Origin of the sequence: Syntrophobotulus glycolicus DSM 8271 (assembly GCF_000190635.1) — a bacterium.
Taxonomy (GTDB): Bacteria; Bacillota; Desulfitobacteriia; order Desulfitobacteriales; family Syntrophobotulaceae; genus Syntrophobotulus; species Syntrophobotulus glycolicus.
Map to the genome: position 1 here is coordinate 1,727,140 of NC_015172.1, position 57,481 is coordinate 1,784,620.

General features: G+C 42.9%; 60 protein-coding genes and 3 tRNA genes (2 of these 63 running past the window's edge). 45 read left to right on the plus strand and 18 right to left on the minus strand.

All coding sequences use genetic code 11. The features are described from left to right. A protein-coding gene (locus SGLY_RS08455; protein WP_013624866.1) for a magnesium transporter CorA family protein crosses the window boundary here: on the plus strand, positions 1–28 show its final stretch. The gene continues 953 nt to the left of window position 1, outside the view; 28 of the gene's 981 nt are visible here — the last part of the coding sequence; the start codon falls outside the window, past its left edge; the stop codon is at positions 26–28. A 150-nt stretch (positions 29–178) separates the two neighbouring features. On the opposite strand, the gene SGLY_RS08460 is transcribed toward SGLY_RS08455, so the two are convergent. From SGLY_RS08460 to SGLY_RS08470, 3 genes are all read right to left on the minus strand, one after another. After that, entirely contained in the window at positions 179–718 is a 540-nt protein-coding gene (locus SGLY_RS08460; RefSeq protein ID WP_013624867.1) for a GNAT family N-acetyltransferase, read from the minus strand. Between the two features lie 229 nt (positions 719–947). Next, positions 948–1,025, minus strand: a tRNA-Pro gene (locus tag SGLY_RS08465). Between the two features lie 119 nt (positions 1,026–1,144). Further along, on the minus strand, positions 1,145–1,495 hold the full coding sequence (locus tag SGLY_RS08470; RefSeq protein WP_013624868.1) for a hypothetical protein: 351 nt from the start codon (positions 1,493–1,495) through the stop codon (positions 1,145–1,147). Positions 1,496–1,658: 163 nt separating this feature from the next. Between SGLY_RS08470 and SGLY_RS08475 the strand changes: the two genes are divergently transcribed. Continuing rightward, complete coding sequence (locus SGLY_RS08475) at positions 1,659–2,462, plus strand: TIGR00266 family protein (protein WP_013624869.1); 804 nt, start codon at positions 1,659–1,661, stop codon at positions 2,460–2,462. 211 nt (positions 2,463–2,673) lie between these two features. Further along, positions 2,674–4,665 carry a sensor domain-containing diguanylate cyclase/phosphohydrolase gene (locus SGLY_RS17125; RefSeq protein ID WP_013624870.1) on the plus strand — a complete coding sequence of 664 codons (1,992 nt, stop codon included), beginning with the start codon at positions 2,674–2,676 and terminating at the stop codon, positions 4,663–4,665. On the opposite strand, the gene corA is transcribed toward SGLY_RS17125, so the two are convergent. Both corA and SGLY_RS08490 read right to left on the minus strand, forming a co-directional pair. Next, complete coding sequence (gene corA, locus SGLY_RS08485) at positions 4,660–5,622, minus strand: magnesium/cobalt transporter CorA (protein ID WP_013624871.1); 963 nt, start codon at positions 5,620–5,622, stop codon at positions 4,660–4,662. The genes SGLY_RS17125 and corA overlap by 6 nt on opposite strands. A gap of 78 nt (positions 5,623–5,700) precedes the next feature. Continuing rightward, entirely contained in the window at positions 5,701–6,330 is a 630-nt protein-coding gene (locus SGLY_RS08490; RefSeq protein WP_013624872.1) for a CDGSH iron-sulfur domain-containing protein, read from the minus strand. A gap of 122 nt (positions 6,331–6,452) precedes the next feature. Between SGLY_RS08490 and SGLY_RS08495 the strand changes: the two genes are divergently transcribed. The 9 genes from SGLY_RS08495 to SGLY_RS08535 all read left to right on the plus strand — a co-directional run bounded on the left by SGLY_RS08495 (position 6,453) and on the right by SGLY_RS08535 (position 12,872). Next, positions 6,453–6,791: a toprim domain-containing protein gene (locus SGLY_RS08495; protein WP_013624873.1), complete on the plus strand. Its 339-nt coding sequence runs from the start codon at positions 6,453–6,455 to the stop codon at positions 6,789–6,791. Positions 6,792–6,898: 107 nt separating this feature from the next. Further along, positions 6,899–7,633: a polyprenyl synthetase family protein gene (locus SGLY_RS08500; protein ID WP_013624874.1), complete on the plus strand. Its 735-nt coding sequence runs from the start codon at positions 6,899–6,901 to the stop codon at positions 7,631–7,633. Positions 7,634–7,683: 50 nt separating this feature from the next. Continuing rightward, entirely contained in the window at positions 7,684–8,541 is an 858-nt protein-coding gene (locus SGLY_RS08505) for a UbiA-like polyprenyltransferase (RefSeq protein WP_013624875.1), read from the plus strand. A 55-nt stretch (positions 8,542–8,596) separates the two neighbouring features. Continuing rightward, positions 8,597–9,361, plus strand: coding sequence for a twin-arginine translocase subunit TatC (gene tatC, locus SGLY_RS08510; protein ID WP_013624876.1), 765 nt, complete (start codon positions 8,597–8,599; stop codon positions 9,359–9,361). Positions 9,362–9,374: 13 nt separating this feature from the next. Then, entirely contained in the window at positions 9,375–9,755 is a 381-nt protein-coding gene (locus tag SGLY_RS08515) for a Sec-independent protein translocase subunit TatA/TatB (RefSeq protein WP_013624877.1), read from the plus strand. A gap of 5 nt (positions 9,756–9,760) precedes the next feature. Further along, the gene (locus SGLY_RS08520) at positions 9,761–10,729 is read left to right on the plus strand and encodes a polyprenyl synthetase family protein (RefSeq protein ID WP_013624878.1); all 969 of its coding nucleotides are present in this window, start codon (positions 9,761–9,763) and stop codon (positions 10,727–10,729) included. 166 nt (positions 10,730–10,895) lie between these two features. After that, complete coding sequence (locus tag SGLY_RS08525; protein WP_013624879.1) at positions 10,896–11,687, plus strand: SDH family Clp fold serine proteinase; 792 nt, start codon at positions 10,896–10,898, stop codon at positions 11,685–11,687. 73 nt (positions 11,688–11,760) lie between these two features. Continuing rightward, on the plus strand, positions 11,761–11,970 hold the full coding sequence (gene tatA / locus SGLY_RS08530) for a twin-arginine translocase TatA/TatE family subunit (RefSeq protein ID WP_013624880.1): 210 nt from the start codon (positions 11,761–11,763) through the stop codon (positions 11,968–11,970). Between the two features lie 161 nt (positions 11,971–12,131). Continuing rightward, positions 12,132–12,872 (plus strand): SDR family NAD(P)-dependent oxidoreductase, encoded by a 741-nt coding sequence (locus SGLY_RS08535; RefSeq protein WP_013624881.1) that lies wholly within the window; start codon positions 12,132–12,134, stop codon positions 12,870–12,872. A gap of 203 nt (positions 12,873–13,075) precedes the next feature. Here SGLY_RS08535 and SGLY_RS08540 read toward each other — a convergent pair whose 3' ends face one another. Beyond that, positions 13,076–13,633, minus strand: coding sequence for an epoxyqueuosine reductase QueH (locus SGLY_RS08540; RefSeq protein WP_013624882.1), 558 nt, complete (start codon positions 13,631–13,633; stop codon positions 13,076–13,078). Positions 13,634–13,700: 67 nt separating this feature from the next. On the opposite strand from SGLY_RS08540, the gene SGLY_RS08545 reads away from it, so the two are divergent. From SGLY_RS08545 to SGLY_RS08575, 7 genes are all read left to right on the plus strand, one after another. Beyond that, entirely contained in the window at positions 13,701–15,806 is a 2,106-nt protein-coding gene (locus SGLY_RS08545; protein WP_013624883.1) for an N-6 DNA methylase, read from the plus strand. 57 nt (positions 15,807–15,863) lie between these two features. Then, the gene (locus SGLY_RS08550; RefSeq protein ID WP_013624884.1) at positions 15,864–16,568 is read left to right on the plus strand and encodes a tetratricopeptide repeat protein; all 705 of its coding nucleotides are present in this window, start codon (positions 15,864–15,866) and stop codon (positions 16,566–16,568) included. 18 nt (positions 16,569–16,586) lie between these two features. Then, complete coding sequence (locus SGLY_RS08555) at positions 16,587–17,495, plus strand: polysaccharide deacetylase family protein (protein ID WP_013624885.1); 909 nt, start codon at positions 16,587–16,589, stop codon at positions 17,493–17,495. Between the two features lie 445 nt (positions 17,496–17,940). Then, positions 17,941–18,255 carry a hypothetical protein gene (locus SGLY_RS08560; protein ID WP_013624886.1) on the plus strand — a complete coding sequence of 105 codons (315 nt, stop codon included), beginning with the start codon at positions 17,941–17,943 and terminating at the stop codon, positions 18,253–18,255. A gap of 57 nt (positions 18,256–18,312) precedes the next feature. After that, positions 18,313–18,399 (plus strand) — tRNA-Leu (locus SGLY_RS08565). A 139-nt stretch (positions 18,400–18,538) separates the two neighbouring features. Continuing rightward, a complete protein-coding gene (locus tag SGLY_RS08570; protein WP_013624887.1) occupies positions 18,539–18,775 on the plus strand; it encodes a hypothetical protein in 237 nt (78 codons plus the stop codon). A 92-nt stretch (positions 18,776–18,867) separates the two neighbouring features. After that, positions 18,868–19,428 (plus strand): UbiX family flavin prenyltransferase, encoded by a 561-nt coding sequence (locus SGLY_RS08575; protein WP_013624888.1) that lies wholly within the window; start codon positions 18,868–18,870, stop codon positions 19,426–19,428. 50 nt (positions 19,429–19,478) lie between these two features. Here the strand turns inward: SGLY_RS08575 and SGLY_RS08580 are convergent, their stop codons facing one another. After that, a complete protein-coding gene (locus SGLY_RS08580; RefSeq protein ID WP_013624889.1) occupies positions 19,479–19,826 on the minus strand; it encodes a cupin domain-containing protein in 348 nt (115 codons plus the stop codon). 168 nt (positions 19,827–19,994) lie between these two features. On the opposite strand from SGLY_RS08580, the gene lepB (SGLY_RS08585) reads away from it, so the two are divergent. Further along, a complete protein-coding gene (gene lepB, locus SGLY_RS08585) occupies positions 19,995–20,555 on the plus strand; it encodes a signal peptidase I (protein ID WP_013624890.1) in 561 nt (186 codons plus the stop codon). A gap of 12 nt (positions 20,556–20,567) precedes the next feature. Beyond that, complete coding sequence (locus tag SGLY_RS08590; RefSeq protein WP_013624891.1) at positions 20,568–21,983, plus strand: ATP-binding protein; 1,416 nt, start codon at positions 20,568–20,570, stop codon at positions 21,981–21,983. A gap of 13 nt (positions 21,984–21,996) precedes the next feature. On the opposite strand, the gene SGLY_RS08595 is transcribed toward SGLY_RS08590, so the two are convergent. After that, a complete protein-coding gene (locus tag SGLY_RS08595; protein ID WP_013624892.1) occupies positions 21,997–23,091 on the minus strand; it encodes a DUF362 domain-containing protein in 1,095 nt (364 codons plus the stop codon). A 167-nt stretch (positions 23,092–23,258) separates the two neighbouring features. Here SGLY_RS08595 and SGLY_RS17130 point away from each other — a divergent pair, with 167 nt between their 5' ends. Beyond that, positions 23,259–25,295: an HD domain-containing phosphohydrolase gene (locus tag SGLY_RS17130; protein WP_013624893.1), complete on the plus strand. Its 2,037-nt coding sequence runs from the start codon at positions 23,259–23,261 to the stop codon at positions 25,293–25,295. A 33-nt stretch (positions 25,296–25,328) separates the two neighbouring features. Here SGLY_RS17130 and SGLY_RS08605 read toward each other — a convergent pair whose 3' ends face one another. Beyond that, the gene (locus SGLY_RS08605) at positions 25,329–26,228 is read right to left on the minus strand and encodes an RluA family pseudouridine synthase (RefSeq protein WP_013624894.1); all 900 of its coding nucleotides are present in this window, start codon (positions 26,226–26,228) and stop codon (positions 25,329–25,331) included. A gap of 126 nt (positions 26,229–26,354) precedes the next feature. Here SGLY_RS08605 and SGLY_RS08610 point away from each other — a divergent pair, with 126 nt between their 5' ends. From SGLY_RS08610 to SGLY_RS08620, 3 genes are read left to right on the plus strand one after another with little or no spacing between them, the layout of a single operon-like run. After that, positions 26,355–27,470, plus strand: a complete 1,116-nt coding sequence (locus tag SGLY_RS08610) for an aminopeptidase (RefSeq protein WP_013624895.1) — start codon at positions 26,355–26,357, stop codon at positions 27,468–27,470. 26 nt (positions 27,471–27,496) lie between these two features. After that, positions 27,497–28,435: a D-2-hydroxyacid dehydrogenase gene (locus SGLY_RS08615; RefSeq protein WP_013624896.1), complete on the plus strand. Its 939-nt coding sequence runs from the start codon at positions 27,497–27,499 to the stop codon at positions 28,433–28,435. Positions 28,436–28,440: 5 nt separating this feature from the next. Then, positions 28,441–30,033: a tRNA nucleotidyltransferase/poly(A) polymerase-related protein gene (locus tag SGLY_RS08620; protein ID WP_041445267.1), complete on the plus strand. Its 1,593-nt coding sequence runs from the start codon at positions 28,441–28,443 to the stop codon at positions 30,031–30,033. Here SGLY_RS08620 and SGLY_RS08625 read toward each other — a convergent pair. Together SGLY_RS08625 and SGLY_RS08630 are read right to left on the minus strand one after the other, a co-directional pair. Then, a complete protein-coding gene (locus SGLY_RS08625) occupies positions 30,026–31,189 on the minus strand; it encodes an aminotransferase class I/II-fold pyridoxal phosphate-dependent enzyme (protein WP_013624898.1) in 1,164 nt (387 codons plus the stop codon). The genes SGLY_RS08620 and SGLY_RS08625 overlap by 8 nt on opposite strands. Further along, on the minus strand, positions 31,186–31,680 hold the full coding sequence (locus tag SGLY_RS08630; RefSeq protein ID WP_013624899.1) for an Lrp/AsnC family transcriptional regulator: 495 nt from the start codon (positions 31,678–31,680) through the stop codon (positions 31,186–31,188). Before SGLY_RS08630 ends, SGLY_RS08625 begins: the two co-directional genes overlap by 4 nt. A gap of 187 nt (positions 31,681–31,867) precedes the next feature. Between SGLY_RS08630 and SGLY_RS08635 the strand changes: the two genes are divergently transcribed. Next, positions 31,868–32,422 (plus strand): hypothetical protein, encoded by a 555-nt coding sequence (locus tag SGLY_RS08635; RefSeq protein ID WP_013624900.1) that lies wholly within the window; start codon positions 31,868–31,870, stop codon positions 32,420–32,422. On the opposite strand, the gene SGLY_RS08640 is transcribed toward SGLY_RS08635, so the two are convergent. Then, a complete protein-coding gene (locus SGLY_RS08640) occupies positions 32,419–34,074 on the minus strand; it encodes an FAD-dependent oxidoreductase (protein ID WP_013624901.1) in 1,656 nt (551 codons plus the stop codon). The two genes, SGLY_RS08635 and SGLY_RS08640, sit on opposite strands and share 4 nt — an antisense overlap. Before the next feature lie 135 nt (positions 34,075–34,209). Then, on the minus strand, positions 34,210–36,126 hold the full coding sequence (locus tag SGLY_RS08645; protein WP_013624902.1) for an aconitate hydratase: 1,917 nt from the start codon (positions 36,124–36,126) through the stop codon (positions 34,210–34,212). 354 nt (positions 36,127–36,480) lie between these two features. Here SGLY_RS08645 and SGLY_RS08650 point away from each other — a divergent pair, with 354 nt between their 5' ends. From SGLY_RS08650 to SGLY_RS08730, 18 genes are all read left to right on the plus strand, one after another. After that, the gene (locus SGLY_RS08650; RefSeq protein ID WP_013624904.1) at positions 36,481–36,951 is read left to right on the plus strand and encodes a tRNA (cytidine(34)-2'-O)-methyltransferase; all 471 of its coding nucleotides are present in this window, start codon (positions 36,481–36,483) and stop codon (positions 36,949–36,951) included. A 25-nt stretch (positions 36,952–36,976) separates the two neighbouring features. Next, on the plus strand, positions 36,977–38,032 hold the full coding sequence (locus tag SGLY_RS08655) for a glycosyltransferase family 4 protein (protein WP_013624905.1): 1,056 nt from the start codon (positions 36,977–36,979) through the stop codon (positions 38,030–38,032). A 46-nt stretch (positions 38,033–38,078) separates the two neighbouring features. Continuing rightward, positions 38,079–38,777, plus strand: coding sequence for a metal-dependent hydrolase (locus tag SGLY_RS08660; RefSeq protein WP_013624906.1), 699 nt, complete (start codon positions 38,079–38,081; stop codon positions 38,775–38,777). Between the two features lie 345 nt (positions 38,778–39,122). Then, positions 39,123–39,290 carry a hypothetical protein gene (locus tag SGLY_RS18150; protein WP_013624907.1) on the plus strand — a complete coding sequence of 56 codons (168 nt, stop codon included), beginning with the start codon at positions 39,123–39,125 and terminating at the stop codon, positions 39,288–39,290. 134 nt (positions 39,291–39,424) lie between these two features. Further along, a complete protein-coding gene (locus SGLY_RS08665) occupies positions 39,425–42,898 on the plus strand; it encodes a DNA polymerase III subunit alpha (protein ID WP_013624908.1) in 3,474 nt (1,157 codons plus the stop codon). Between the two features lie 59 nt (positions 42,899–42,957). Then, positions 42,958–43,434: a pantetheine-phosphate adenylyltransferase gene (gene coaD / locus SGLY_RS08670; RefSeq protein ID WP_013624909.1), complete on the plus strand. Its 477-nt coding sequence runs from the start codon at positions 42,958–42,960 to the stop codon at positions 43,432–43,434. A 33-nt stretch (positions 43,435–43,467) separates the two neighbouring features. After that, the gene (locus tag SGLY_RS08675) at positions 43,468–43,671 is read left to right on the plus strand and encodes a hypothetical protein (protein WP_013624910.1); all 204 of its coding nucleotides are present in this window, start codon (positions 43,468–43,470) and stop codon (positions 43,669–43,671) included. 175 nt (positions 43,672–43,846) lie between these two features. After that, entirely contained in the window at positions 43,847–44,440 is a 594-nt protein-coding gene (locus tag SGLY_RS08680; RefSeq protein ID WP_013624911.1) for a CBO0543 family protein, read from the plus strand. A 132-nt stretch (positions 44,441–44,572) separates the two neighbouring features. Further along, a complete protein-coding gene (locus SGLY_RS08685) occupies positions 44,573–44,956 on the plus strand; it encodes a GntR family transcriptional regulator (RefSeq protein ID WP_013624912.1) in 384 nt (127 codons plus the stop codon). Next, a complete protein-coding gene (locus SGLY_RS08690) occupies positions 44,953–45,855 on the plus strand; it encodes an ABC transporter ATP-binding protein (RefSeq protein ID WP_013624913.1) in 903 nt (300 codons plus the stop codon). The genes SGLY_RS08685 and SGLY_RS08690 overlap by 4 nt, the downstream gene beginning before the upstream one ends. After that, a complete protein-coding gene (locus tag SGLY_RS08695) occupies positions 45,833–46,549 on the plus strand; it encodes a hypothetical protein (protein WP_169312021.1) in 717 nt (238 codons plus the stop codon). The genes SGLY_RS08690 and SGLY_RS08695 overlap by 23 nt, the downstream gene beginning before the upstream one ends. Next, positions 46,549–47,295, plus strand: a complete 747-nt coding sequence (locus tag SGLY_RS08700) for a hypothetical protein (protein ID WP_013624915.1) — start codon at positions 46,549–46,551, stop codon at positions 47,293–47,295. Before SGLY_RS08695 ends, SGLY_RS08700 begins: the two co-directional genes overlap by 1 nt. 52 nt (positions 47,296–47,347) lie before the next feature. Next, positions 47,348–47,434 (plus strand) — tRNA-Leu (locus SGLY_RS08705). Positions 47,435–47,622: 188 nt separating this feature from the next. Next, a complete protein-coding gene (locus tag SGLY_RS08710; RefSeq protein ID WP_013624916.1) occupies positions 47,623–48,204 on the plus strand; it encodes a TetR/AcrR family transcriptional regulator in 582 nt (193 codons plus the stop codon). 212 nt (positions 48,205–48,416) lie between these two features. Continuing rightward, positions 48,417–48,938: an HD domain-containing protein gene (locus SGLY_RS08715; protein ID WP_013624917.1), complete on the plus strand. Its 522-nt coding sequence runs from the start codon at positions 48,417–48,419 to the stop codon at positions 48,936–48,938. Beyond that, positions 48,904–49,746: a putative ABC transporter permease gene (locus SGLY_RS08720; protein WP_013624918.1), complete on the plus strand. Its 843-nt coding sequence runs from the start codon at positions 48,904–48,906 to the stop codon at positions 49,744–49,746. Before SGLY_RS08715 ends, SGLY_RS08720 begins: the two co-directional genes overlap by 35 nt. A 285-nt stretch (positions 49,747–50,031) precedes the next feature. Continuing rightward, positions 50,032–50,499, plus strand: coding sequence for a hypothetical protein (locus tag SGLY_RS08725; RefSeq protein WP_013624920.1), 468 nt, complete (start codon positions 50,032–50,034; stop codon positions 50,497–50,499). Between the two features lie 438 nt (positions 50,500–50,937). Further along, entirely contained in the window at positions 50,938–52,128 is a 1,191-nt protein-coding gene (locus SGLY_RS08730) for a hypothetical protein (protein ID WP_013624921.1), read from the plus strand. A 589-nt stretch (positions 52,129–52,717) separates the two neighbouring features. On the opposite strand, the gene SGLY_RS08735 is transcribed toward SGLY_RS08730, so the two are convergent. Then, complete coding sequence (locus tag SGLY_RS08735) at positions 52,718–53,548, minus strand: M23 family metallopeptidase (protein WP_013624922.1); 831 nt, start codon at positions 53,546–53,548, stop codon at positions 52,718–52,720. A gap of 237 nt (positions 53,549–53,785) precedes the next feature. Then, the gene (locus SGLY_RS08740) at positions 53,786–54,094 is read right to left on the minus strand and encodes a LysM peptidoglycan-binding domain-containing protein (RefSeq protein ID WP_041444754.1); all 309 of its coding nucleotides are present in this window, start codon (positions 54,092–54,094) and stop codon (positions 53,786–53,788) included. Positions 54,095–54,230: 136 nt separating this feature from the next. On the opposite strand from SGLY_RS08740, the gene lexA reads away from it, so the two are divergent. Next, a complete protein-coding gene (gene lexA, locus SGLY_RS08745) occupies positions 54,231–54,845 on the plus strand; it encodes a transcriptional repressor LexA (protein WP_013624924.1) in 615 nt (204 codons plus the stop codon). Here lexA and SGLY_RS08750 read toward each other — a convergent pair. The 3 genes from SGLY_RS08750 to SGLY_RS08760 all read right to left on the minus strand — a co-directional run. Next, the gene (locus SGLY_RS08750) at positions 54,842–55,924 is read right to left on the minus strand and encodes a D-alanine--D-alanine ligase family protein (protein WP_013624925.1); all 1,083 of its coding nucleotides are present in this window, start codon (positions 55,922–55,924) and stop codon (positions 54,842–54,844) included. The genes lexA and SGLY_RS08750 overlap by 4 nt on opposite strands. Before the next feature lie 64 nt (positions 55,925–55,988). Next, a complete protein-coding gene (gene lepB, locus SGLY_RS08755) occupies positions 55,989–56,513 on the minus strand; it encodes a signal peptidase I (RefSeq protein ID WP_013624926.1) in 525 nt (174 codons plus the stop codon). Between the two features lie 7 nt (positions 56,514–56,520). Further along, a protein-coding gene (locus SGLY_RS08760) for a methionine gamma-lyase family protein (protein WP_041445272.1) crosses the window boundary here: on the minus strand, positions 56,521–57,481 show its 3' portion. Its footprint extends 302 nt past the window's final position; only the last 961 of its 1,263 coding nucleotides appear in the window; the start codon falls outside the window, past its right edge; its stop codon occupies positions 56,521–56,523.

Consider the following 57,481-nt stretch of genomic DNA (forward strand, 5'->3'; position numbering starts at 1 on the left):
GTTTTGGAACAGGAAGAAATGGTTTTGATGATATTGCTTATCTTGCGGGGTAGTCTAATCGAATAAATTTTTTACTATTTGGCAAACTGTATACTTCTTTATTTCTCCGATTTTTATCATCTTGATTTTTTATTTGATGCCATGATTTTCTTGTCCGTTTGTCATGTCATTTGCCTCGCTAAAAAGCTTTCCATTCTCTAAGGGTAACACAGGTCACATGCAATGTATTAATTACATTTATTAGCGGCCATTTTTTATCTTTTTCAGTATGATGAAATTTAAAACCGCATTTTTCCTGTACTCTTTTTGACTTTTCGTTGCCATCAAAATATCCGCACCAAAGGGTAGTTAGGCCAAGTTCGTCAAAAGCATGCCGCATAAGCTCACACACCGCTTCCGGGATAAGCCCTTGACCCCAGTAGGGTACACCAATCCAGTATCCGATTTCCGCTTGATCATTGCCGATATCCAGATTACTTTTGTTGCCGATCATCAGTCCAATGCTTCCTATTGCGTTATCGTTTTTCTTTATCGTTACAGCGTAGGTTTCATTCAAAGAAAGAACCTCTCGAATAATTTGCAGACTGTTCTCTACACTGGTATGAACCGGCCACCCCGCAATGGGCCCAATAAGAGGATCTTTTGCATATTCGTACAAGCTTTCCGCGTCTGTTTCTTTCCATGGGCGCAAAACCAGCCTGTTTGTTTCCAGTATCATTGTCATCACCTCGAAAATTTGGAGTAAAGGTAAAACAAGATATGTAACTCTCTTATCTATCATATCATATTTACCATTCTTTTCCGATAGTAAACCCTCCGCCAATCAAAAAACCACTTCCCCCTCAGAGTAGCAGTACTCCTGGGCAAGTGGTCTATTTAACATGGGATTCTACGGATATCTTTGGCCAAAAGGTAAAAAATCCTTCAAACCCTTGATAATACTGAATTGGTCGGAGCGACAAGACTTGAACTTGCGGCCTCTACCACCCCAAGGTAGCGCTCTAGCCAAACTGAGCTACGCCCCGACAAAAAATACTTATATAACTTAGCATACGATGGCCAAAAAATCAAGTATCTTTATTCGTTTACAAGCAATTATGTATCAGAACAAAGCAAAAATTTCCGGACCGCCGGATCAGATAGGTTACTGAGATTCTTTCAGGGCGTTTTTCACGTTGTCGATAGTAAGACCATATTTGGTCAGTTCGGACTGAGAATCCTTCAGATAGGCTTCCACTTGTTCTCTGTCCATGCCTTTTAATTTCTCAACAAGAGTATTTAAAGCCTGCTCGGATGACTGCTCCATAACCTGAGACTGGATTTTGGATGATAAAGAATCAAATGATGGTGTCCCCTTGGACAGATGGAAAAAAACAATAAGTCCGATTAAAATCAAAGCTAAAATGAGAACCAGCTTAATTATGGATTTAAAAAACTTAAAGGCAAAAAATACGGCAATAATGATAACCAGTATTGGCCATAGATCATTGATCATGAAAAATCCTCCATTTAATTCATTTTAACATATTATAGCAAAAAAATCGGATAAAGATGAAGTGCGGATAAGAAACGTCGGTGAAGTATTCCTGAAATTACTTGGAGGATTTTTTTTATTAGTATGGAATGTTAGTAAAAATATTTAATGGGGGTACACCGATATGGCTAGAGCACATGAAGTGGATTATCAAATATTTGGTGATGATATGCAGTTTGTTGAGGTCGAGCTGGACCCAAGTGAGAGTGTGGTTGCGGAAGCGGGAGCACTGATGTATATGGAGCCGGGCATCCGGATGGAGACGATTTTCGGTGACGGCAGTTCCAATCAGGGAAGCGGCTTAATGGGCAAGCTGCTGGGGGCCGGTAAAAGGGTCCTGACCGGAGAAAGTCTCTTTATGACGGTCTTTACAAACAGCGGATCGGGTAAAGGGCATGTATCTTTTGCCGCTCCTTTTCCCGGCAAAATTATCCCGGTAGACTTAACCAATTATAATGGCAAGCTGATTTGTCAAAAGGATGCTTTTCTCTGTGCGGCTAAGGGGGTCTCGATAGGAATTGAATTCACCAAAAAACTGGGCGCCGGCTTTTTTGGCGGTGAAGGCTTTATTATGCAGAGGCTTGAGGGGGACGGGATGTCCTTTTTGCATGCCGGCGGAACAATTGTGGAGAAGGTCCTTCAGCCTGGTGAAACGTTGCGTGTTGACACCGGCTGTCTGGTCGCGATGACCGGGCAGGTTGCCTATGATATCCAGTTTGTAGGCGGGATTAAAACTGCCTTCTTTGGCGGAGAGGGGTTGTTTTTCGCCACTGTAAGCGGTCCCGGCAGGGTCTGGCTGCAATCCCTGCCTTTCAGCAGATTGGCGGACAGGATCATTGCCTCGGCGCCAAGAGCAGGGGGATCCTCCAGGGAACAGGGGAGTGTTCTCGGTGTATTGGGAAACCTGATTGATGGAGACAATCGATAAAGTTTGATGGATTGATCTGGTTAAACAAGCAGCCAAATCGCAATATAAGAATTTGCCAATACCTGATTATTTGGTGTCCTGGATAAAACTTTCTGTTGTTTTCTGAATATTTAATATATAATAAATATTAATATATTAAAGTATAGGTAGCAACTCGGATTGTAAAAATCATGTCAAGTGAAACAAATTCTTACGATGAGGAGTTACTGATATGGATATAGATAAAAGGAATCAAACAGAAAGCGGAAATCAAATCGCGAACCGAAAGTCAGCGCATGGAAATCCGGATAATTGGGCTTTGGATCGGATGAAGAACCGGCAGGCTGTTTATGAATATGAGGATCTTTCCATACAGGATAGCCAATTGGTCAAATGCGATATCTTCTTAAACGTAGATGAAAATTTATTGAATCATGTTTGCGAATTGGAAAGAGGGGCTAAAATCAATACTTGTTTATACAAAGTTCTTTTGGATTATTCAAGTGACCCGATTTTTTGTCTTGACCAAACAGGAAGATTTATTTATGTAAATATTGCTTTTTCTGTTCCCCGACTGAGCGATGATGTGATCGGAAAGAAAATATGGGATGTATTTCCCGGGGAAGAAGGCCTTCCCGATTTTGATCTGATGAAAAGTGTTTTTCGGACAGGGAAAATGAAAGTTGTGGAAGTTCACGCTCAACGCAATGATTCCTTGTCTTATTTTATGACCTCGATTAACCCGATAAAGGATTCCTGCGGTGAGGTCATTATGATTATGTGCATTTCCAAAGACATCACAGACCGCAAGCTGGCTGAAGAAGCGTTAAAAGAAAGAGAGTACCTGTTGCGCGAATCACAAAAGGCAGCCCATATTGGCAGCTATGTGTATGATCTTAAAACCGAAATCTGGAAAGGCTCGGATGAACTCGATCTGATCTATGGAATTGATCAAGAGTATCCCCGTACTTACCAAGGATGGCTGCGAATCATCCATCCGGATTTTCTGACTGAAGTTTCAGCGTATTTTAAGAAAGTGGAAAAAGATAAAAGTCCTTTTCATTATGAATATAAAATTATTCGCCCCAGCGATTCAAGCGAACGGTGGGTACAGGACATCAGGAAATGGGAATTTGATGAAAATGCCGAAGCAACAAGAATGTTCGGAACTGTTCAGGATGTTACGGACCGCAAAAAGGTGGAGAAGGAAATTGTATTTCTCAGTTATCACGATAAATTGACCGGTCTTTATAACAGACGATTTTATGAAGAAGAAATTAAAAGAATGGATACGGAAAATAATCTTCCGATCTCCATTATCATGGGGGATGTAAACGGACTTAAACTGGTCAACGATGCTTTTGGCCATGATAAAGGGGACGAGCTGTTGTTAAAATGTGCGGCAGCGTTAAAAAAGGCCTGTTGCCAGAATGAAATCATTGTTCGTTTGGGCGGAGATGAATTTCTAGTCCTTTTGCCCAGGACAGAAGGTGAAGAGGCAAAACAGGTGATCGATCGCATCAAGAGCCATTATGCCAAGGAAAGTGTCAATGGGCTCAGTATCAGTATTTCTTTTGGTTCGGACACGAAAAGAAGACCGGAAGAAGATATTTTCAAAATCCAAAAGAATGCTGAAGACTATATGTATAATCTGAAAATTATTGAAAAGGAAAGTATGCGGGGGAAAATCATAAAAAGTCTGGTCGATACTTTCTACGGGGAGAATAGGAGAGAAGAGCTTCATGCCAAAAGGGTCAGTGAAATCAGCTCAAGTATTGGGAAAGCGATAGGCCTTTCCCCCAATAGGATCAAGCAGCTGGAAATGGCCGGAATGCTTCACGATATCGGGAAAATCGCTTTGGACAGCAGGATTCTCAATAAGCAGGAAGCCCTTACCGAACAGGAAAAAGATGAATTAAAGAGACACCCTGATATTGGTTACCGGATTTTGAGTTCGTCTTATGACATGCTGGATTTGGCGGATTATGTCTATGCCCATCATGAAAAGTGGGACGGGTCGGGTTATCCCAAGGGACTGAAAGGGGAAAAAATCCCCTTAATATCCAGGATTATCGCGATTGCCGAAAGCTATGATGTTCTGACCAATCCTGTATCATACAAGTCATGTTTAAGCAGTCTTCAGGCCATCGAAGAATTAAAACAGAAATCGGGAACGGATTTCGACCCGGAAATTGTGAAAATATTCGTGGAAAAAATATTATGAATCGAACCATCCCTTGCGTTTAAACCAGAAGTACATCAGAATCCCAATCACCAGCATGACCAGCAGGATGATGTAATACCCGTACTTCCACTGAAGCTCCGGCATGTTGCTGAAATTCATCCCGTAAATACCGGCGATAAAGGTCAGAGGGATAAAGATCGTCGTAATGACAGTGAGCAGCATCATATTGTTGTTCATCCGGTTGGTATTGACGGAAAGAAAACTGTCACGCAGATCTGCGGTCATTTCCCGGCTCGATTCAATCATTTCCACTATTTTTAAGAGATGATCATAAATGTCTGAAAAATAGATTTTATGATTGATGTGATGATTATTCAGGTGTTCGGAATTGAGGATTCTGTAAACGAGATCCCGCATGGAAATGACCAGTCTTCTTAACCGTAAAAGCTTTCCTCTGATCTCAAAGACCTCATTGATCAGAATATGGATGGATTTGTTCTGGACAGTATTATCTAAATCCGAAAGGTAATCTTCGATTTCATTGACAGCGGGGAAAAACTGATCAACGATTTTATCCATAAGCTTGTGGGTCACAAAGATAGGGCCTTTTTCCCACTCTTTATCTTCAGAGGTGATCCTGTCCCAGGTTATCTGTACTTCGTTGGAGTGTTGTTTATGATGAGTGACAATGAAATGGTCTCCCTCGAACAGGGCGATTTCTTTCGGCTCTAAAGTAGCTTGGTCTAAAGCGTTGAGAATGATGAAATTGTAGTTATCATAGTAATCCAGCTTTGGTTTATCGATTGAATTGAGGCAGTCTTCAACAGCCAGGTGATGAAAATGAAAAAAACTATCCAGAAGCTTATTCTCCTCTTCATTGGGAGAATCGAAATCTACCCAATACCAGGATAAATCCGTCTTTCTTTCAGTTAACTGGCTCATGGCAGAAATATTAATGATTTTGTAATCGGTTGACAGGGCAAAAATTCTGATCATATTGACCTCTATTAATCATCTATTAATCATCAATGATATCGATAAATCAATTCAGCAATCGAAATGAACAAAAGAAATTCAATCCGCCCTGAAATGGTTTTGGATATGGGAGCCGTCACAATAAGGAGAATTTTTCGTATGCCCGCAGCGGCAAAGACAAAAATGTTCAGGATCTGCCGGGGGCGAGTCGATGTCACCTTGTAATTCGACATTCCCCTCGACATTTAAAGGACCGTTTTTGATGATGGTAATTTTGGAGAACTGACTGTTCTCTTCACTTGGCCGCTTTCCTTCCAGAGTATAACTTAATGCTCCTGAAGGACATTTTTTTATTGCCTCAATAATTTTTTGCGGATCGGCGCCATTAGGGTTGATCCAGGGCTGATTGCTGAGGTCAAAAACGGAAGGAAGGGTATTGAGACATATTGCGGAATGGGCGCATATACTTAAATCAAAGTGAACAGTAATGTTTTCACCCAGGTATGTATTGATTTTACTTGGAATCCGGTCGGCTTTTTTTCGGCCTTGAAAATTAATTTCCCTATGGGCGCCGTCACAATAAGGTTTGGCCTTTGATGCGCCGCAGCGGCAGAGAGTAATGACAGGGCCTGTAGCAAAGGAATCGCCCTTACTGTTTTCCAGAGAGTCCAGGTTATGGACAAGATAAGGACCGTTTTGAGTAAAAGTAATGATCGTCTTTTTGTTCATTTTTGTTCTCCTTATTGTTTCCCTATTCTTATAAGTATACAATAACAAAGAAGTGATTTGGAAATCATTAAGGAGAGATACTATAATAAATCTAAAAATACAATGCTATGGGGTGCTGAATATTGTCGGACTACCCGAAGAAAGCCATTATTGTTGAAGGGAAAACGGACAAGGCACGTATTTTAAAAGTCCTGGATGAAAAAATAGATATTATCTGTACTTTTGGCACAATCAATATGGAAAAACTTGAACATCTGATTGACCTTGAGCGATACCAGGATATCTACGTTTGGGCAGATGCGGATGAAGCCGGAAAAGAGCTGCGGCGAAAAATCAAAATTGTCTATCCTCAGGTCAGAGACTTATACACGCAAAAAAAATACAGAGAGGTTGCTGCGACTCCTCTTGATGTATTGGCTCAAATCTTGGATAAGGCCCATTTCTCAGTGAAAAAGATCTAAGAAAAGCGCTTTTTTCCAATAAAAATATCTCTGTAATATTGTAATTGTTGATGAATAATGTAAAATACTATTTGGGAATGAGGATTGTGATTTAGGGGGAAGGATCATTGACAGCTATACAAGGTTTCCATCAACAACTGGAAACTCTTCATGCCCACATGAACAGTGAGATACGTTTTAAAAACGCCAAATTAGAAGAATTGGTCGAGCTTTCTTTAAATGACCTGGAATTGAATTTATGTCCTGCCGTGGTTTTTGCCGTGACTCGAGCCTTGCAGAAAGAAGAGCTGAAGATGCTTTCTTTAGCGTCCTTGTTCCAATATATTTTTTTGGCGGATAAAATACACCGTCTTGTCACTGATGGTGATCTCCCGGAGCAGGCCAGACAATATCCCATCCTTGTCGGTGACTACCTCTTTGGACAGACATTCCTTAAACTGTGCGAAAAGGATCTTCATCCCTATTTACGTGAATTTACCGGGCTAATAGAGACGATGAACGAGGGAGTCATTCATCGCTGGTCCCTCAAAGAGAAACAGATGACTTTAGAGGAGTATAAACATATTTTAAGTAAGGAAAGAGCTTCCGTGACGAAGCTTGCAGCCGGAATAACCGCGGAGCTTAACGGCGCTGAAGAGTCCGTTAAAGATCAGCTGGAATCTTTCGGCTATCATATCGGCATGGCCTGGGCTTTTAGTGAAGAGGGACAGGGCTATGCGGTGATCAATACATATTTGGATCAAGCCCGGGCGGATATGGAGTGTTTATCCGGGAGGTGCTTGGTAGAACCATTGGATCAGTTGTATCAATATGTTCAGGGAAACTTAATCCGCAATAATTGAGGTCAATTTCATGCAATACAGTGATAAGCTTCAGTATAAGAGGAGATAAAATGGGCAAGGTTAAAGTTTTTTTAGAAATGATCAAGTTTGAACACACCATCTTTGCTTTGCCTTTCGCTTATCTTGGCGCTTTTCTTGCCTCCGGGGGAGTTCCAAACGGATATCAGCTCCTCTGGATTACATTGGCGATGGTGGGGGCCCGGACGGCAGCAATGTCTTTGAACAGGGTGATCGATCGGTTTATTGATGCCAGGAATCCCCGGACAGTACAGAGGGCTATTCCGGCTGGCCTGCTTGGAGTAAGAGAAGTATATTATACGATCGTACTTTCTTTTCTATTATTGGGTTTTTCAGCGTATCAGCTGAATATGCTGGCGTTTAAACTGATGCCCTTGGCCGTTTTTGTCCTGGTCCTTTATTCTTATACAAAAAGATTTACCTGGTTATGTCACTTATTTCTGGGGTTGGCCCTGGGTATGGCTCCAGTAGGGGCATGGGTGGGAATAACAGGGGCGTTGGCTTTGCTGCCGGTAACAATGGGTCTTGGCGTCATGTTCTGGGTTGCCGGTTTTGATATTATTTATGCCTGTCAGGATGCCGAGTTTGACAAAATAGAAGGGCTCTATTCCATACCTTCTGTATTTGGTTTAAAAAATGCTTTGTGGGTTTCCATATTATTCCACGTCATTGCTCTGGTCCTGTTTATTCTTTTAGGCATGATGGATCCAATCTTGGGAAAGATATATTATTTGGGTGTTCTGGCCGCCGCCGTTCTTTTATTCCGGCAGCATAAAATCGTATCTTCATCCGACTTATCAAAAATCGGGGTGGCGTTTTTTAATTTAAATGCTTATTTAAGTGTAGAATTGTTTGTTTTTGCGTTTTTAGATTTGGTAATCATCCATTAACCGTGGTAGAATAGTTCATACTAATGAGTATCGGTGTGAGAGGAAGTGTAACTGGATGCGGCGCAGAAGACACCAGGTAGAAGATATGCCGCTTTTGGAACACCTGAAAGCGCTTCGCAAAGTATTACTGATCTCTGCTTACGCAATTGCAATAGGAACCGCTCTGGGCTGGTTTGCCAGTGACCTTGTTTATCGCTTTTTAGCAGAACCGGTTGTGGAAATAGGCAATGTCGATTTTATTACCACAACACCAATGGAACCCGTCATGGTCAAACTCAAAGTTTCAGTTATTGTTGGTATAATCATCGCAGCACCGGTTCTTTTTTGGCAGATATGGAGCTTCCTGCTTCCGGCTTTGAAAAAAAATGAACGGAAATACTTGTATTTTATGGTTCCTTCTTCTGTTCTGCTTTTTCTAGGAGGCGCGGCGTTTTGCTTTTTTGTCGTCCTGCCGGTAGGCTTGCGATTTCTTCTTTCTGCCGGAGGCGGATCGTTGGATGTTACCCCTCTTCTTTCTAAATCAGCCTATCTTGATTTTATCATTACTTTGTTTTTAAGTTTCGGTCTGGTATTCCAAATGCCGATTATCCTTCTTCTTTTAATCAAGCTGGGTTATTTATCACCGAAGACTTTGGCAAAGTACAGAAAATATGCCTTTTTGACGATAATTGTTATTGCTGTGGTTATTTCACCGACTCCTGATCTGATGACCCAGATGCTCATGGCCCTTCCGATGTACTTCCTGTACGAGATCAGTATCTGGTTAGGTATCCTGATTGGAAGGAAGAAGAAAAAAACTGAAGCTGCGGCTGAGCAATAGGGGGGGAAAGAAAATGGGCTTAACTGAAATCTTGCTTATCCTGTTTGTGGCTCTGGTTGTGTTTGGCCCGGAAGATCTTCCTGATGTCGCAAGGGCATTGGGGAAGATCGTCTATCAGATCCGTAAGTATTCGGCTGAAATTACCAGAGAAATACAAGAAAGCTATGAGGCGCCGGCCAAAGCCATTAATGAAGCCATTAAGGGTGATTCCCCCGGAAATCAAGTTGCCTCCGATGATCCGGTAATCCCCATTAATGATCAAAATCAAGAAGAACTTTTAACCTATGAAGACGAGGGAAACAAGGCCAAGCAGGAAAATAAGGAATCGGATAATCCTTTGGCGGATCTTCCCCCAGATATGGTATTATCCTCAAAAGAAGACACAAGCAGGTGAAAACCTTGAAGCATAAACGGCTATTCAGTGAAATAAAAGCAGATTTGACAAAAGTGGAGAAAGAGCTGGATAAACTTTTGGCGGTTGATGATCCTATCCTGTCTAAGACCTGTGTTTATTTGCTCCAAGCAGGGGGTAAAAGAATGCGTCCAGGCTTTACTTTGCTTTCGGGCAGGTTTTTTAACTATGATTTCAAGAAAATTTTACCCGTGGCAATGGCGATTGAGCTGATTCATATGGCAACTCTGGTCCATGATGATGTTGTGGACGCTTCTCTGACCAGACGGGGCAGACCGACCTTAGCCGCCGGCTGGGGAAATACCGTTTCAGTGGCCACAGGGGATTTCCTTTTTGCCAAAGCGTTAGAAATGATCGGGAAAATAGATGATCCCGGTGTGGCTAAGATCTTAGCCGATGTCAGCGTGGAGATGTGCCAGGGTGAGATTCAGCAGATTTGGAGCGCTTTTGACGTCAAGCAGAATTTCAAGCAATACTATTACAGGATTCGCCGCAAGACCGCTCTGCTGATCGGGTTAAGCTGCAGGCTCGGGGCCATGGTTTCTGATGGCAGCCTGAGACATATGTGGTTGCTGGAGACCTATGGACATTGCCTGGGGATAGCCTTTCAAATCATTGATGATATTCTGGACATTATCGCCGATCCTGACGAAATGGGGAAACCTGTCGGCGGGGATATTCGTCAGGGGATCATGACACTCCCCATGATTTATGCGCTTCAGAGTTCCGGGCACAGGGAACGCTTGGGTCAGCTGCTGGCTCTGAAGAATAAAAAGGAAGCCCAGGTCCAGGAGGTTATCCATATGATTAAAAACTCTGATGGGATTGAACGGTCGAGAACAGTTGTGGATAAATATATTAATAAAGCCTTAAAGCATTTAGAGGAACTTCCAAAGATTCCCGCTAAGAAAGCGCTGAGGGAATTGGCTGTTTTTGTGGGGGAAAGAAGTTACTGAGTTTCCGGAGAAAGCAAAAAAGAAGGATCGATAAGCTGCCTGTAATGGTTTAACATGAAGGCAGCTTTTATTCTTTTGGGATGAGGAAAACTATTTGGGAAATTATAGCAAAAGAGATCGGAACGAATACAATAATATGCATGAATAAATTATTGAGGAGCATATTATGGATGATCAAACAAGAGTTGAATTACTGAAAAAATTAGAAACTATGCGAGACTCAAAAGTAATCGTTTATTTTTCATATTCTCCTTTGGATGACCAGATTCTGATCCCCTTATATAAAGAACTGGTTGCAATCGGCAAAACTAAAAATATTGATTTATTCTTATACAGCCATGGGGGAGCAGTAGATACACCATATAAGGTTGTCATGCTGATCAGGGAGTTTTGTGAAAAATTTTCCGTTATTGTGCCCTTTTCCGCAAAATCTGCCGCTTCCATGATTGTGCTGGGTGCGGATGAGGTTGTAATGGGACCGATATCAGAATTGGGTCCGATCGATCCTTTAGTCAAGCACCCGGAATATAAAGATTTCTGGATCCCGGTTCAGGCTTTCCGCTTCTGTTTTGAGTATATTGAGGAACTCGCCTGTATCAGCAATAACCATGAAGTAACTGAAATGATCATTAAGTCCCTGCTGGCTAAGCTTGACCCCTGGCTGCTGGGTGATTATGAGAAGGCTCTGAAGGCTTCAAAGCAATATGCTGAATCATTATTGTCAAAATTTATGTTAAAAAATAATAAAGAGAGAATTAAGGAAGTAACAGAAGCGCTGACCAACAACTACTATTCACATGGTTATCCGATTTGCCGGCAGGAAGCAAAAGATCTTGGCCTGACCATAGCCGGGGCCTCAGGTGAATTATGGGATGTTATCTGGAAACTATATTTAATGTACGAAGGGATGTTTTGTAACGTAAAATGTTGCAATTTCTCACTTAGTACGTTAAAATAATTTCTTGAAGAATAATTGATTTGGTTAAAGGATAGATGTCGTTGTATCTTTATCCTGGCGGAGGTGACGAATAATGGAACCTGTATTTGGATTTGTAACTCCTACTGTTGCTATTGTACTTTTAGTCATTGCCCTGGTTATTTTTGGACCAGGCAAGCTGCCGGAATTGGGGAAGGCACTGGGAAGAGGGATAAATGAGTTCAAAAATGCAAGCGAAGACAAAAAAGAAGACCCCAAGGCGGAACCGAAACTAGAAAATAAATCTGATGAAACCAAACCATAAGCTCACAATGATTACATGATTCCAAAAATTAAGGACGTTTAGATTAAACGTCCTTAATTTTAGTGGAACTGTCTGTTTTGATCCACAATACTTTTTGATCAAAACAGAGTTTTCAAGTGCAATCAATCATTTACATATCTAATCCTAAGGAGGAAGACAAAATGGAATTACAAGGGAAAACTGCTTTGGTTACAGGCGGGGGAACCGGGATAGGGAAAGCCACTGCGTTAAGGCTGGCAAAGGAAAACATGAACATTGCAATAAATTATTCCCGTTCTGAAGAAGAAGCCCTGAAAACAAAGAAGGAAGTAGAGGCCCTCGGGGTCAAGTGTCTGGTCTATAAAGCGGATATCGCCTCTGATGCCCAGATCAAAGAAATGATCAGCGGGGTTGTCCGTGATTTTGGACGTTTGGACGTATTGGTCAATAATGCGGGCAGAACGAAATTTGTTCCGCATCCGGATCTTGAGGGAATGAAAGATGAATTTTGGGATGACATTTTTGCCGTGAATGTCAAAGGTATGTTTTTTGCCTGCAGGGCGGCGGCGGAAGAACTGCGCAAAACTAACGGGGTCATTGTGAATATTACTTCAATTGCCGGTCTTACCGGCCTGGGCAGTTCGATCGCTTATTCAGCATCGAAAGCAGCCGCCATCAGTGTGACCAAATCTCTGGCCAGGGTACTGGCCCCTGAGGTCCGGGTAATGAGTATCGCTCCCGGGATCGTTATGACAAGATGGGTGGATGGTCAGGATAAGCATATCGCCCATCTCGCCGGCAATACCCCCATGAAAAGGATTGCGGTGCCTGAAGATGTCGCCGAGCTTGTTTATGGGGTCATCGCCCATGCCGGCTTTGTGACCGGTCAGACGATCGTCGTTGACGGCGGAGCATTCATTTAGAAGGAGTCCTTGCAAATCAAGACACAAAAAGAGGAACCCTCGCGTCCGAGGGTTCCTTTGCGCAAAGTCAGAAGATAAATGTGACTGGATTTTATAATCTAGACATTTATTATCTAGAGACTCTTCACTAAAAAATTAACATGGATAAGCCTTAAAGTCAACGAAAATCAGCAAATTTGTATAGTTAACTTTTGGCTCCGTTTCTAGATTTTCCTCAAAGACTCCGGCAAAGAGTAGAGACAGCCACAGTAATTTTGCCGGTAAAAACCTTCAGCCAAAGCAATGGCCATTGTTTTTCGGAAGCCATCTTTCTTCTTGAAATTCTCGCTGAGAAAGGCTGTCCTCTGATCCAGCGCAGCGATCTCTTCTCCGGTCCTGATGATCTCAAGGCTGTTTTTGTGCGGGCTGACAGTCAAAGTTGTTGTGAATCGTTTAATCTTTAAGCTTAAGGCCAATTGGGCGGTCTTCTTCAATCTCTGCTGAAAACATATCCGGCATCGTTTCCCTCTCTCCGGCTCACTTTCCAGGCCCTTCACCGCTGCCAGCCAGTTTTGGACATCAGGCTCATCTTCGTAAAAAGGGAGATTAAGCTTTGCTGTATATGATTTCAGCTCGTTGCGGCGTTTAACATATTCATCCTCGGGCTGGATATTTGGATTATAATAGTATATAAATGGTTCATAATCCTCAGATAGTTTTTGGATAACATAGCCGGCACAGGTCGCACAGCATGCATGGACCAGGATAGTTTCCTTAGACATAGACCATACCTCCTGAACCTTATTATATGATAAAACGCCGGAAAAACATAAACTGGAGATATTTTACATGAAAAAAGAGCAGGATGAGCTGAAATATGTTGATATCGATGAAGCAGCCAAACAATTTGGCGTCTCGGCAGGGACGGTCAGAAACTGGATGAATTCCGGTCAACTGCTGAAAGCCGTCAAAATTAAAAAAAAACTGTTCCTGAATAGAGAAGAGGTTTGTTCCCTGAAAGAAGAGATTTTTTCCGGTCGAATGCCGAGACTTCAAAGCAGACGAAATAAGCGTGCTGTCAGAGGACGCTTAATCCCCGGGGAATATGTAAACAGCAGGGCAATCAACGCCTTTAATGAGAATTTGTTTGATCTGATTACCTCAGAAGCGGGTAGAGTCAAAAGCAAGCTCATCTTGAGTGAGATTGCGCTGAATCTTATGCTGGAGGCAGGAAAGATCGCCTGCAAGTCAGACCCCGAGGACAAGAGTCTGGTCTGGATGCTGATCAATCAGCAGATCGACTGTGGATGTTTCAGCGGATTGTTCAGCGAGTTTTTGGAGGATGATCTTAAAATCCAAGAGGCTGATGCTGAATGTTTACTTCGTGTAAAGAAACTGGGGATCCCGAACGAAAGAGGGAAAGATCTTTTAGGGCTGGTCTATATGACAATTTCCCATAGGGCCGCCAGAATAAGCAATGGCACCTACTATACGCCAGGCTCCATCGTAGAGAAATTGGTCCCCAAAGGCCTGCATCTGGTCGAGCGGGAATTTCCCCGGATATTGGATCCCTGCTGCGGATCAGGCAACTTTTTGCTGACGGTTTTCTTAGCTTTAAAATCAAATTTAGTCCAAAAAGGTCTTCCCCCGGGCGAAGCTGAGAAATTACTTCTGGAAGAATGCATCTTTGGTTTTGATATCGATTCTACAGCGGTATGGTTGTGCAGGGTCAATCTTCTATTGCTCTGCGACACAGATTTTGTCCCCGGAAACTGGCACATTCAATGCGATAACGCGCTCATGGGCCACAGTAAGAAAATATCGGGCAAATTTGACCTGATCATCGGAAACCCACCCTGGGGATCTGATTTTTCCGGAAATGAGCTGACTGAATATAGAAAAAGATATGCGACAGCACGGGCATCCTTTGATTCTTTCAGCATCTTTATTGAGTATGCCCTGAAAACATTGAATGAAAGAGGAATTGTCGCTTACATTCTGCCCGAATCTATTCTTAAGGTCAGAACCCATCTTCCTGTCCGCAAAATACTTTTGGATGAAACGCACATTGAGTCAATCGAAAAATTGGGAAATCAATTCTCCAGGGTATTTGCGCCGGCCATATCTCTGCTTGCCCGAAAAACCGAGATTCATGATTCCGGACATCAAATCCAAATTGAAAATATTGACGAAAAGAGGATCATTTCACAAAAGCGGTTCGCAGACCATCACCTACTCTTTTTCAACATCTGGTCATCTGAACGGGAACATCGGATTTTGAAGCATATGGACAATCTGGAGGGAAAGTTGAATCTGAAAGATTTTGCCGATTTTGCTCTGGGGATCGTGACCGGAAATAACAAAGAACTGGTATTCAATCAATTGCCTGAAGGGGGAGAGCCGGTTCTTACCGGGTCGCAGGTATACAAGTACAACTATTATACTGAAGGCAGCTATTTCGTGTTTAAACCGGAAATCTTTCAGCAGACCGCCCCGGAAGCTTTTTACCGGGTTCCGGAAAAAATAGTCTACCGGTTCATTAATGAGAATCTTGTCTTTGCGTATGATGACCGGAAAGTAGCGGCAATCAATAGTGTGAACGTATTGATTCCACACCTGCCGGGGTATAGTGTAAAATATATCCTCGCTATTTTAAATTCCCGGGCAGTACAGTTTTTTTATACATACACCTATGCTTCTGTAAAAGTACTGCGGACCTATCTGGAGTCTATACCCATTCCTCCCTGTAACGAAAACAGGCAGTCTCAGATCACAGGGCTTGTAGACAAGCTCTTGGCCAGTAATGATTCCCTGACCAGACAGAACCTTTATGAAGAACTGGATCGGATGATCATGCAGCTCTATGGGTTTAATGAGGCCGACAGGTCAAGAATTATCGAAAAGACCGGAAAAGTTAAATATCTGTCCAAAGAAGGGTATTCAGATCTTGGTTAAATTTGATAAGATAAATCTAATCGATAAGACTTAAAGTATTTTCCTAAGGAAAAGAACATGAAAAACGCGCAAAGAATAGGAATAGGGGTATTCTTAATCTGTCTCCTGGTTGTGGCAGGAGGCTATTGGCATGTCAAAAAAACAGCGAGCAGTAAGACGGCAAACAGTACGGCAGCTCATCCGGCACAAGATCATCTGACAGAAGACCAGCCAGGAGCAGTTGCTCCAGACGAGACAGTCCCGGCAAAGGTCGAGCTTTCACCATCTCAGGTTGAAGCCTTGAGCTGCTATGAGAGGGGTTTGACGCTGTATTATGACCATAAGATTGCCGAGGCCCTGGTCTTATTTAACCAGGCATTGGATTTGGACCCGCAATGCTATCAGGCGATCAACGGCAAAGGGGCCTCCTATGCTTTTCAGGGCAGGTATTCTGAAGGAATAGAGTTAATTGAAAAAGCGATCCAGATGAAGCCGGATTTCGTTTATGCCCGGTTTAATCTTGGATTAGCCTATGAACTTGCCGGAAGATGGGATGAGTCCATCAAGGCCTATCACGAAGCTCTGAAAATTGATGACGAGGATGTCTGGAGTTACTATGGAATTGCAAGCATCTATGGCCGTCAGGGAAATGTGAATAAGGTGATAGAATATCTTAAACCGGCTATTGCCCTGGAGTCGGAAGTCAAGGCTGTAGCAAGGGAAGAAAAGGATTTTGACCCTGTAAAGCATGATCTGCGGTTTATTGAATTAATAACGAAATAGATTGCGGGGGGAAAACATTTGTCCAAGAAAAAACTGCTAATCATGGTTATGTCCCTCATCACAGTGCTTGGCGGCTCAATAATTCTGGCCGTATATTGTGACGGGCAACGAAAGACCATACCGGGCACAGTCAGTACAGAATCAGATGCTTCCTCTAAAACAGATCCCTCGTTAAATACGCCGGCGGCTTCAAAGAACGGACCTTCTGCCGGTGAAGGTGTGCCTTCACCTCTCAGAGAAGCCCTTAGGACCGTTCCAACCGGCTTTCCGCAGGTTCCTGTTCTTTATTATCATTCAATCATGACGGAAAGGGGAAATGTACTGAGAATCCCGGTCGAAGAGTTTGCCGAACAGATGAAATACCTGTCTGAAAACGGGTATCATGTAATCTCCTTAAACCGGTTATATGATGCCTTCAACGGTGTTCCTCTCCCGTCAAAGCCTGTTGTGATCACGTTCGATGACGGATACGAGGATAATTACCTCAATGCCTATCCAGTAATGAAGAAATATGGCTTTACGGGTACAATATTTATGGTATCAAATTACGTAGATGGGACAGGTTATCTGAAAACTGAACACCTGCGGGAGCTTCAGGCAAACGGCTGGATAATCGGCGGGCATACTGCCGAGCATATCAATCTTCCTACCGTCAGTGCCCAGGAAGCCTTGAAAGAATTACAGGAATCCAGGCAGGATCTGGAGAAGATCCTCGGTGCTGAAATAAGGTATTTTGCTTACCCTTTTGGCGGATACGACAACAAGATCATCGAGATGGTAAAGGAAGACGGATATGAGATTGCCTTTACCATAAAAAAAGGATGGATAAAGCCGGGTGAGGATTTATTTCTTTTAAAAAGAGTTTATCTCTATGCCGACATGGGCATGGATAAATTCATTGACCGGCTGACCCATCCTGAATATTAAAAGATCGGGGATAGAAAGCTGTAAGGCTTCTGATAAGCGCCTTATTTTTAGATTAATTTGATCATAAATTATTTTTCCTATTCTCCGGAAATTTCTTAAAATCTACTGCTCGGTTTGCATAGCTGAAAAGAGACCTTAACCAGACATCTTATTGCCAAAATATTTTGAATTTGTGGTATGATAGATAATAAAAAGGGGGGTGTTGTAAAAGAAAATACTGCTTATATGGTGTTTGCAGCGCTTTATTAATATTGTGTTGTGGGTGCAACAGGTAAATCAGATCAAAACCGGATACATGGACAATAAGGCTTATTGGCCTGGATAAAAGAGCAGGGAGTGTATTTTATCAGAAATACTTCCCTGATGAAATTTTACGGATAGATTAACGATTATGATGAGTGGACCCAGATCGCGACTAAAGAAAAGAAAAGAGGATGTTTTTACTATGGCTAAATATCATATTTTTGGGATTCGTAGAAATCAAAGTATGCCTGATATTGAATTTAAACTGTTAAAAGCTTTTGGTGATGATTTAACCCCTGAGCTTGAGGAAAAAGAAACCGGAAATATTATTGTGTATAGAGCACTCAGATATGCTGTAAGTGAAGACTTCCGCATGACTTACGGGGATTTCGGAGACTATATTTTTATCAAAGAAACTGTTTTGGATATTATTAAAAACAAACTGAACATTGAAATCATCGGTACTGTCGAAGAAGAGGACATTCCAAAGAGGGCCGGCATTTTGGTTAAGCTCTAAATTAATAAATAGTGTTGACAATACGGTCTCATTTCAATATAATGAATTTTGTCAAACGCGGTCGTGGCGGAATTGGCAGACGCGCTAGTTTCAGGTACTAGTGGGAGCAATCTCGTGGAGGTTCAAGTCCTCTCGACCGCACCAAAATTTGTTTGAACCCCGCTGTTCATGCGGGTTTAAGAGTTTTTTGAACCGAGTTTTTCGGTTCTTTTTTCATACCCTATGGGAATCAAGGTACTTTCATATCCCTAACTAGATTCCTTTAAAATGAGGGGGAAAATAGATGAATTTAAAGAGAATGGCCATATTTGCCGCACTTGTGATTGGCCTATCCTCTATCGGTTATTTTTGTTTAACAGGAGGCTTTTTTGCAAAGGATTCCGTGACTGAAAATAATCCTGATGAAATGAAGAAGGTAATTGCAGAGGTATCCGACAAAAACAAAATGGAGGATATCACAATTTTTGAGTCAGAAGAGATTTCACAAGGGCTCGTGAGCAGGGAGATACCTATCCGATAGTTAATCTCTCTGTTTTTTATTTTTAAGTTCGAAGATTATGGTATATAATTGAAGAAATCAGTCAACATCTCCCTGTGGGTGGAGGAATGAAAATGAAAAATCGCTTTATTGTTGGCATTACAGGCGCCAGCGGTTCAATTTATGCGGATAAACTGATCAAGGTTCTGGTTGAAAAGGGTTATGAGGTTCACGTTGTCCTTACGGAAACGGGTCTGAAGGTTATGGAATATGAATGTGGGCGAAATGCTTTAACGTTCTCTGCCGGAGTGATTGTCCATTCCAACCAAGACCTCTTTGCCCCAATTGCCAGCGGTTCTTTCCGAAGCAAAGGGATGGTCGTTTTACCAAGCTCAATGAATACCCTTGGACACATTGCGGGAGGCACGGGCGACGGTCTTTTGTCCAGAGCAGCCCAGGTCATGCTGAAAGAAAGACGGCCTTTCATTGTTGTCCCCAGAGAGACTCCCTATACTATCATCAACATTGAAAATATGCTGAGGATAGCTAAGGCAGGAGGCGTGATTTTGCCGGCATCCCCAGGGTTTTATCATCATCCTGAATCAATGGGGGATTTAGTGGACTATATCGTCGGCAAAATCCTGGATATTTTAAATATAGAGCATGATCTTTTTCAACGCTGGGGTGAAAAATAAAGCAGAGCGCTAAGCTCAATGGCTTAACGCTCTGGAAGTATCTTCATCGATTATTTTTCTCCCTCTTCAGGAACGATACAAATAAAGGTAAAGGGCTCCTCGCTGATATTGCGGAACTGGTGCAGTTTTCCTCCCGGAACATAGGCAAAACCGCCGGCTTCTACAACATGATCTTGCCCGTCAAGATGACATTGACCTTTACCGCTGAGGATATAGTTAATGTGCGGCCAAGGATGAGTATGTCTCGGAGTACAGCCGCCCTCTCCAAGTTCAAAGACTCTTAAACAATATCCGTCCCAGCCGTTTTCAGGAGATACCAGTACCTTTTTCACAGCATTTTTGATTTCCGGGGTGTCAATTTTTATTCCTTGAATGTCTTTAAGATTAGAAATAATCATTTCATCACTCCTTAATGTTTACCGCATAATTGAACTCAGTTCCATTATAGCTATTCTGGGGGAGATTGACTATAAAATATATTTACAATAGATAGAACAGGAGTATAATCAACATAGGAAAGAATCAAACGGAAAAAAGTACCAATACAACTGATGGAAGGAAAGCATATGAACAAAATCGTTAAAACAGTGATTGAATGGATCGTTATTATCGGTATCGCTTTTGGGTTGTCTATTCTGATCAGAAATTTTGTGGTTGATACAAGGATTGTGCCTACCGGATCAATGCTACCCACAATTCAGGAGCAGGACAGACTGATCGTGGACCGTTTATTTTATCAGTTCCAGACACTGGGCAGGGGAGATGTCATCGTGTTCAAAGCGCCGGAAAAGTCCGGGAGTAGCGAAGATCTGGTCAAGAGAATAATCGGGTTGCCCGGAGAAAAGGTTCAGATTAAAAACAGTAAGGTTTATATTAATGAGGCAGAGCTCAAGGAGCCTTATGTTCACAATATCGCTGATTATGAATACGGGCCGGTAACCGTTCCGGCGAACAGTTATTTAGTTTTGGGAGATAACAGGTCTGAAAGTTATGACAGTCATAAATGGGGGTTTTTACCCGCTGAAAATATCTTAGGTAAAGTATTGATCAGATATTGGCCGTTAAATACAATAGGGCCGCTTGAAGGGCCGCCGGCTGATTATTTGAGTGCCAAGGAACAATCATAAGGAAAGTGGATAATGCTCATGAATGTGATTCATCATTTGGGTGCAAGCACTCAATTTACTGATCGGTACAAAAGATTAGAACTGTCTATGAACAGCCTGACGGTTTTTATGGATATTGCCAAGGATCCTGTTGTAAAAAAATTCAAGAGGCTTCTGCACAGCCTTGCCCGGAAAAAGCCTGACCAGGAAGAAATTCTTCTGTCTTATTTTGCTTTTTTAAACTCACTGGCAGAAAACAGCTGGCGGGATTATCTTGTGGAAACGCTTCTGCGGACGGCCAATTTTTTTGCGGAGGCCGTCGCTGAAAAGGATGTGACAAAAATCTCGCTTTCCCTGCAAACTAAGGCCGGACGGGATATGGAAATTATTCAGGAAGCCGCTGGTCTATCTTCCCAGGAGATAATCGAATACGTAAAAGCCAGCTTGGCTGAACAGTTTTCGGACAGGCAAAATCAAATCTTTGAAGGGCATATTTATCCCGAGAACTGGCCTGTTTGGGACAATGCCATCAACTGCGACTTTCAGGAACAAAGTAAAGAAGCCCCGGCTATGCGGTGGCTGAATAAAGAAAAAGCGGCTTTGAAAAGGGAGTTTTTAGGGGCGAGTAGATGGAGCAGTATTCTGGACAAGCTTGCTGCTTATTATGCCAAAGTGGGCTGGGGTATTTTCAGCAAATACATGGTATTTCATTTTAATGAGCAAACCGCGGGAAAACTGGAGGGAATTGCCAAGCCTGATCCGGTCATTTTAAATCAATTGATCGCCCAAGAGAGAGAACAGAAGATTATTTTGGACAATACCGAATATTTTTTAAGAGGATATCGGGCAAATAATATAATTCTCTATGGGAACAGGGGAACAGGGAAATCATCTTTAGTTAAGGCATTGCAGAATGAGTATCCTGACAGAAAGCTGAGAATTGTTCAGCTTAAGAAAAATCAGATCGGATATTTCCCTGAGTTTGTTCAACTATTGGCAGGGTTTCCTTATAAATTTATTGTCTTTATCGATGATTTGTCCTTCGATAACCTGGAACAGGATTATAAAAATCTTAAGTCCTTGCTTGAAGGAGGAGTTGAAGCCCGTCCCGATAATGTTCTTATTTATGCGACATCCAACCGCAGGCATCTTGTCAGGGAAACCTTCGATGAGAGATCAGGAGATGAGGTCCATGTACAGGATAATATTGAAGAAAAGCTTTCTTTGGCCGATCGGTTCGGTATTACAGTGACATTCCTTTCTCCTGATCAAAGCAGCTACCTGCGGATTGTCGAAGGATTAGCGGAGCAGGAGGGTATTTCCATCCCCAAAGAAGCATTAAGACAAAAAGCGCTCCAGTGGGTCATGATGCACAATGGGCGGTCAGGTCGAACGGCCAGGCAGTTTCTTGACCATCTTCAGGGTGAATTGGACATCAAAAAAGAATGAAGCAAGAGGGCCTTTAATTCAATTTTTCCTTAAGAAAAGTCAAGATATCCAAAGCTTTGGGAGGACAACCGGTTAAACTGAGGCTGCAGCCGGAAGCACATGATCCGATCCCCAGGCCGTCCAGTTTCTTTTGTTTGAATCCCTGTCCGATCTTAATCCGCTGTGTAAGCTTGGACAACCTTCTTTCCTCTTCCAGTCTGCACAGAGCATGGATAAGACTGCCGGTACAGGCGGAACAGGCTTCTGATTCATCGATATACTGCATTAGCTTTTTGGCCTTGGTACCCGGCTTGTACGTACCCAGGCTTTTATGATTTGTTCCATATTCAAAAATGTTGGCCTGCTCAAAATGCGGATTGCCAATCTTCAGTTTTTCGGCTATGTCCAAGTAATCAATATCAGTTTTGGAATATCCGATTAATGAGGCACAATAACAATCTGTCAGGAGAATGTCTTGCCCGGCAATAATTCTGTCCATCTCAACCGGATTGCCGCCTTCCTCAAAGGTCAGGTCTCCATTGAGGGCATCAATGATATTCAAGTCCGGCCGCAGCAGTTTGGCAAGATAGGCAATAGGCTTATGGAGTCCTAAAGCATGGAAGCGTCTTTTTTCACTGTCCGGGATACATCCTTTGAGGTTTTTCAAGGCACAGGTGAACTGAGTCTGACAATGAGCTTTTAACACCGGGATGTTAATCAAATAATCTGTATTGAGCGCCCGTTCACAGATTTTCAGGTTGAGATCGCCAAAGCTGAGTGTTTTATATGAATCATCTTTCAGGTCATAGAGCGGTACCTGGTATTTGCGGGATAACTCTTCATATCCGCAAACCTTAAAGGCCCGGACGGTACTGTCACCAACCCAGGAGCCTTCAATAACAGAAATATTCCGGCAGCCATTATCCCGAAGGTAGCGGATCAGGCCTTCAACGATTAACGGTGAGGTGGTTGCTCCTTCCCGGGCCGGTTTTGCCACGACAAGATTTGGCTTGAGCGCAATTTGCATATTGGGGTCAAGCTCAGCCGCCAACTGAATTTTGTCCATCAAGATTTGAATCATTTCCAAGGGGTTTTTACCATAAATGACATGCAGCTCGTTTTTATTCATGTGAGGATCTCCTTAAGGAAATTGTATGATTTAGAAATATTTTGGGCGATATTACAATTTTATGAAAAAATAGCTGTTATTGATTGTTTGAATAATAAGATTGTACTACAATAGAATGAAAGAATAAATAAGAATAGTTCATCATGTAATTATTCTGGGAGATTAAGATGCACCTGCAAGAATTATCAAGCAATAATACCATACTCAATGAACTTTCTGATGAAGAACTTATCGGGAAATATCATCATTTTGGAGATATTGTTTTTAAAATATCCAGTGGTTTTGATCAATTTGCTCTTGACCAGTATGAAGCACATATGAACTGGTCTTTAGAAAAAATAGGAGAGTACTTTGAAGCTGACCGGGCTTTTCTTTACCAGTATACTGAGGATGGGAACACTCTGAGCTTATCGACTAAATGGTGCAAATTTCCGATTGAGTCCAGAATAGTCCATTATCAGGACCTGAGCGCGGAAAAACATGGGTGGCTGTTTTCAAAGATCAATCAAGGTAATCGTCATTTTATTTTCATTGATGATCTTGATGCGCTTCCGCCCGAGGCCCATCAGGAAAAAGAAATGTTCAGGGAGAATAATACAAGATCTTTTTTTGCTGTTGTTCTACGGATGCAAAACAAGTCAATTGGCTTAATGGGACTGGAAACAGTCCGTAAAAAATGTATGTGGACGAAACACCATTTGGCGCTTTTTGGTATAGCTTCCGGCGTTTTTGCCCAGGCCCTGGGGAAGAAATGGTCGGCGAAAAAGCTATTAAGTGAAACGGATTTAATGAGTGTAACCTTAAATACCCTGCAGGAAGCAGTGATCACGACCAATCCCGATCTAGAAATCATAATGTTAAACCGGGCGGCCGAGAAAATAACCGGTCTGGTTGAAAAATGCGCGCTCCATAAAAAGATCACGAAAGTCCTGCAGATTTCTCCCGAAAAAAGAAAAAAATTCAGGAATATCTGGGAAGACCTCGAAGCGGGAGCAGACTTGATGGAAATTGAGGATTTGGTTTTAACAGATAAATGGCAAAACAACAAAAGTATTTCCTTAAGTGTATCTTCTATCTTAAATCAAGAGGAGATTATTGGCAGAGTATTTGTGATTAAAGATATCACCGTCCGCAAGAGAAGTGAAGAAGAAATCAGAAGCCTCGGTTACTATGACGGTTTGACCGGTCTTTACAATCGGGCTTTTTTCGAGATGGAATTATTAAAATACAATAGTCCATCGTTTTTGCCTCTGAGTATCGTTATTGCCGATTGCAACGGATTAAAAATTGTCAATGATGCCTTCGGACATGAAGAGGGGGACCGCCTTCTCTGCAAAACGGCGCAGATCATCAAAGATTCCTGCCGCAAAGACGATATTGTAGCAAGAATCGGCGGTGATGAATTTGCGATCATTCTCCCCGGAATCGGAAAAGCGGATGTGGAGAAAAGAATTGTCGAACGGATCAAAAAAGTCTGTGTCCAAGAAAAAAACCTGGTCGTTTCACCAAGCTTGGCTATGGGTATCGCAACAAAGGAACGGCCTCAGGAAGATATTAATGTGATCCGGCGTAAAGCCGAAGATTATATGTACAGCATTAAACTGACTGAAAATAAAAGCATGCGCAGCTCCATGCTGATGTCTCTGCGTAAAAGCCTGGAAGAGAGAACACATGAGACCGAGGATCATGCCAGCAGGATGCGCACCTTATCCACTGAGCTCGGGAAAAAAATCGGTCTTAATGAAGCCCAAATGACGGAAATCGCTTTATTGGCCTTACTTCACGATATTGGGAAAATTTCGACACCCAGTGATATCCTCAATAAGCCGGGGAAATTGAATGATGATGAATGGGCCATCATGAAAAAACACAGTGAGGCAGGATACCGAATCGCCGTTTCTTCGCCCGAGCTGGCCTTTATCGCGGATTATATCTTAGGGCATCATGAAAGATGGGACGGAAAAGGCTATCCGGAAGGGCTGAAAAGGTATCAGATTCCGCTGCCTTCAAGAATGATTGCTGTTGTTGACGCTTATGACGCGATGACCAATAATCGCAGTTACAAAAAAGTTTTAAGCAAAGAAGAGGCGATCGAAGAACTGAACCGAAATGCGGGAACCCAATTTGATCCGGCTATCGTCAATGCCTTTATTCAGATGCTTAAAGCACAAAATGAGGAAAACAGTGTAAAGAGTAAGCTTTAACCACAGGAAAGAGAGTAGGTTTTTCTCTTCATTCTATATTTTTGGCATCAGTGAAGCCATGTCCGCAGGGAGAGGGGCTTCAATTTTTATTGGCTGTCCGGAAATGGGGTGGATAAAAGAGTAATGAAATGCATGCAGCGCCTGCCGTGCAATCAGTTCAGTCTGGCCCCCGTAAAGATCATCCCCCACCAGAGAATGGCCGATGGCTTGGCAGTGGGCTCTGATTTGATGGGTGCGTCCGGTTACAAGAGTAAATTCAAGCAGAGAATAGTACGGGTATTCTTCCAGAACTTTATACAGGGTCAGGGATTGTTGTCCGTCAGGATGGGTCTCACGGACAATTCTGCTGTCGGGAGCAAGACGGAGAGGCAGGGCAATCTCTCCAGCGGATGATTTTAGATGACCGTGAACAAGGCCAAGATATTTTTTCCCCACAAGATGATGTTGGGACATCCAGGCCAGTTGTTGATGGGCATATCTGTTTTTCGCAATCATGACAATCCCGGAAGTATTTCTGTCTATGCGGGAAATCGGTCTGAAAGGCAGGGAAAGACCGTTCTTTTTCCAATAGCCGGTGACGGCATTGGCCAGTGTTCCTGAACGATAGACAGAGGTGGGATGAACAACCTGCCCGGCGGGTTTATTTACGGCCAGTAAAATTTTGTCTTCAAATAACAGGTCAAGATCCGCATCTTCAGGGCTTACGGAAACATCTTCTTCTTCTGCAAAGTCTATGGTTAAGGTTTGCCCGGACCGGCCTCTTATATTTAAATAAGAAAACTTCCCATCAAGCCAAACATGCTCGCCGGTCTTTAATTTTTGAATGAGTTTGCGGGAAAAATGAAATTGACGCCGCAGGATTTCTTCTAATTTTCTGTTTTCGTCATTCTCGGTTAAACAATAGATGAAACGGTCTTGGTCTTTTTCTGGCATAAGATATCTCCAAAATCGGCAAAATGTAAAATAATTTTCTCTGGTTAAGAGGAGAATAGATAAAAAGGAAAGAATAAAACAATTTGCAAATCCAAAAATGATTAATGGAAAAAAGGAGTTTTGCTCATGAATGATCCGCGTATCGACAACTTGGCATCCATCCTTATTGATTATTCGGTTGAATTAAAAACCGGGGAGAATATCCTGATTGAGGTTTCTGGCCTGGAGATACCTTTAGCAAAAGCAATAGCCCGTAAGGTCTATGAAGCAGGCGGAGTCCCCTATATCTCCATAACCAATCATACCTTACAGAGGGAAATATTGAAAGGACTCTCTGTCGAACAGGCCCAGAACATGGCCCGCTGGGATCTGGCAAGAATGAAAGATATGCAGGCCTATATAGGGATCAGAGCAGGGGAGAATGTGAATGAACTGGCAGATGTGCCTTCCGAGCAGATGAAAATTTATATGTCCCACTATTCGCAGCCGGTTCACTCCGAACAGAGGGTGAAGCATACCCGCTGGTGTGTAATGAGATATCCCAATCCCTCGATGGCTCAATTGGCCGAGATGAGCACAGAGGCCTTTGAGGATCTTTATTTCCAGGTATGCAATCTGGATTATTCTAAAATGTCCAAGGCTATGGACCCGTTGAAAGAATTGATGGCAAAAACTGATCGGGTAAAAATTATCGGACCGGGGACAGACCTTGCTTTTTCCATTAAGGGTATGCCGGCAATAAAATGCGATGGCAAAATGAATCTCCCCGATGGGGAAATATTCACCGCCCCAGTCATTGATTCTGTCAATGGGAAACTTACCTATAACACTCCGGCCGTTTATCAGGGATATACCTTTGAAAATATTTCCCTGACCTTTGAAAATGGAAAAATCATTCAAGCGGCTGCCAATAATACGGAAAAAATCAATAAGATTCTGGATACGGATCAGGGCGCAAGATTTATCGGCGAGTTTGCTTTAGGGGTCAATCCTTTTGTTCTAAAGCCGATGAAGGACACACTTTTTGATGAAAAAATTGACGGGAGCTTTCACTTTACTCCCGGTGCGGCCTATGAAGAATGTGACAATGGCAATCAATCTGCCATTCATTGGGATTTGGTTTGTATTCAAAGGCCAGAGTACGGCGGGGGAGAAATCTATTTTGATGATTTGCTGGTGCGCAAGGACGGCAGGTTTGTTTTGCCGGAGCTTGAGGTGCTGAATCCCGAGAACCTGAAATAAAGATGATCACGAGGAGAAATTTCGAAATGAGATTAATCAGCAGTGTTTCTCTGACCGAGGAAAACATGGGGAAATTGAGAGAGCTTTGTCCCGGAATAGAGATTGTCCAAGTCAGGAGCTTGAGTGAACCGGACGATAAGGCTGAAGTGCTCTTGACTTATGGCTGGGATGTAAAAAAAGAAACGTTGGATCTTTTTCCGAATCTGCGGTGGCTCCAATCTCTGAGTGCCGGGGTTGACATGCTGCCTTTAAAGGCAATAGCGGAAAAGGGAATCAGGCTGGCCAATGTTCAGGGGGCCCACAAGATTCAAATGAGCGAGCATGTAATCTGGTCCATGCTGATGCTATTAAGGCAAGGAGCAGTTTTTGTTCATCAGCAGGACCATAAAAGCTTCAGTGCAAAACCGAAAATAGATGAAATGTATGGAAAAACCGTGTGTATCGTTGGAGCGGGAACGATTGGCCGGGAAATCGCCTTAAAATGCTCCGCTTTTGGCATGAAGGTGATCGGGGTCTCCAGAGAGGGGAAACAAAGTGATGTTTTCTCCCGGTCCTATCAGGTCGAGAAGATGGCCGAAGCTCTTGGACAAAGTGATCTTGTCGTCGTCGTGCTGCCTTTAACGGATCAAACCAAAGGCTTTGTAAACAGGGATTTTATCGGGATGATGAAAGAGGGGACGATGCTCATCAATGTGGCCAGAGGGCCGGTAGCCGATGAGGAGGCTCTGATTGAAGGACTGCAAAACGGGCGGATCAAAGCTGCCGCTTTGGATGTCTTTGTGCAGGAGCCCTTGCCTGAAGACAGTCCGCTTTGGTCGATGGAAAATGTATTGATTACCCCGCACATTGGCGGGCGTACCATTCAGGCCTCGGAACGCATGTGGGAAGTGTTTCAGGAAAATTTAAGAAACTACCCTGATTTTTGTCGGATGAAAGGACTTATTGATCTGGAGGAAGGCTATTGATCAAGATGAGTGATTTCCAAAGGGACGTTCTTCATATTCTGCAAAACGTGTCCGACACCTGGATTGTCGGGGGAGCAGTACGTGATCAGATTCTTGGCTTGGCGGCCAGGGATTTGGATCTTGTTACCATGCTTGATCCGGTCTCAGTGCGAAGCGTACTGGAGAAGCATCGGTATAAGGTCCATCATATTGGGATACCCTTTGGAACGCTTACCGTATTTCAAGATGAGCAGAGAATAGATATCATTCATACTGATGATTTGGAGACAGATGCCCAAAGGCGGGATTTCACCATAAACTGTATTTATCAAAACAGTAAAACCGGTGAAATATTTGACCCGTTTCAAGGAAGGGAGGATTTAGAGAAAAGGCAGATCAAGACCTGCGGAAGGGCGGAGGATAGATTTACTGAAGATCCTGTCCGGATTTTGCGCATGATCAGGTTTGCTCACAGACAGGCTTTTACAATTGAAGAAAATACCTGGAAAAGCGCCCGCGCTTCCTTGGCCTTACTGGAAAAAGCGGCCCCTGAACGGACTACGGGAGAACTGGTGCAAATCCTGCTCGCCGATCGTGTGGTTGACGGAGTCAGGCTTTTGGATGAACTGGGCTATTGGGACAGGTTTATTCCTGAGTTAACGAGGCTCAAAGGACTCGTCCAAAATCAATACCACTCTTTGGATGTCTGGGAACATACTATGGCTGTTCTTCAAGCTTTGCCTTCTGATTTATTGATGAGGCTGGCCGGGCTCTTTCATGATTTAGGAAAATGGGGGACAGCTAGCCGTGAATGCACGTTGAGGGGAGTCCTCCGAAAAGGTGCCGCCGGTTTTTTTGTTGATCAGTTTAAAATCATTGGCACAAGAGGAGACAAGGAACCGGGCAGACAGTTAAAACATTTGGTTGGGCAGGGAATAACCATCCTGGGGGCAAGATTAGACAATGATCAGGACACGGTCCAATTGAAAAAAGTATTATCAGAAGAAGAGGATCTTCCCAGAGGGCTGCAGCTGCTTCCCAACGGGAAAAGGCATTTTTTAAATCACGAAAGCGAAAGTGCTCTCATCCTGAAAAAAATTCTGAAAAGATATCATTTTGCGATGTATTTTCCGGGTGCCGGTCAAAAGAGGGAAGAAGAACTCCTGTTTATTGTAGCCAGTCATTTGAAAGGAACTCTGACCTTTAGGCCTGAGCTGAGAAAAATAAAATCCCGCTTATCTTTCCAGACCAGGGCAGCTTCGCTTGTCTGGGAAATATGCTGGGATAACAGGCAGTTTCATTTGCAGTTGATACAGAATTTTCTTCTCCTTTGGAAAGCGGATTATTATGCAGGAAAGACGCATACCGGGGAAGAAGAGGAAACTTTCGAAGAAATCATCAGGCAAATCACTCAGATTGCCCTGTGGCAGGCCGAGAATATCGATAAAATAGACTGGCAGATCTTTTATCCATTCATTCAGAATAAACAACTGACAGGAAGAAGAATCGGTGAATTCAAAAATATCGTCTTACGGGAAATGATGGTGGAAAAGAGGAGCATCCTGCAAGAACCGTTTTTGCAGCAGCTCTATGCCAAATATGCGAATAAATTTATTTAATTCTTCGGGAGACAAACCTGTTCATTCTTCTTAAGGCTTCCCGGAGCTGTTCTACGGAATACGCATAGGAACAACGGATATAACCTTCCCCGCAGGGACCAAAGGCAGTGCCGGGAACAACGGCGACTTTTTCTTCTTTTAAAAGCTGTTCGGTAAACTCCTCAGAACACAGGCCGGTGACAGTAATATTCGGGAAGGTGTAGAAAGCCCCAAGAGGTTCAAAACAGGTAAGCCCCATCTCTTTATAGCCATGCAGCAGCAATCTCCGGCGGCGGTCATATTCCAAAACCATCTCACTCTTGGCCGATTCTCCGGAACGCAAGGCTTCCAAAGCGGCAATTTGAGCCATGATGGGGGCACAGAGAATCGTATACTGATGGATTCTGGTCATGGTTTGAATGATGTCAGGATGTCCGGCCGCATATCCCACACGCCATCCGGTCATGGCATGAGATTTGGAAAAACCGCTGATATGCAGGGTCCTGTTCCGCATAAAGGGAAGAGAGGCAAAAGGGGTATGTGTTCCCTCATAAGTCAAATCAGAGTAGATTTCATCTGAAATCACAATGAGATTATTTTCCGAGGCAAACCTGGCAATGGGCAGCAGGTCATTACGGGTCATGACAGCACCGGTAGGATTATTGGGATAAGAGAGAATAAGAATTTTGCAGTTTGGGGTATAGACCATCTGCAGGTCTTCGACCTGCAAACGGAAGTTATTTTCTTCACGCAAAGGGACATGGTATACTTCTGCTCCGGCCAGTGAGGCGCAGGCAGCGTAGGAGACATAAGAAGGATCGGGGATCAATATTCCGTCCCCCGGTGTGATCAGAGCGCGCAAAGCCAGGTCAATGGATTCACTGGCTCCAACTGTAACCAGAAGCTCATTTTCAGGGTCATATTCCAAACCCTGATGCTTGGCCAGATATTTGGAAAGCTCCCGGCGCAGCTCGATCAGGCCGGCATTGCTGGTATACATTGTTTGACCCTGTTCAATCGAAAAAATGGCGCTTTCCCGCATGATCCAAGGTGTAGCGAAATCAGGCTCACCCACTCCGAGGGATATGACGTCTTCGATCATGGAGGCCATATCAAAATATTTGCGGATTCCCGAAGGTTTAAGATTGGCGGCAACCGGTGACAGGTATTTTTTCATGGTGTCATCATGAGACGTTGAGGTCTCTCCTCCTTACCTTCGAATTCCACACCATCTTCTTTATAGCGTTTAAGAATAAACCGTGTGGAGGTATTTTCAATTACCTCAAGAGGGGACAGCTTTTCGGAGACAAACTCAGCTATCTCATACATATTTCTGCCTTCAATAACCAGACAGAGGTCATGGTCGCCGGACATGAGAAACACGGATTTGATTTCCGGGAATTTTTGAAAACGCTGGGCTATTTTATCATAGCCGTGGCCGCGCTGTGATGTAACCTTAATATCAATAAAGGCGGTAACCCGGTCTTCCTCAAGCTTTTGCCAATTGACAAGCAATCCGTATTTGGCTATGATTTTTTCTTTTTCCCACTGTTTGATTTTTGCTGATATATATTCAACTGACAAGCCGGTTTGAATGGAAAGCTCTTCTGGATTCAATCGGCAGTCTTGGGATAACAAACGAAGAAGCTTTTGATCTTCAGGAAGCATGTTTTTCAAGACCCCTTTCCAGGAAATATTAATAATCATATCATAAGCGGGAAAGCAATTACAACGATTACAAAGATAATTTCAAGAAAACCCCTGTAAAACAAGGAAGATCACTCCTGGGAACACGAAGTGAACTGAGGAATACATCCGTACAATCTGAATTTTTAAAATACAGGGAGGCTTACAAATGAAGGGTAAATTTTTAAAACGATTAACAATATTTGCGGTATGGACAGTATTGCTTGGTATTAGTTTTTATACGGCTTTTGCAACAAAATCTGATACCGCAGCAAATAAAGAACGACTTCAACAACTTCAAACTGAATATTCGAACAAACAACTTGAAATTGAAGCAGAGATTGGATCTATGCCCAGAAATACTGAGGAAGATTGGAAAAAGATTAGGGAAGCTGAAAATAATCTCAAAAATATGCCTATGCAACCGGAAGCTAATCAGTTGATGCACGAATTATCAACACCAATTTCTGAACAACCCAAGGAAAATCTTGAAACAAGAATCTTTTATTCAAGAGACGCCTTAGAGACTCAAAATTATATAGCTCTCGCAGCAGATGAAAAAGATCCGGCGATTTTAGCAAGCTATCAGAAGTCCGCTAAAATTATGGAGCACAAAAAATCTCTGCTTGATCAAGTAGAAAAAGATTTCAAAGAGGGTAAAGGAACCTATGAAGAATGGAATAAACGTATTGATGAGTTAATGGCAATTGATCCGTGTCGCTAATACTCACCTTCCGTCACAATTTTATAAAACCGGTATCCTCCGGAAAGATTTAAGCAGTCAAAGCCGTTTTGAAAGAGAATCCGGCAGGCGATATAGCTGCGCAGGCCGCTCTGGCAGTAAACATATACTGTCTTGGAGCGGTCGATCTCTGAAAGCTTCTCCCGCAGAACGTTCAGGGGAATGTGAACCGCGCCGGGGATGTATCCCTTGTCATATTCTTGATCCGTGCGCACATCGAGTATCAGGGTGTTTGCGTTTTGCCTTGCTGTCGCCACGTCATGCCAATGGAATTGGCGGACCTTGTGCGTGAGCAGGTTTTCTATGGCGAAACCGACCATATTGACCGGGTCTTTGGCCGAGGAAAAGGGTGGGGCGTAACAAAGCTCCAGCTCGGCAAGATCATAAGCGGTCATTCCCGCCCGGATAGCTGTGGCAAGCACGTCACACCGCTTGTCAACCCCTTCGAAACCAATAAGCTGCGCGCCTAAGATGTGCCCCGTTTTTCTGTCAAACAAAGTTTTCATGCTGATGTTGGAAGCTCCCGGATAATAGGTGGCATGGGATGCGGAATACGTATGGATTTTGTCGAAGTCGAGCCCGGCTGCTTTTGCCCCGCTTTCGTTGAGTCCTGTGGAGGCCACGGTCATGTCAAAGAGCTTCAGTATACTGGAACCTTGCGATCCCTTGTATCTGCTGTCAAGACCACAGATGTGGTCCGCCGCAATGCGCCCTTGCTTATTCGCGGGGCCTGCCAGCGGAATATAAGCAGGGCCTTTGCTGACCAGGTGGGTGACCTCAACTGCGTCGCCAACGGCATAGATATGCTCATTTGAGGTGCGCATGTGCTCGTCCACAAGGAGCGCTCCCCGCGCGTTTGTCTCGAGACCGGCGCTTTTTGCCAAACCGGTATCAGGACGGACACCTACTGACATCAACACCATATCGGCATGAAGAATGCCGCCGTTAGCCAATTCTACCCCCAGCAAGGCCTCGTCCGGATGAAATGCCTTTACCGCACAGCCAAGCAGGAGCTTAACCCCTTCCTGCAGCAGGTAGCGGTGCACCTCGCAGGCCATGTCATAATCAAGCGGGCCGATCACATGATCCGCGGACTCCACGACAGTGACCTGAATTCCTTTGCGGACAAGATTTTCCGCCATCTCAAGGCCGATAAAACCGCCCCCGACGATAACCACCGTTTTCGGGCGGGCGTTTTGTATGTGCTCTTGGATACGGTAAGTATCGGGGATGGTCCGCAGAGTAAAGATACGCGCATCCTCAATGCCGGGCAGCGGTGGGCGGACAGGCTCCGCTCCTGGCGCCAGGATCAGCTTATCATAGCATTCCTCATCGTCTTTTCCGTTTTCCAGATTCCGTACCAGCACGATCTTACGGGCGGGATCAATGGTAATGGCTTCCTGTCTGATCCGTACATCCACCGCAAACCGATTCCGGAAGCTCTGCGGCGTCTGCAGCGTAAGTTCTTCTTTGTCTGTAATCTCGCCGCCTATGAAATAGGGTAACCCGCAGTTGGCGTAGGAGATATATTCTCCGCGCTCCAGCAGGATGATATCCGCCTTTTCGTCCAGCCTGCGCAGACGGGCTGCTGCTGAGGCACCGCCGGCCACGCCACCAATAACCACTGTTTTCACACGCTCACCGCCTTCTCTGTTTTTCCCGAACCTGATTTATTTCGGTAAAAAAGCATGTTCATTCCTCCAATAGATAGTGCAAGGGCGGGCAGCTTACGCCGCCCGCCTGAGAATCGAGATTTGATCAAATGACTGTTAGGATTCTCTAGTATAATTGAGCAGGCCTCCGGCTAAAACGATTTTGGCCTGTCTTTCAGTGAGGTTATGCTGAACCGGGATTTTGGTCTGTGTACCGTCGATATGAAGGACAAGAGGTTTATTGTGTATGACGGCTTCGAGCAGGTCTATAATGGACAAGTTGGTGTCCACGTCGATCTTGTCATAATCTTCTTCCTGAACAAAGCTAAGAGGAAGGATGCCGAAATTGACCAGATTATCTTTATGGATACGGGCGAAGCTTTTAGCCAGAACAGCTCTGATGCCCAGGTACATGGGAACAAGAGCGGCGTGTTCACGGCTGGAGCCCTGTCCATAATTGTGGCCGGCAATGATGATCCCTTTGCCGGCAGCTTTGGCTCTGGCAGGGAATTGAGGATCTATTTTACTGAAAACAAATTCAGAAAGGATAGGAACATTAGATCTGAAGGGCAAAACTTTAGCCCCGGCAGGCATAATATCATCTGTTGTGATATTATCCCCGAGTTTGATCACAACCGGGAGACGATAATGGTCTTCTAATTTAGAAGTCACGGGAAGAGGTTTGATGTTTGGCCCCCGTACGATTTGAGTCTCAGGATTTCCCGGAGCGATAATCAGGGAATCATCTATTCTGAAGGAAAGAGGCACTTCGATCTGCGGAGCTTTGCCCAGTGTCCTGGGATCAGTGATATAACCGGTGACAGCACTGGCGGCAGCCACTTCAGGGCTGACCAGGTATATTCCGGCATCAGCAGTGCCGCTGCGTCCTTCGAAGTTTCTGTTAAATGTCCGGAGTGATACTGCTCCGGAAGCAGGCGACTGTCCCATGCCGATACATGGCCCGCAAGCAGATTCGAGAATTCTGGCTCCGGCATCAAGAAGATCGGTCAGAGCGCCGTTGTTGGCCAGCATAGTCAGTACCTGGCGAGAACCCGGGGCAATAACCAGACTGACATCCGCAGATACGGTTTTGCCTTTTAAGATGGCCGCGGCAGTCATTAAATCAAGATAAGAAGAATTTGTACAACTGCCGATAGCAACCTGATGAACCTTAATATCGGCCAGTGTGCTGATCGGAGCTACATTGTCAGGCATATGCGGCTGGGCTGCCAAAGGTTCCAGAGTGCTTAAGTCCAGAGTGATTTCTTCATCATATTCTGCGTCCTCATCGGCCGCAAGAGGAATCCAGTCCTTTTCGCGAGCCTGGGCCTTTAAAAATAATCTGGTTTGTTCATCACTTGGGAAAAGAGAAGACGTCGCTCCCAATTCCGCTCCCATATTGGTGATGGTGGCGCGTTCAGGAACAGTCAGGCTTAAAACGCCAGGCCCGCTATATTCAAAGACTTTGCCGACTCCTCCTTTGACAGAAAGACGGCGCAGGACCTCCAGAATGATGTCCTTGGCAGAGACCCAGTCGGGACGTTCACCATAAAGGCCAATCTTCACAACTTTGGGATCTTTTAGATAGAAAGCCCCTCCGCCCATGGCAACCGCGACATCAAGACCGCCGGCGCCCATGGCCAGCATTCCCAGGCCGCCGGCAGTCGGGGTATGGCTGTCAGAGCCCAGAAGAGTTTTACCGGGCACACCAAAACGCTCTAAATGCACCTGATGGCAGATGCCGTTACCAGGACGGGAAAAATACAGGCCAAAGCGGGCGGCACAGCTTTGCAGAAAAGCATGGTCATCCGCGTTCTCAAAGCCGGTCTGTAAAGTATTATGATCGATATAACTTACTGACAGTTCGGTTTTTACTCTGGGCGTGTTGATGGCTTCAAACTGCAAATAGGCCATTGTACCGGTAGCATCCTGAGTCAGAGTCTGATCAATTTTGATTCCTATTTCTTCACCGGAACTTACCCGGCCGGATACGAGATGAGATTTTAATATTTTTTGTGCGAGGTTATCCCCCATTATCTATTCCCCCTTTTGACGTTTATACTTTATCAAAAAAAAGCTTAAACTTCCAGAGAAATCCTTTAAGTATACATTATAATCAATAATATCCATTTTGTAATATCTCGACGGTTTTATCCTTTATTCAGTTCTGAGGATGGCTATAAATGATTAAACCCCAGATTGACCAGCATTCTCTTACGAGTTTGCTGGTTATTTTCGCAGTAAATCAAATGATGATCATCAAAATATACTTTTTGTTCCATCTGGGGTATAATATATTGAAAAATGTTAGAAGTGTGTATCTTTTTAAATCAATTAAGATCAATCTCTGAAGAGATACATTTGGATAAATGAGGAAGTGAAACATTCTTGACAGGCAGACTGAACATCGTTTTGGTAGAACCGGAGATACCGCCTAATACCGGTAATATCGCACGGCTTTGCGCGGTAGTGGGGGCCGATCTGCATCTGGTTAAGCCTTTGGGATTCAAGACTGACGATAAATCTCTGAAAAGAGCGGGGCTGGATTATTGGCACCGGTTGAAGATGACCATATATGAAGATTTTGATGATTTTGAAGCGCGCAATCCTGGCGGAAAGCGTTATCTGGCGACAACGAAGGGGAAAATTATTTATAGTGAAACGACCTTTGAAGAAGGCTGTTACTTGATATTCGGCCGGGAAACGAAAGGGCTGTCACCGGAAATTTTGGCCCGTTATCCTGAACACCTCATCCGTCTGCCGATGAAAAATGAATGCCGCAGTCTCAATTTGTCAAATGCAGTGGCGATCGTTACCTATGAGGTCTTCAGACAGTGGGGGTATCCCGGACTATCATGAACCAGAATTAATTGGAGGATCTGTGATGTCTTTCTTATCTACATTTGTTCTTGCCGTATTGGGGGCAGTTGTTTTGACACCTGTCTCTATCATGATTGCCCGTAAGTTGGGAGTGTTGGATCACCCTGGCGGGAGAAGAATCCATCAAACGCCTATCCCTAGAATGGGGGGGATAGCCATTTATCTTGCTTTTTGGCTCGCTGTTTTTCTGCGGGTTGATTTGAACAGCACTGTAATTGGACTTTTTCTGAGCAGCACCTTGATTGTTCTAGTGGGAATCGCCGATGACAGCAAAGGATTGGGGCCTTTTCCCAAGCTGTTTTTGCAGATTATGGCCGCTTTTATTTTTCTGTCTTTCAGTCCTTCTATCGAATATGTTGTTCTGCCTCTGGTGAATGAGGTTGGTTTGGGATATGCCGGATTCATTTTGGGTGTATTATGGATTGTGGGATTGGTCAATACGGTGAACATTTCAGACGGTCTTGACGGGCTGGCGGCGGGAATCTGCATGATCGCCGCCCTGGTTCTGTTCTGGTCGGCAATCAAGATCGATCAGATATTTCCCGCCCACCTGATGCTCGCTTTAACTGGAGCTGCCTTGGGCTTTCTCTTTTTTAACTTTAATCCCGCCAAAGTGTTTATGGGCGACTCGGGCAGCATGTTTCTGGGCTTTATTCTGGGAGCCGTCTCCTGGACAGGCCTGTTAAAAACGGCAACTGTTCTGGGGCTGATCTTCCCGCTGCTGGTCCTGGGGATGCCCCTGACCGATGTCCTGTTCGCCATCATCCGGCGCAAATGGAAGGGAAGGTCTATTGTTCTGGCGGACAGGGGACACCTGCATCACAGATTATTAGATATGGGGTTTACACAAAAATCGGCAGTATTGCTTCTCTATGCCATAAGTGCCGGTTTCGGGCTGGCCGCGATTTTTTGTGTTTATGGCAATTGGCTTTTGGCGGCAATTTTGGTCCTGTTGAATATGGTATTAATCCTCAACATTATGTTTCGAAAGCTGAAAGTGGAAAAGTTCTGGGTGAAAAAAATAGAAAAAGAATATGCTGAAGATAAGCATAAAGTATGAGTAAGATAAAAAATGGGATGATAAAATAACGAAAGGGAGAATAACAATGAAAATAATCTTTCATGGTCATTCCTGTTTTGAAATAACGGGATCAAAGGGCAGGATTCTCATTGACCCTTTTCTCAGGGATAATCCCCGAGCTGATGTCGGGCCGGATGATTATCAGGAACTGGACGCGTTATTAATTACCCATGGCCATGATGATCATATGGGAGATTGTCTGGAGATTGCCAAAAAAACCGGCTGTCTCTTTATTTCTAATTTTGAGCTGGCAAATTTTGCGAAGAAGAACGGGGTAAAAAACATCCACTCCATGCATATTGGAGGGAAATATCCATTTGGATTCGGAACGGTAAAGCTTACGCCCGCTTTGCATGGATCAGGCATACCGAAAGGAGACGGAACTTTTTGGTATGGTGGCCTGGCCTGCGGTTTTCTGATCAATATGGACGGGTTGTGGGTATATCACGCCGGAGACACCGGATTGTTCAGTGATCTGCAATTGATAAAAAACTTTTGCGCATTAGAGGCAGCGATGTTGCCGATCGGGGATAATTTTGGGATGGGTCCGGACGATGCGGTGCTCGCGGCGGAAATGCTCCAAGCAAAATATGTGGTCCCCATGCATTACAATACTTTCCCTGTCATCAGGCAAAATCCTGAAGCTTTTGTTTCAGCACTTGAAAGTAAAGTTCCGAAGACGAAAGGCGTTATTCTGGAACCCGGGCAAAGCCTGCAAATTTAAACATTAAGCAAAAATTTTGTTGTTAAGTTATGGAAGAATGCCCTGCCAAGGCATTCTTTTTTCCTACAGGGAATAAAAAAAGAAATCGGGAAAGATCTTTTTTATAAGGAAATTCTAAATCTTATTGAGGATAATTTTTAGTAAACCTGGCTAAAATATTAGTCAGGACGGTGATTTTAAAATGAGAGAAAAAGAATGCAACAATCAGTGCGCATTTTCAATTGACGGGCGCTGCCGTCTGGAGAATGTCCAGGGGATAAAGAAACCGCAATGCCCTTACAAGGAAGGTAATGTCAATTCGTTTTCAGTATCCTAGAAAGTGGATGGAAAAAGGAGGAGGCCGCCATGAAGATGAAAGAGATTAAAAACAGTCTGAAAATCACGCAAAAAGGTATGAAACAGATGCAAAAAGGAATGTCTAAAGATTTGAAAAAGGCCGGAAACAGACAGTTTAATATCATTGAAGAAATGAAGATGGAAATCGCCTCCGAGCTCGGCTTGAAGAGAAAATAAAACAAAGTATGCTTAGTCATCACAGCAGGTCCTGCCTTATGTTATAATGAAAAAAATAGGTAGGGCTTTTTTATTGGGTAAAACAAAACATCAGCAGACAAAATGATGACAGCCCGGATGGGAGAAAACACCAGATGTTCACGCATCTCCATGTCCATACTGAATACAGCCTGCTGGACGGAGCGGCCAGGATCAACAAGCTTGTGAAAAAGGCCGGGGAATTGGGTATGCCCGCTTTGGCCATTACGGACCATGGTGTAATGTACGGGGTAATAGACTTTTACAAGGCCTGTAAAAAACAAGGGATTAAACCGATCATTGGCTGTGAGGTTTATGTGGCCCCGGGAAAATTGACCGAAAAAAATGCGGGCCGGGATGATAAGAATTATCATCTTGTTTTGCTTGCCGAAAATATGGAAGGCTACCGCAATCTTGTAAAAATAGTCTCAAATGCCCATATTGAAGGATTTTATTATAAACCGAGGACAGATAAAAAATTCCTCAGGGAAAACAGCAAGGGGCTAATTGCGCTCAGCGCTTGTCTGGCTGGTGAAATATCCGAGCTGATTTTGGAGGATAACCTGGAAAAAGCCCGGGAAACGGCCTTGGAGTATCTGGATATATTCGGTAAGGGCAATTTCTTTCTGGAGATTCAGGACCATGGCTTAAGAGATCAGCAAAAGGTCAATACTGAAATGCTGAAGATTTCCCGGATGACCGGAATCCCCATCGTAGCGACCAACGATGTGCACTATGTCGAAAAAGCTGATTCCTTCCTGCAGGATGTCCTATTATGTATTCAGACCGGTAAAACATTAAACGATCAGACCAGAATGAGCTTTGAAGGGCAGGAATTCTATTTGAAAGCTCATTCCGAAATGAATCTGCTTTTCGGAGAGCATCCTGAGGTTTTGGAAATAACCGAGGAAATAGCAGCCAGGTGCAATGTTGATTTTGCCTTCGGGACAAATTTTTTACCCGATTATCAGGTTCCCGAAGGATTTACACTGGATCAATACCTGCGGGAGCAATGCGCGCAGATCTTCCCCCAGCGCTATCCCCAGGCAGGTGAAAGAGAAAAAGGACGCCTGGAATATGAGCTGAATGTCATCACCAAAACAGGTTACTCCGGCTATTTTTTAATTGTGGCTGATTTTTGCCGGTACGCGAGAGAAAATGGCGTAACGGTAGGACCGGGGAGAGGATCGGCAGCCGCCAGTATGGTCGCTTATTTATTAGGAATTACCGATATTGAACCACTCAGGCATGATCTGCTCTTTGAACGGTTTTTAAATCCTGAAAGAATAACCATGCCTGATATCGATATAGATTTTGATCCTGAAGGCAGAGATAAAGTCATTAAATATGTCACACAAAAATATGGTGCGGATAAAGTCTGTCAAATCATCACCTTTGGAACTATGGGGGCCAAAGGCGCGATCAGGGATGTTGGCAGGGTCCTGAATATCCCGCTCAGCAAAGTGGACAAGGTGGCTAAAGCCGTTCCCAATGAACTGGGGATGACTCTGGAAAGGGCGTTGACCGTTTCTCCTGATCTGATCAGAATGGTTAGCGAGGAAGAAGAAATCAAACGGCTTCTGGAAATTTCCCAGGGACTTGAAGGGATGCCCAGACATGCGTCTACCCATGCCGCAGGGGTCGTGATCGCCAGAGAACCGTTGACCAACTATTTGCCTTTGCAAAGAACAGCGGAAGGATTTCCCATGACCCAATTTCCGATGAAGACAGTTGAGGATATCGGCTTGTTAAAAATGGACTTTCTGGGGTTACGTAACCTGACGATCATCAGCCAAACTCTGACCAGAATTCAAGAGACGCAGGGAAAAACAATCGATCTCAACAAATTGCCATTAGACGATCTGAAAACTTATCAAATGCTCTCTGAAGGCAAGAGCTCCGGTGTCTTTCAGCTGGAAAGCGGCGGTATGAAAGCTATTCTCAAGGAGCTGAAACCAAGCTGTTTTGAGGATATTATTGCCGTCTTGGCCCTTTACCGGCCCGGTCCCATGGAACAAATACCGGAATTTATTAAGCGTAAGCAAAGCGGCAAGCTCAGCTATCTTCATCCTAAATTAGAAAAAATCTTACAGGCTACTTATGGAATTATCGTTTATCAGGAACAAGTAATGCAGATCGCCAGGGATTTGGGCGGATACTCTCTGGGCCGGGCGGATTTGCTGCGCAGGGCAATGGGGAAGAAAAACCGCGATATTATGGATGAAGAACGCCAGAATTTTGTTCATGGACTTCAGGATGATCACGGCGAGGTAATTGTCCCCGGTGCCATACGCCTTGGCCTTAAAAAGAATGAGGCCGAAGAAATATTTGATCTTATGGCTAAATTCGCCGAATACGGGTTCAATAAAGGCCACGCGACGGCCTATGCCTTGATTTCTTACCAGACAGCTTATTTGAAAGCCAATTTCCCTTTGGAGTTTGCCGCATCTCTTTTAAGCTCGGTCATCGGTGTTTCCGATAAAGTTTCTTTTTATATTCATGAAGCCCAAAACAATGGCATCACGATTTTGCCCCCCGATGTCCAGTTCAGTTATAATGATTTTGCCATTGAGGGCAGGGCCATCCGCTTCGGTCTGGGAGCTGTCCGCAATGTTGGCGCCCAGGTCGTTGAAAAGATCATTGAGGAAAGGAAAAACGGGCCCTTTCGTTCGCTTTATGATTTTATCAGCCGGATGGATTCCAGAATGGTCAACAAAAGAGTGATGGAAAGCCTGATTAAGGCAGGGGCGTTCCAATCGCTTTGTTCAAGAGCACAGGCTTTGACTGTGCTTGAGAGGATGCTTGATTTGGCTCAAAACAGGCAGAGAGACCGGGAGTCGGGGCAAATGTCCCTTTTCGATCTTGATGAGAAGCTGGAAGAAGACTTTGCAATGCCTCAATTAGACGAAGTTTCTCAAGGAGATATCTCCAAGCTGGAGAAAGAATACCTGGGTTTATATCTGACTAATCATCCTTTATCGTCAATTGAAACGCAATATAAAGACCTGATTAGTTCCGATATTGCGACCTGTCTGGAAGGCTTAGAAGAAAAAAAAGTGATCTTATGCGGAATAATTACGTCTTATAGACAGACAATAACAAAAAGAGGCGAGATGATGGCCACTTTTCTTCTTGAAGATCTTTCGGGGACCATCGAAGTCCTGGTTTTCCCCAGAGTTTTTGCGGAAGGATCAAATTTGCACAATGACAATATTGTCATTGTTAAGGGCAGATATTATCTTAATGAAGATGAGAAGAAGATCTTTGCCGAAAAAATTAACGAATTAAATGAGTTTAACCAGGGGCCTGAAACAAATGCAAGAGGGGAAAAAGAGGAGAACTCAGGTTATGACAGGGTGGACACAAAGCATGGAAGGCTTTTTTTAAAATTAAATCGTGAAGACAAGGAACTGCTCGGCAGGATTTTGAAATTACTGGAAAACCATTCTGGAAAAATCCCCGTATGTGTATATTTTGCGGACAGCAAAAAATCATTTAAATTAAGCCAAGAATATCGGGCCGAGAAATCTCATGCTTTTTGCCAAAATATTACTGCACTTCTGGGACAAAACAATGTAAAATGGCAATGAAGCAAATTTAGTATTATCGTTGCTCTGATCAATCAAAAATTTTTTGGAGGAGAAAATTTGTGCGCATCGCTGTTTATCCAGGAACCTTTGATCCGGTAACCCTTGGACATATGGACATTTTACACAGAGCGGCTCAGCTTTTTGATAAAATCATTATTGGAGTAGCCGCAAACAGCAATAAAGAAACCCTGTTTTCTTTAGAGGAGAGACAAGAGCTTTTAAAACATGAAATTAAAGAGATGAGTAATGTCGAAGTCTGTCCCTTCAGCGGCCTAACGGTTGAATTTGCCAGACAATGCGGGGCAGTCGCTCTGATTCGCGGTCTCAGAGCGATTTCTGATTTCGAGTATGAGTTTCAATTGGCTTTAATGAATAAAAAGCTGGCTCCTGATATGGAGACGGTATTTCTGATGACCAAGAGTGAATATTCCTTTATCAGTTCCAGTGCCATCAAATGGGCGGCAAGTCTTAAAGGAAGCATCAGCGAGTTTGTTCCGCCAAATGTAGAAAAGGCTTTACTGAAAAAGCTGCATTAGAAAAATTTGTTGAGAAATGTTATGGAGGTAAATATGTGGACAGTCATCTATATTGCTCAAAACAAAAAGTTGGCTGATAAATATATGGAGGCTTTGTCTTCCGAAGGAATTCTTGTACAGTCAAGACAGCTCAGCCTCTCGCAGGATCTGAGCACATCTTCCTACGAACTGTTGGTTCCCGAATCGGAAGTAGAGGAAGCGCATGAAATTTTGACGGGGCTTATGGGATCCAGATAAGAAAGTGTTCATATTCAGTCGAGAAAAACCGGCCTGATGCAGTTTTTATTTTATTCTGCATTGAGCCGGTTTATTATTTTGGTGCTTAGGAAAGTCAATGAAAAAATTAAACAAATGTTCAGGTTTATTTTTTCAAAAGGGGTTATGCTAACAAAAAAACAAGGATGTAAGTCATATGAATATTGGCTGGAATATCGAAAGCTATGTATCTGTTTCCTCAATGATTTTTTCGTCAATCATCCTTTTTCTGATTTTAAGGATTAATTGGAAAGCATACGGACTGCTTTTCCTCCTTAGTGCGGCAGCCGGTGAAATTTTATGCGTAATATTCGCGATGCTGGGTCTTTATTCTTTCCCCTATACGACATTCCCGGCGATATCTTCTTTACCTGTTGTTTTAGTATTAACAGCATTTCCGATGATCGTCCTTGTTGGAGTCAGGTATAGTCCTGAAAATTGGATGTCAAAAATTTGTTTGTATTGGGTGATTGTCAATTTAGGGATGCTTTTTGAAACGTGGGCCCAAAATCAAACCCAAATCATCAAATATGATATGTTTTGGGATTTTTGGGACTCATATACCTGGTGGTGGATCTATCTGCTGGTCTTTGAATGGTTAGGCGGGAGGATAGTGCCTCAAAGCGCCAGAAAACCAATTAAAGGAAGTCTATTAAAAAGTGGTCAGATCGGCTGGTTCATCTCACACTTTATTTTAATCTCCACAATATTTTTAGCAGGTTTTTATATGGGAAGAGTTACGTTAAAGTAATCGTACGGCCTTTTCACCGCACCAAGGAATGTTCCGGCGACCCGATCATATTAGGAAAAACATTGACAAAAGACCAAATCATGGCTATAGTACATCATATAGCTAGTGCACTATAGCACAGGAGAGAACAGCATGATTCTAAACAGCAACAGTATCAAACCAATTTATCTTCAAATCGCCGATTGGTTAGAAGCGGAAATCTTAGCTTATAGAATCATAGAAGATGAGCGGATTTATTCTCAATACCAATTGGCCGGGATGTTCAATATTAATCCGGCTACGGCCGCCAAGGGATTAAATATTCTGGCCGATAAAAAAGTGATTTACAAAAAAAGAGGTCTGGGGATGTTCGTCGCTCCCAGCGCCCGGGAAATCATTCTCAAAAGCCGCAAAGACCAGGTCTTAGGAGAAATCCTCAGGGAATTGATCCGGGAAACAGAACGTCTCGGGATCCCAGAAGAGCAGCTTATCGAAATGATCAGAGAGGCCAAAAAGAATAAGGGGGAAGAGGATTGAGTGTGATCGAATGCCGAAACCTGACGAAGACTTATAGACAGTTTCATGCACTTAACGACCTTTCTATGGAAATCCGGGAAAACACCATTACCGGACTGATCGGACGCAATGGAGCCGGTAAAACCACCCTGCTGAAAATTATTGCCGGCTTTCTCCGGTCGACAAGCGGGGAAGTTATGGTCTTCGGGCAGAAGCCGTTTAACAGTTTGACTGTCTCCGCAAATATGATTTTTATTGATGAAAATCTGGTGTTTCCAGCTGCCTTTTGTCTGGAAGAGATCTTAAAAGAAGCAGGTAAATTTTATCAGAATTGGGATCAGGAACTGGCCTTCAACTTGTTGGAGTATTATAACCTCAACCCGAAAATAAGCCATCAGCATTTATCTAAAGGAACAAAAAGTATCTTCAACACGATTATTGGTTTGGCGGCGAGGTGTCCTCTGACAATTCTTGATGAGCCGACAACCGGCATGGATTCAGTTGCCCGCAAGGATTTTTACCGGGCTCTGCTGAAGGATTATATGGAGGTTCCTCGAACCATTATATTTTCCAGTCACCAGTTAAATGAGGTGGAAAATCTTCTGGAAGATATCCTGTTAATCAAATACGGGAGGAAATGCCTGCATATCCCTGTGCTCGAATTAAAGGAGTATGCTGTGGCATTGCAGGGAGACAGCGCCGAAATAAACGGCTTTATTCTGGAGGATGATGTCCTGCATCGTGAAAATTTTGCCAAAGATCAGGCCTATCTGATTGTGAGAAATCATTTATCGGAAACCCGCTTGGCCGAAATGAAGCTTGCCGGTATTGAAATTGCTCCTGTTTCCGCAGAGGATGCCTGTAATTATCTCACGATGTATCATAACGGGGGAATTGATGATGTTTACCGAAAAAATTAGTTTATTCTCTATTGCTGCCAAACAGTATTTGTATAAATTCAAAGCAAGTTCAATGATCGGGCTGATCATTATGCAGTTATTGGGGTTGGGGGTCACCCTAAACGGGATCTCGCGGTTCGTTTTTCCAAGTGTCATTGTGCAAGGTTATTCCAATAATCTGATCTTTCTTTTCTCCCTGCTTTGGGTCGTCATTATTGCGGCCTGGCGCCCGGACAGACTGAAAAAGAATATTGATTTTACTCTGGTGTCCAATCGGATCTCAAGCGCTCTTTCTGATCTTTACCTGATTCTCACGTTCTGCCTTCTTGGCGGGATCACTGCTTCTTTATACAGCCCTGTTTTAAGAAGCCTGATCTATTGGGGAGGAGGAGATACGCTGATCATCCATGAAGGGTTTAGAATCCCTTTATCCGTACTTGGTCTGGATATTCTTTCTTCGGTTTGTTATATGGCCTTAGCAGGCTGCTTTGCTTACTTTTTGGGAACACTGTATCAATTCAATAAACTGTTTATCATCATGATTCCGGCAGGCATCATCGGATTAATGCGGCAAGAATCAATGCTAAAAAGTTTATGGGCTTTCTTTACACAAGAAAGTTCATTGATTCTCTTTCTTGTGAAAGGAGTGCTAACCGCAGCGGTCCTTTTTGCCTGCAGCGTTTTCCTCCAAAACAGAATAGAGGTGAAAAAATAATGGAAGAAACCTCAGGATCAATATTCAATATTTTTCAGTTCCCTTTATTCTGTATCATCATTATTCTTCTGCTTGGAGGATGTTTTGCCGCCGCAGCGATTTGGAAAAAAAATATCCTGTCCATATTTTGCTCCAAATATTTGATGATAGGATACTGTGGTTTATTGATTATTCTTGCCTTTGGCAGTTATCTTCTGCCGGAAAAAAGGCTGCTGAAGCCGATCAGTGCTGTACAAGAGCAAGCATACGGACAAGCTGAGAAAGAACTATTCTCTCTATCAATAGAAGAACTCTCGCAATCGATAGATGAAGGCCGGATTAATGAAAAGAGCAATATCATCAGAAATACAAAGATGACTTTTCCCAGCGAAAGTGATCAACTGGAAATCATATTGCAGAATTCTAATCAGGCAATTTGGATTGAGAAAAAAGAGGCGGATGACGGAATAATTGAGGCAAACTATATTTCGTATTTTAAGTTCAAAGATTATGACATGACAAGGATAGCGTTACCGCCCACTTTCAGTAAGAACGAAAATCAAATGACGATCGAGGTCCCCCCACAAACCATTCAGTTCATTGCTTTTGATCAGGATTTTGCGGTATCCCAATTTACACCAGGATCCGCTTCATATCAGGCCCGTAATTTCTCATCTTTTACAAGTTTTCAGAAAATTTATCTGCGGATTCCTGAGAACATCCAAGTAAAAGCCAATACTGAAATTAATTATGTTAAGAAATCATAAGGAAATGTTGCGTTTTTGGAGCGAATGAAGTAAAATAGGAAAAGTGATTTGTGCCGAAGTGGCGGAATTGGCAGACGCGTCGGTCTCAAAAACCGATGGGGGAAACTTCGTGCCGGTTCGACCCCGGCCTTCGGCACCAGCCCTTTTACAAATTTTGTACCAAAAAAGGCCTATGGGAATGTGCCCAAGTGGTCTTTTTTTTTAATTAGGTTGACTGTATAGATCCAGACTAACCTTTTTGAGATATCATCAGGCTGAAGAGGGCAAAAAAAATTATGATAATTTTTGGACGTACGTACGAACAAATAATAATTGGGGAGGTGCACTATGGCGCGAAACACAGATAACGTAAACCCGTCTGAGAAAATCCTCAAAACAGCGTTTGAATGCCTTTCTGCAAGAGGCTATGCCAATGTATCAATGCGCAACATAGCTGATGAAGCCGGAGTCGTGTTAAGCCAAGTGACGTACTACTATAAGAATAAAGAAAGTTTGTTCCTCAAAGTTATTAATATGATGATGGATCAATATTTACGTGAAATAGAGAAAAAAATGAAATCTGCCACAGACGCCAAACAAAAGTTAGCATCCCTCACAGATTTCTTTAATGAATTGGTCCAGGACAACCCCAAGCTTCTCAAGCTTTTTATTGATTTTATCGCACAGGCTTTATGGATTCCGTCCTTTAGGAAACAGCTGGACAGATTATTTAATGATTTAACGGAAATTATTGAAAGAAACCTGGTGATTGACACAAAAACTGATCGTAGATATCTTGGATATTCTTCCAAGACGGTAGCTGAGTTAATTCTTGGCGCCTTGCTCGGAACATCCATTCAAATAATACTCGGTTCCGGCCGGGACAGTTCCTTCGAATCCTTAAATTTGGCAGAGAGCCTGTTAATTTAAAGAGGTGGCAAAAAAAAGACGCTCGGTAGTTTGCAAGCGAACTTATGCAAAGAGGCGAAGAGCAGAGAGAAGAACTGACAAAGTGATGGGTTAAATGTTTCAGTGCCGGAAAAATGGCAGGCTTTGAGAAGTGAACAAATCAATCGAAGGACTTGTGCTTTCCATGTTTCGGTCGAGACACTGAAAAACGACACGCAAAAGGAGCAATGGCAATGGTCGGTTGGATCATCTCAAAATTAAATATAAAGACGCATTCCTTGGACGACAAAGAATATATCGAATGTATTCGTGACCTGATCGACCATGATATGGTCAGATCAATGAAAAAATATATACAGCATGGTGATATCGACTGCCTGGAGCATAGCCTTTATGTGTCGTACAGCAGCTATCTGGCTTGCAGGCGGATGGGCCTTGATTATCGCTCTGCGGCCAGAGGCGGTCTTCTTCACGATTTTTTCCTGTATGACTGGCATATCGAAAAACCATACAAAGGGCTGCATGGTTTGAAGCATTCGTATATCTCATTGCAGAACGCAAATCATTATTTTCATTTGAACAGACTGGAACAGGACATTATATGCAAGCATATGTGGCCTTTGACGATAAAGCCACCTAAGTATAGGGAGACCTGTATTGTCATCGCGGCAGACAAATATTGTGCGTTTATGGAGATCTTTGATTTCGGAGAGCGAAAAGATGTGCGCAGGCTCAAAAGCCTGTTGTCTTATTAGTACGCTGGGCTGGAATGGAGTTGTTATGGTGATTGCGGAATGGTTTTTATGGTTGATGTCTTATAGCTTTATCGGGTGGGCATATGAATCCATCATATGCTCAATTGGTCAAAAAGAATTGATCAATCGGGGATTTCTCAATGGGCCTGTCTGTCCTGTCTATGGCTTTGGCGCGTTGGCTGTTATATTTTTTCTAGATCAGAGAACCTACAGTATTGTTATGCTGTTTTTCATCGGGATGTTTTTAACCTGTACGGTGGAATATATAACCGCGATTCTGCTTGAAAAACTATTTAATGCAAAGTGGTGGGATTACTCACAATATCGTTTCAATATTCAGGGACGAGTCAGCCTTTTAGGTGCAGTAGTTTTTGGTATACTGTCGGTACTGCTTATCAAGTATATCCACCCGTTTGTCGGGGAGATGATTGGCCAAATGCCTGCTTTATTGAAAATTGTTTTATCAATTGTTATTTTTATTCTTCTCATGGTGGATTTGTCTATAACTGTGCGTCATCTTCTGATTCTGAACAGCAGACTGAGAGATATGCAGTTGGCAATAAACCGATTTTTGGAACAGTATGCAAAACATGCCGGAGGACTTAAAGAATCTCTTCTGAGCAAATTTGAAGAAAATGAATTTTATAACGAACACATTAAAGATTTGGTCAGTCTAAGTCGGTTTCAGAATATACGAATTGTTAGGGCATTCCCAAGATTGAGATCTATTCACTATGACGATGCATGGCAAAAGTTTAAAAGCATTTTGTTAGGCACTGATAGCAGAAACATGAAAAATTATAAATGATTACTTAGAAGGTAACTATGATGTCTTTCGAAGCACATCAATTTAAAGTTATTCAGATCTTCGATTTCTGGATACTGCTTCAACAATTTTTCGTTTGCCGTTTGAAGCAAATTGAAATCTGAAAAGCTCAGGTATTTAGAAGATAGTATATCATGTTTTTTACTGTGCGATTCAAGTATCGATGCTGTGCATTGTACGGAATTGACCAGCGCACTTGGTTTCCCTCTCTATTTCTGATATCATAATAGAACTATGGGAATCGACAGTAATTTACCGGAGGAGTATATGGGGCACTTTGGCTTTTCATACGTGGGCTTGATTTTTCTGTTCATGCTGATAGTGCCCAATCTGATTTGGGCCAAAAATCAGCCCCAAGACTATAATTTCAAAAACGAAAATAGGGTCCTTCTCTTATTTGAACGCCTGGGACAAGTCCTTGTAACCTTTGCGGTATTGATCTTCTCTGATTTCAATCCCCGTGAATGGTCCCTTTGGACAGTATGGCTCGTTGCGGCAGTTTTCCTCATGCTGGCGTATGAAGCCTGGTGGATACGCTATTTCAAGAGCAAAAAAACCCTTGCTGATTTTTACAGCAGCTTTTGCGGCATACCGGTTGCCGGGGCAACTCTGCCTGTAACGGCATTTTTCTTGCTCGGCGTGTATGGGAAAGTGTTTTGGCTGATGCTGTCAGTGATGATTTTGGGAATTGGGCATATTGGCATCCACTTGCAGCACCGTAAAGAAATCCAGTAACACATTTCAATTTGGTCGCGAGACGGCAAAGAATTTCAGTCTGGCCCTTCTATCGGTATAGATTCTCGATATTCTGCAAAGAATAATTTTGGTCACATATTATACCCCGACTCCCTTACAATAAAAGCAGCCAGTGGAACGCACCTGGCTGCTTCTTTAATTTGTGCAGTCGATATCAATATTTTTTGGGGAAATAAAGGCGCTTAACATTTTTTTCCGTTAAACGTTTTTTTGATCAGTATCAACATTCTGAGTCCTAAAATCTACTTATTTTAGAAAAGGAATTGGGGATATGGATACAATTGCTCTGCGGTAAAATCTTCTGACAGTATAAATTTAAGCATTTTAGGCGGTTTGACTGCATTAATTGATCATTACTGATTGATGTCTAAATTTGCCAATGATATAATTGAAGTATAAGAAAAAGGGGGTAAGCAAATGAGATTTAAAAAATGTGGAATCGTTATTCTAATGCTTCTTTTCACTACGGTATTTGTTTCCGGATGTAACAGGGAACAGTATACAGTTTTTAAAGCGGCACTTAAAATGAATGATATTCAATCTATGCAGGAACATGGAGAAATTACATTAAACCTTGATGCCGATGGGCTTTCGCCTACATATGAAAGTAATTTTCTTGTGGCAAAATCGTATTTGAATGATGCTGTACTTTCTACTGAGACAAAAATGATAACAAATGAGGATCGTACTTTAACGAAAACTCAGGTGGATGCAAACTTAGCCGCGATGGATACCAACATAAGTTTTTCAGCTTGGATTGATTCTGATCTTACGGATAAACAGCCTAAGATGACTGAAATCTTTAAACTCCCGGCAAGTTTCTCAGCCTATTTGCCACCTGAATTTGCCGGAAAAGAATATATGGTATACAAACCTATGGAGGTAGCGGAAGATCAAGGGATCAGTATGAACTATACCGATATCATTAAGGCTTCAAAGGATATTGAGGAAAAATATATTTCATTTTTGAAGAAGTATGCTGTTCAGTATAACCCCGCCTTTATTGTAAAAAACACTCAACAGCAGGTGCTGCAAACAAAAGACGGACAAAAAACGGGAGTCTGGTATGAAATTCAGCTTGACGATCAGGAATTCAAACAGCTGATTCGATATACGGTAAATCATTTTATGAAGAGTGATGACGCTACTGCTTTTATCAAGGATATCATGATGACCAGTCTGGATATTGCTCAAATTCCTGATCAAGAAAAAGCAAAGCTTGAACTGGAGGAAGCGTTTAAATCATATTCTGAAAATTCCAATCAATTTCTCTCTGAGTTTAATCATTTTATTGATTCAATGGCGGACGTAGGAATAATTGGAGAAAAAGGCATTAACTTGAAATTCTTTATTGCAGACGGGTATATCATCAAGCAAACCGGATATATTGATCTGAATTTAGACCTTGAATCCTTAGCCCATTTGGCTGCGGATTTGAATGACATCAAGGAAGAGATTCCTGAAGATATAAAAGGGACAATTAAAATTGGAATAGGGTTCTCCTCTGAAGTTTATGATATCAACAAGGATATTGATATTAACTTTCCGGAAATCAATGATCAAAATTCTATTGATTATATGAAATTATTAACTTCAGTAAAAGAATAGAGAACTAAAAAACAGTCTCCTTATGGCTTTCTTTCATAAGAAAGTATAATATAGGCATTGCCAATTAAGATGAAACATGGTATCTGTTGAATTAAACGATACCATGTTTTTATTTCTAGTGAGAGATTATTCTGTTCTCTTCGACAATAGATAGAATAAAACAGTAGAGAAGGGGAGATAAGGTAATTGCTTAAAATATGTTAACAAGACTCTAATCATTAGTAAAATATTTCAAAATGATGTGAAATATGGTGCAATCCTTTAATAAGCAAATGTTTTTGCTTAAAACTTTTGTTTATTTTAAAGTTTTGAGAATCAAGATTTAGTACGTAAATATTAAAAATTCAAGTATTGATACCTAAGACAAGATTGTTAAATCTTATGATATACGTGAAAAGTACAAATAAATATGAGACTAATCTATAAAAGCTGTCTAGACACACATATAACCAAATCGAGAACTATAATGATGCAAACCATCTTAATAACCCAAAAGTCCATCTAAAACATTTTACTTTACATAATATTTATTATGGGACTCAAACTACATAAGCCGGTTTCTCCTTTAACAAAAATACCGGCCGGCTCTTTATTCATTTTTGAACTGATAGTATTCCCAGACCTTCAAATATGGGAAAGGATTAATCCATTTTCCATTGGGCAGCTCAATGCCGAAGTGCAGATGATCAGGTGTTGTCACCGCATCACCGGTATTACCCATAGTGCCTAACAGATCACCTTTATTGACTTGTTTATTGATAGATAAACTGCTGTTAATTGTATCAAGATGAGCATAATAATAATAATTTCCATCTGAGCCTCTGATCCCTACCCGTTCTCCCCCCAATCTATTCCAACCAAGCTGTTCTATGGTGCCCGTCGAGACACTAATGATGTTTGTGCCTTTTTTATTAAACAAATCCGTTCCTTCATGCCGTCTTTGGCCGCCCTCCCGGTCTGCTCCATATGTATCATCATAAGTGGGAGCTTTTTCAACCGGAAATCCATATTCTTCAGGATTGTATATTGTATAGTATTCTAAGATTCGCCTGAATTTGATTATTTTATTTTTTTCGGTACGGTTGATTCCTATCCAGTCTATATCTGCGAACTGTTTGTTACTTTCCAGTTGGGCAATGATAGTTTTAATATATTTGTCTCGCAGGCTGAGCTCTTTAGAATGATCATCGGTATATGGATCATTGAGCAGTGATAGGACAGCGATATAATCCTTCCAATTTCCAGGATATTTTTTTTGGTAATAAAGAAGCTGATCGGGTGAAATAGAATTGAGATATTCATAATCGAGTGAAAGCTGATCTTGATGAAGGTATTTGTAAAGAAAGGCACTGGCGGTCAAAACCGATATGCCTGTTAAAATAGAGATAATCAGAACAATTATTCTCTTTTTTTTATTCATAAAAAAAGACCTCCAAACTATTACGATCTAAATATATGGAGGTCAATGGATAAAAATTCTTAAATAATCCCTGGAACCTTTATATAATTTGTCAGCAGGTTGTACAAGTTAAATCGAGAAATCAATAAAACATACCCAATCTTCTATAAAAAGGCAGAGTATGTTTTATTGATAGAGTATTTATCTTTTATGAAGATCGTTTTTAGGTCATCAGGGTTGTTTATCCTTTAGTATCGATTACATTTTAACAGATGGCACATAGAGAATTTGACCGGGAGCGATATTATGATTGGGCAGTTTATTATATTTGATGATACCGGCGATAACATTGTCAATATTGGAAGCTCCGTCTAAATTGTTTGCGATCTCCCAAAGGGTATCCCCTTCCTGAACGGTTACTTTTGTATAATATGTTGCAGTATTAAAGCCTTGGCCGAATAATGTGCCGCTGTTGAGCAAGATCATGAGCAACAGCAGGAAAAGAAAGACTGTTAATGCTCTGACAGGATATTTTAATACATGTGTTTTCAGAATCCCCACCCCCAAACATATGTTCTTGTATCATTGTAATACGAACCTGTGTTCGTGTCAACGATTAATCGAACATAAGTTTGCTTTTTGGGGTTTTAATGGTAAAATACTATTATGCATAATTATGGATTATAATGGGGAGGTTGAAATAATGGAAGATCTGTCCCAGCGTCAGCAGGAAATCCTGGATATCATAAAAAGAGAAATAGCCAAAAAAGGCTATCCCCCTTCTGTCAGAGAGATTGGTGAAGCTGTCGGGCTAACATCCAGTTCGACAGTGCACAATCATTTAAATACTCTTGAACAAAAAGGCTATATTCGGCGCGATCCCACGAAACCCCGGGCAATCGAAGTGTTGGACGGCTCCGGCAATAGCGAAATGATGCACAATACCGTACATGTTCCCCTGCTCGGCCAGGTTACGGCCGGTCAGCCAATCATGGCAGTAGAAAATATTGAGGATTATTTTCCATTACCCTATGATATGGTGAAATCCGATTCCGTATTCATGCTGCGCATCCAGGGCGAAAGCATGATCGAAGCCGGTATTCTCGATCATGATCTTGTTTTGGTCCGTCAGCAAAATACCGCAAACAATGGGGAGATTGTTGTGGCGATGATTGAAGATGGAGCTACCGTGAAAAGATTTTATAAAGAGAAAGACTGTATACGCCTCCAGCCGGAAAATTCCGGTATGGAACCCATCTATGCCCGGAATGTCACCATTTTAGGCAAGGTTATTGGGGTATTCCGGCTGGTTGTCTAATCTGTGACGTTTAGCCGGTGAAATCTTTCCAAACCAAGCCGGATCAGCCTGTTCAGCAGCTCGGGATAAGAGACTCCTGTTGCTTCCCATAATTTTGGGTACATCGAGATATTGGTAAATCCGGGTAAGGTATTGATTTCGTTGACAAAGATTTCCTCGGTATCAGTAACAAAAAAATCCACTCTGCCCAAACCGGAAGCATCAACCGCTTGAAAAACCGTAACAGCGTATTCCTGAAGCTTGTTTACGGTTTTTTTATTTAATTGGGCGGGGATAATCAGCTTGGAATCATCGATATATTTTGCTTCATAATCATAAAATTCTTTACACGGGATAATTTCACCGGGGACGGTAGCCTGCGGGGTTTCATTTCCCAATACGGCAAGCTCAATTTCCCTGGCTTTGACTCCTTGTTCGATCACAACCTTATCATCATAAGCCGCAGCGAGCTTCAAAGCCTGACCAAGATCGGACTCTCGGCTGACCTTAGTGATCCCTACACTGGAACCCAAATTAGCAGGCTTGACAAAAACAGGGAAAGATAATTCCGTCATTACCTTCGTGCGGATACTGTCCGGATCATTGTCAATCTGGTTTTTTAACACTGTAATATGAGGTACGATAGGCAAGCCGGCCTGGGCAAAGACCGCTTTCATCCTGTCTTTATCCATGCCCAAAGCCCCGCCTAAGACACCTGAGCCAACATAAGGAACACCGGCTATTTCAAATAAGCCCTGAATAGTTCCGTCCTCCCCTTTTGGACCGTGAAGCACCGGAAAAATAAGATCAAATTTACCGTCACCAGGAAGTGTGTTCCCGGAAACCGGGATAAAACGGGGATTGGCCGGATCAGTGACTAAGGTAACTTGAACATCGTGACTGGAGACTGTGCCATTGTTCAGCTTCCAGGTCTGAGGATCAATCCCCCAGTACCATTGACCTTTTTTGGTTATTCCTACGGTTAATATTTCATATTTCTCTTTATCTAGAGCCTGAATAACCGAGGCGGCCGAAACCAGGGAAACTTCGTGCTCCCCGGATTCTCCGCCAAAAATGACAAGAACTTTCATCTTAGGCATTGAGTATTCTCCCCCCTGTCTTGGTTTAGCCGGAACCGAAAAGTTACAGCAATCATCGTTTCCGCTACAAAAAGATCTTGATTTTTGAAAGAGGCCAGTAACAGATCAACACTTTGCCTTGAACAAGCCCCGTTTCCACTAAGCCGTTAAATCTGGAATCGTCTCTCATATGTCTATTATCATTCATGACAAAAATATGATTTTCGGGAACAAGGACCGCCGGCAGATCAAAGGTTGTTTTTTCCGGCTGGTAAGGCTCATAAAGAGGCTGGTTATTGATAAAGGTCAGTCCATTTCTGATTTCAACGGTATCGCCTGAAAGACCAATGACTCTTTTGATCAAAAGCTTTGCATTGTCCGGTGAAGAGTATGAGACGATTTCTCCTCTTTTCCAGATATCCGGCCCTTTATAAACGGCAACCATACTTGAAGCAGGAAGCGTCGGCTGCATTGCCTGATCCTCTACTGTCAGCAAACCGAAGCAATAGGTTTTCAGAACCCAGGACAAGGCAAACAGAATTAAAGATATTTCAATAATATCTGACAGATAGGTCAAGAAAGATTTTTCCGTAGTTGTTTTTTTGAGCATAATCGCCTCAAGCAAGAAATCCCTTTTCGGATAAATTAAGAGCTGCTAAGATATTGGCCAGTTTAACGTAGTCAAAGGATATCCCTCCCTGCATATAAGCAACATAGGGTTCACGTATCGGCCCGTCTGCAGAGAATTCGCTGGTCGCTCCCTGGATAAATGTTCCACCCGCCATGATCACCTCGTCGGAATAGCCGGGCATTGGCGCAGGCAGTGGCAAGACATGAGAATCAATGGGGGAGCCCTTCTGCAAGCCTTGGCAAAAGGCAATCATTTTCTCTTTAGAGCCAAGCCGGACAGCTTGAATCGTATCTGATCTTACGGCAGCCGGTTCGGGATGAACGTCAAAACCCAGACTTTGCCAGAATACGGAGCTGAATACGGCGCTTTTCAGTGCTTCCCTGACGGTTAACGGACTCAGGAACAGCCCCTGGTATAAAAGGCGCAGGTGATCCAAAGTAGCCCCTATCCCTGTGCCAAGACCGGGAGCGGCAAACCTGTTGGCGGCAAGCTCCACCAGTTCTTCCCTCCCTGCGATATAACCACCGGCGGGAGCAAGAGTTCCTCCCAAATTCTTAATTAAGGAACCGGCCATAAGATCGGCTCCTACATCACCGGGCTCCCGCTCCTCAACCAATTCACCATAGCAATTATCAACAAAAATTTTGATGTAGGGATACTTTTCCCGCGCATAACCGGTAAAGGCCTCAATTTGAGCAATGGTTACGGCATTTCGCCATTCATAACCCCGGGAACGTTGAAGGATAAACAGTTTTGTATTGGGTTTTACGGCTCCGGCTAAAAGATCAAGCTGAATCTCACTGTTTTTATCTAACGGAATATGATCAAAATCTATGCCGAATTCCTTAAGGCTTCCGATATTCGTTTCTTTAAGGCCGATCACCTTTTGCAAAGTATCATAAGGCATGCCGGTTACTGATAAAAAATGATCTCCCGGACGTAAAAGA

Coding starts and splice junctions, on each gene's coding strand:
- SGLY_RS08460 (WP_013624867.1), bottom strand. CDS start 718: ATGATACTGGAAACAAACAGGCTGGTTTTGCGCCCATGGAAAGAAACA.
- SGLY_RS08470 (WP_013624868.1), bottom strand. CDS start 1,495: ATGATCAATGATCTATGGCCAATACTGGTTATCATTATTGCCGTATTT.
- SGLY_RS08475 (WP_013624869.1), top strand. CDS start 1,659: ATGGCTAGAGCACATGAAGTGGATTATCAAATATTTGGTGATGATATG.
- SGLY_RS17125 (WP_013624870.1), top strand. CDS start 2,674: ATGGATATAGATAAAAGGAATCAAACAGAAAGCGGAAATCAAATCGCG.
- corA (WP_013624871.1), bottom strand. CDS start 5,622: ATGATCAGAATTTTTGCCCTGTCAACCGATTACAAAATCATTAATATT.
- SGLY_RS08490 (WP_013624872.1), bottom strand. CDS start 6,330: ATGAACAAAAAGACGATCATTACTTTTACTCAAAACGGTCCTTATCTT.
- SGLY_RS08505 (WP_013624875.1), top strand. CDS start 7,684: ATGGGCAAGGTTAAAGTTTTTTTAGAAATGATCAAGTTTGAACACACC.
- tatC (WP_013624876.1), top strand. CDS start 8,597: ATGCGGCGCAGAAGACACCAGGTAGAAGATATGCCGCTTTTGGAACAC.
- SGLY_RS08515 (WP_013624877.1), top strand. CDS start 9,375: ATGGGCTTAACTGAAATCTTGCTTATCCTGTTTGTGGCTCTGGTTGTG.
- SGLY_RS08525 (WP_013624879.1), top strand. CDS start 10,896: ATGGATGATCAAACAAGAGTTGAATTACTGAAAAAATTAGAAACTATG.
- tatA (WP_013624880.1), top strand. CDS start 11,761: ATGGAACCTGTATTTGGATTTGTAACTCCTACTGTTGCTATTGTACTT.
- SGLY_RS08535 (WP_013624881.1), top strand. CDS start 12,132: ATGGAATTACAAGGGAAAACTGCTTTGGTTACAGGCGGGGGAACCGGG.
- SGLY_RS08540 (WP_013624882.1), bottom strand. CDS start 13,633: ATGTCTAAGGAAACTATCCTGGTCCATGCATGCTGTGCGACCTGTGCC.
- SGLY_RS08545 (WP_013624883.1), top strand. CDS start 13,701: ATGAAAAAAGAGCAGGATGAGCTGAAATATGTTGATATCGATGAAGCA.
- SGLY_RS08550 (WP_013624884.1), top strand. CDS start 15,864: ATGAAAAACGCGCAAAGAATAGGAATAGGGGTATTCTTAATCTGTCTC.
- SGLY_RS08560 (WP_013624886.1), top strand. CDS start 17,941: ATGGCTAAATATCATATTTTTGGGATTCGTAGAAATCAAAGTATGCCT.
- SGLY_RS08570 (WP_013624887.1), top strand. CDS start 18,539: ATGAATTTAAAGAGAATGGCCATATTTGCCGCACTTGTGATTGGCCTA.
- SGLY_RS08575 (WP_013624888.1), top strand. CDS start 18,868: ATGAAAAATCGCTTTATTGTTGGCATTACAGGCGCCAGCGGTTCAATT.
- SGLY_RS08580 (WP_013624889.1), bottom strand. CDS start 19,826: ATGATTATTTCTAATCTTAAAGACATTCAAGGAATAAAAATTGACACC.
- lepB (WP_013624890.1), top strand. CDS start 19,995: ATGAACAAAATCGTTAAAACAGTGATTGAATGGATCGTTATTATCGGT.
- SGLY_RS08590 (WP_013624891.1), top strand. CDS start 20,568: ATGCTCATGAATGTGATTCATCATTTGGGTGCAAGCACTCAATTTACT.
- SGLY_RS08595 (WP_013624892.1), bottom strand. CDS start 23,091: ATGAATAAAAACGAGCTGCATGTCATTTATGGTAAAAACCCCTTGGAA.
- SGLY_RS17130 (WP_013624893.1), top strand. CDS start 23,259: ATGCACCTGCAAGAATTATCAAGCAATAATACCATACTCAATGAACTT.
- SGLY_RS08605 (WP_013624894.1), bottom strand. CDS start 26,228: ATGCCAGAAAAAGACCAAGACCGTTTCATCTATTGTTTAACCGAGAAT.
- SGLY_RS08610 (WP_013624895.1), top strand. CDS start 26,355: ATGAATGATCCGCGTATCGACAACTTGGCATCCATCCTTATTGATTAT.
- SGLY_RS08615 (WP_013624896.1), top strand. CDS start 27,497: ATGAGATTAATCAGCAGTGTTTCTCTGACCGAGGAAAACATGGGGAAA.
- SGLY_RS08620 (WP_041445267.1), top strand. CDS start 28,441: ATGAGTGATTTCCAAAGGGACGTTCTTCATATTCTGCAAAACGTGTCC.
- SGLY_RS08625 (WP_013624898.1), bottom strand. CDS start 31,189: ATGAAAAAATACCTGTCACCGGTTGCCGCCAATCTTAAACCTTCGGGA.
- SGLY_RS08630 (WP_013624899.1), bottom strand. CDS start 31,680: ATGCTTCCTGAAGATCAAAAGCTTCTTCGTTTGTTATCCCAAGACTGC.
- SGLY_RS08635 (WP_013624900.1), top strand. CDS start 31,868: ATGAAGGGTAAATTTTTAAAACGATTAACAATATTTGCGGTATGGACA.
- SGLY_RS08645 (WP_013624902.1), bottom strand. CDS start 36,126: ATGGGGGATAACCTCGCACAAAAAATATTAAAATCTCATCTCGTATCC.
- SGLY_RS08655 (WP_013624905.1), top strand. CDS start 36,977: ATGTCTTTCTTATCTACATTTGTTCTTGCCGTATTGGGGGCAGTTGTT.
- SGLY_RS08660 (WP_013624906.1), top strand. CDS start 38,079: ATGAAAATAATCTTTCATGGTCATTCCTGTTTTGAAATAACGGGATCA.
- SGLY_RS18150 (WP_013624907.1), top strand. CDS start 39,123: ATGAAGATGAAAGAGATTAAAAACAGTCTGAAAATCACGCAAAAAGGT.
- SGLY_RS08665 (WP_013624908.1), top strand. CDS start 39,425: ATGTTCACGCATCTCCATGTCCATACTGAATACAGCCTGCTGGACGGA.
- SGLY_RS08675 (WP_013624910.1), top strand. CDS start 43,468: ATGTGGACAGTCATCTATATTGCTCAAAACAAAAAGTTGGCTGATAAA.
- SGLY_RS08680 (WP_013624911.1), top strand. CDS start 43,847: ATGAATATTGGCTGGAATATCGAAAGCTATGTATCTGTTTCCTCAATG.
- SGLY_RS08685 (WP_013624912.1), top strand. CDS start 44,573: ATGATTCTAAACAGCAACAGTATCAAACCAATTTATCTTCAAATCGCC.
- SGLY_RS08695 (WP_169312021.1), top strand. CDS start 45,833: ATGATGTTTACCGAAAAAATTAGTTTATTCTCTATTGCTGCCAAACAG.
- SGLY_RS08700 (WP_013624915.1), top strand. CDS start 46,549: ATGGAAGAAACCTCAGGATCAATATTCAATATTTTTCAGTTCCCTTTA.
- SGLY_RS08710 (WP_013624916.1), top strand. CDS start 47,623: ATGGCGCGAAACACAGATAACGTAAACCCGTCTGAGAAAATCCTCAAA.
- SGLY_RS08715 (WP_013624917.1), top strand. CDS start 48,417: ATGGTCGGTTGGATCATCTCAAAATTAAATATAAAGACGCATTCCTTG.
- SGLY_RS08720 (WP_013624918.1), top strand. CDS start 48,904: ATGTGCGCAGGCTCAAAAGCCTGTTGTCTTATTAGTACGCTGGGCTGG.
- SGLY_RS08725 (WP_013624920.1), top strand. CDS start 50,032: ATGGGGCACTTTGGCTTTTCATACGTGGGCTTGATTTTTCTGTTCATG.
- SGLY_RS08730 (WP_013624921.1), top strand. CDS start 50,938: ATGAGATTTAAAAAATGTGGAATCGTTATTCTAATGCTTCTTTTCACT.
- SGLY_RS08735 (WP_013624922.1), bottom strand. CDS start 53,548: ATGAATAAAAAAAAGAGAATAATTGTTCTGATTATCTCTATTTTAACA.
- lexA (WP_013624924.1), top strand. CDS start 54,231: ATGGAAGATCTGTCCCAGCGTCAGCAGGAAATCCTGGATATCATAAAA.
- SGLY_RS08750 (WP_013624925.1), bottom strand. CDS start 55,924: ATGCCTAAGATGAAAGTTCTTGTCATTTTTGGCGGAGAATCCGGGGAG.
- lepB (WP_013624926.1), bottom strand. CDS start 56,513: ATGCTCAAAAAAACAACTACGGAAAAATCTTTCTTGACCTATCTGTCA.